The 53,972-nt window shown below is 72.5% G+C and carries 56 protein-coding genes; 24 read left to right on the top strand and 32 right to left on the bottom strand.

The features are described from left to right. Nucleotides 1–127 precede the first annotated feature (127 nt). From ACIPKM_RS04360 to ACIPKM_RS04350, 3 genes are all read right to left on the bottom strand, one after another. A complete protein-coding gene (locus tag ACIPKM_RS04360) occupies nt 128–943 on the bottom strand; it encodes an AraC family transcriptional regulator (RefSeq protein WP_070417011.1) in 816 nt (271 codons plus the stop codon). A 121-nt stretch (nt 944–1,064) separates the two neighbouring features. After that, nucleotides 1,065–1,682, bottom strand: a complete 618-nt coding sequence (gene lepB / locus ACIPKM_RS04355) for a signal peptidase I (RefSeq protein WP_336698983.1) — start codon at nt 1,680–1,682, stop codon at nt 1,065–1,067. Beyond that, nucleotides 1,679–2,242, bottom strand: coding sequence for a hypothetical protein (locus tag ACIPKM_RS04350; RefSeq protein WP_402736242.1), 564 nt, complete (start codon nt 2,240–2,242; stop codon nt 1,679–1,681). The genes lepB and ACIPKM_RS04350 overlap by 4 nt, the downstream gene beginning before the upstream one ends. 112 nt (nt 2,243–2,354) lie before the next feature. Between ACIPKM_RS04350 and ACIPKM_RS04345 the strand changes: the two genes are divergently transcribed. Both ACIPKM_RS04345 and ACIPKM_RS04340 read left to right on the top strand, forming a co-directional pair. After that, nucleotides 2,355–3,224 (top strand): VOC family protein, encoded by an 870-nt coding sequence (locus ACIPKM_RS04345; RefSeq protein WP_092384582.1) that lies wholly within the window; start codon nt 2,355–2,357, stop codon nt 3,222–3,224. A 42-nt stretch (nt 3,225–3,266) separates the two neighbouring features. Further along, nucleotides 3,267–3,833, top strand: a complete 567-nt coding sequence (locus tag ACIPKM_RS04340) for a GNAT family N-acetyltransferase (RefSeq protein ID WP_402736241.1) — start codon at nt 3,267–3,269, stop codon at nt 3,831–3,833. A 269-nt stretch (nt 3,834–4,102) separates the two neighbouring features. On the opposite strand, the gene ACIPKM_RS04335 is transcribed toward ACIPKM_RS04340, so the two are convergent. Next, entirely contained in the window at nt 4,103–5,632 is a 1,530-nt protein-coding gene (locus ACIPKM_RS04335) for a catalase (RefSeq protein WP_070417016.1), read from the bottom strand. A 117-nt stretch (nt 5,633–5,749) separates the two neighbouring features. Next, entirely contained in the window at nt 5,750–6,193 is a 444-nt protein-coding gene (locus ACIPKM_RS04330) for a Fur family transcriptional regulator (RefSeq protein WP_070417017.1), read from the bottom strand. Between the two features lie 83 nt (nt 6,194–6,276). Here ACIPKM_RS04330 and ACIPKM_RS04325 point away from each other — a divergent pair, with 83 nt between their 5' ends. From ACIPKM_RS04325 to ACIPKM_RS04315, 3 genes are all read left to right on the top strand, one after another. Beyond that, nucleotides 6,277–7,068: an aquaporin gene (locus ACIPKM_RS04325; RefSeq protein ID WP_402716135.1), complete on the top strand. Its 792-nt coding sequence runs from the start codon at nt 6,277–6,279 to the stop codon at nt 7,066–7,068. Between the two features lie 197 nt (nt 7,069–7,265). Then, on the top strand, nt 7,266–8,573 hold the full coding sequence (locus ACIPKM_RS04320; protein ID WP_402736240.1) for an acyltransferase: 1,308 nt from the start codon (nt 7,266–7,268) through the stop codon (nt 8,571–8,573). A 50-nt stretch (nt 8,574–8,623) separates the two neighbouring features. Further along, the gene (locus ACIPKM_RS04315) at nt 8,624–9,535 is read left to right on the top strand and encodes a cytochrome c oxidase assembly protein (RefSeq protein WP_402736239.1); all 912 of its coding nucleotides are present in this window, start codon (nt 8,624–8,626) and stop codon (nt 9,533–9,535) included. A gap of 225 nt (nt 9,536–9,760) precedes the next feature. Here the strand turns inward: ACIPKM_RS04315 and ACIPKM_RS04310 are convergent, their stop codons facing one another. Together ACIPKM_RS04310 and ACIPKM_RS04305 are read right to left on the bottom strand one after the other, a co-directional pair. Continuing rightward, on the bottom strand, nt 9,761–11,401 hold the full coding sequence (locus ACIPKM_RS04310) for a DHA2 family efflux MFS transporter permease subunit (protein WP_402736238.1): 1,641 nt from the start codon (nt 11,399–11,401) through the stop codon (nt 9,761–9,763). Beyond that, nucleotides 11,398–12,012 carry a PadR family transcriptional regulator gene (locus ACIPKM_RS04305; protein ID WP_071303488.1) on the bottom strand — a complete coding sequence of 205 codons (615 nt, stop codon included), beginning with the start codon at nt 12,010–12,012 and terminating at the stop codon, nt 11,398–11,400. The genes ACIPKM_RS04310 and ACIPKM_RS04305 overlap by 4 nt, the downstream gene beginning before the upstream one ends. Nucleotides 12,013–12,156: 144 nt before the next feature. Here ACIPKM_RS04305 and purS point away from each other — a divergent pair, with 144 nt between their 5' ends. The 4 genes from purS to ACIPKM_RS04285 are packed head-to-tail and all read left to right on the top strand — an operon-like array spanning nt 12,157 to nt 16,499. Continuing rightward, a complete protein-coding gene (purS, locus tag ACIPKM_RS04300) occupies nt 12,157–12,408 on the top strand; it encodes a phosphoribosylformylglycinamidine synthase subunit PurS (protein ID WP_070417019.1) in 252 nt (83 codons plus the stop codon). 5 nt (nt 12,409–12,413) lie between these two features. Beyond that, entirely contained in the window at nt 12,414–13,109 is a 696-nt protein-coding gene (gene purQ, locus ACIPKM_RS04295; protein ID WP_031263015.1) for a phosphoribosylformylglycinamidine synthase subunit PurQ, read from the top strand. 47 nt (nt 13,110–13,156) lie between these two features. Beyond that, complete coding sequence (purL, locus tag ACIPKM_RS04290) at nt 13,157–15,538, top strand: phosphoribosylformylglycinamidine synthase subunit PurL (protein WP_229085404.1); 2,382 nt, start codon at nt 13,157–13,159, stop codon at nt 15,536–15,538. A gap of 40 nt (nt 15,539–15,578) precedes the next feature. Beyond that, nucleotides 15,579–16,499, top strand: a complete 921-nt coding sequence (locus ACIPKM_RS04285) for a 2-hydroxyacid dehydrogenase (RefSeq protein WP_071294462.1) — start codon at nt 15,579–15,581, stop codon at nt 16,497–16,499. Nucleotides 16,500–16,515: 16 nt separating this feature from the next. Here the strand turns inward: ACIPKM_RS04285 and ACIPKM_RS04280 are convergent, their stop codons facing one another. The 3 genes from ACIPKM_RS04280 to ACIPKM_RS04270 are packed head-to-tail and all read right to left on the bottom strand — an operon-like array spanning nt 16,516 to nt 18,363. Continuing rightward, nucleotides 16,516–16,929: a GNAT family N-acetyltransferase gene (locus tag ACIPKM_RS04280; protein ID WP_071294461.1), complete on the bottom strand. Its 414-nt coding sequence runs from the start codon at nt 16,927–16,929 to the stop codon at nt 16,516–16,518. A 10-nt stretch (nt 16,930–16,939) separates the two neighbouring features. Continuing rightward, a complete protein-coding gene (locus tag ACIPKM_RS04275; protein ID WP_071294460.1) occupies nt 16,940–18,043 on the bottom strand; it encodes a beta-propeller fold lactonase family protein in 1,104 nt (367 codons plus the stop codon). After that, on the bottom strand, nt 18,040–18,363 hold the full coding sequence (locus ACIPKM_RS04270; protein WP_070417024.1) for a chorismate mutase: 324 nt from the start codon (nt 18,361–18,363) through the stop codon (nt 18,040–18,042). The genes ACIPKM_RS04275 and ACIPKM_RS04270 overlap by 4 nt, the downstream gene beginning before the upstream one ends. 112 nt (nt 18,364–18,475) lie before the next feature. On the opposite strand from ACIPKM_RS04270, the gene ACIPKM_RS04265 reads away from it, so the two are divergent. After that, nucleotides 18,476–18,880 carry a DUF1304 domain-containing protein gene (locus ACIPKM_RS04265; protein ID WP_083295407.1) on the top strand — a complete coding sequence of 135 codons (405 nt, stop codon included), beginning with the start codon at nt 18,476–18,478 and terminating at the stop codon, nt 18,878–18,880. Nucleotides 18,881–18,984: 104 nt separating this feature from the next. On the opposite strand, the gene ACIPKM_RS04260 is transcribed toward ACIPKM_RS04265, so the two are convergent. Continuing rightward, nucleotides 18,985–19,992 carry an iron-siderophore ABC transporter substrate-binding protein gene (locus ACIPKM_RS04260; protein WP_071294459.1) on the bottom strand — a complete coding sequence of 336 codons (1,008 nt, stop codon included), beginning with the start codon at nt 19,990–19,992 and terminating at the stop codon, nt 18,985–18,987. A 59-nt stretch (nt 19,993–20,051) separates the two neighbouring features. Here ACIPKM_RS04260 and ACIPKM_RS04255 point away from each other — a divergent pair, with 59 nt between their 5' ends. Then, nucleotides 20,052–20,915 (top strand): shikimate dehydrogenase, encoded by an 864-nt coding sequence (locus tag ACIPKM_RS04255; protein WP_070417026.1) that lies wholly within the window; start codon nt 20,052–20,054, stop codon nt 20,913–20,915. Between the two features lie 7 nt (nt 20,916–20,922). Here ACIPKM_RS04255 and ACIPKM_RS04250 read toward each other — a convergent pair whose 3' ends face one another. Genes ACIPKM_RS04250 through ACIPKM_RS04240 form a run of 3 tightly spaced genes read right to left on the bottom strand, consistent with a single transcriptional unit; the run spans nt 20,923 to nt 22,728 of the window. Next, nucleotides 20,923–21,876 carry an SDR family NAD(P)-dependent oxidoreductase gene (locus ACIPKM_RS04250; protein ID WP_071294458.1) on the bottom strand — a complete coding sequence of 318 codons (954 nt, stop codon included), beginning with the start codon at nt 21,874–21,876 and terminating at the stop codon, nt 20,923–20,925. Nucleotides 21,877–21,905: 29 nt separating this feature from the next. Further along, the gene (locus tag ACIPKM_RS04245; protein WP_071294503.1) at nt 21,906–22,292 is read right to left on the bottom strand and encodes a YchJ family protein; all 387 of its coding nucleotides are present in this window, start codon (nt 22,290–22,292) and stop codon (nt 21,906–21,908) included. 10 nt (nt 22,293–22,302) lie between these two features. Next, a complete protein-coding gene (locus ACIPKM_RS04240; protein WP_071294457.1) occupies nt 22,303–22,728 on the bottom strand; it encodes an organic hydroperoxide resistance protein in 426 nt (141 codons plus the stop codon). Between the two features lie 135 nt (nt 22,729–22,863). On the opposite strand from ACIPKM_RS04240, the gene ACIPKM_RS04235 reads away from it, so the two are divergent. From ACIPKM_RS04235 to ACIPKM_RS04225, 3 genes are read left to right on the top strand one after another with little or no spacing between them, the layout of a single operon-like run. Further along, a complete protein-coding gene (locus tag ACIPKM_RS04235; RefSeq protein WP_071294456.1) occupies nt 22,864–23,529 on the top strand; it encodes a hypothetical protein in 666 nt (221 codons plus the stop codon). Further along, nucleotides 23,522–24,244 (top strand): hypothetical protein, encoded by a 723-nt coding sequence (locus ACIPKM_RS04230; RefSeq protein WP_071294455.1) that lies wholly within the window; start codon nt 23,522–23,524, stop codon nt 24,242–24,244. The genes ACIPKM_RS04235 and ACIPKM_RS04230 overlap by 8 nt, the downstream gene beginning before the upstream one ends. A gap of 41 nt (nt 24,245–24,285) precedes the next feature. Further along, nucleotides 24,286–25,026 (top strand): SOS response-associated peptidase, encoded by a 741-nt coding sequence (locus ACIPKM_RS04225; protein ID WP_071294454.1) that lies wholly within the window; start codon nt 24,286–24,288, stop codon nt 25,024–25,026. 9 nt (nt 25,027–25,035) lie between these two features. Here ACIPKM_RS04225 and ACIPKM_RS04220 read toward each other — a convergent pair whose 3' ends face one another. The 4 genes from ACIPKM_RS04220 to ACIPKM_RS04205 all read right to left on the bottom strand — a co-directional run bounded on the left by ACIPKM_RS04220 (nt 25,036) and on the right by ACIPKM_RS04205 (nt 27,490). Beyond that, complete coding sequence (locus tag ACIPKM_RS04220; protein WP_071294453.1) at nt 25,036–25,617, bottom strand: hypothetical protein; 582 nt, start codon at nt 25,615–25,617, stop codon at nt 25,036–25,038. A gap of 111 nt (nt 25,618–25,728) precedes the next feature. Continuing rightward, entirely contained in the window at nt 25,729–26,073 is a 345-nt protein-coding gene (locus ACIPKM_RS04215) for a hypothetical protein (RefSeq protein ID WP_071294452.1), read from the bottom strand. A gap of 100 nt (nt 26,074–26,173) precedes the next feature. Next, nucleotides 26,174–26,503 (bottom strand): hypothetical protein, encoded by a 330-nt coding sequence (locus tag ACIPKM_RS04210; protein WP_070417032.1) that lies wholly within the window; start codon nt 26,501–26,503, stop codon nt 26,174–26,176. Between the two features lie 210 nt (nt 26,504–26,713). Continuing rightward, nucleotides 26,714–27,490: a helix-turn-helix transcriptional regulator gene (locus ACIPKM_RS04205; RefSeq protein ID WP_083403142.1), complete on the bottom strand. Its 777-nt coding sequence runs from the start codon at nt 27,488–27,490 to the stop codon at nt 26,714–26,716. A gap of 54 nt (nt 27,491–27,544) precedes the next feature. Between ACIPKM_RS04205 and ACIPKM_RS04200 the strand changes: the two genes are divergently transcribed. Then, nucleotides 27,545–28,792, top strand: coding sequence for an MFS transporter (locus ACIPKM_RS04200; RefSeq protein WP_402736237.1), 1,248 nt, complete (start codon nt 27,545–27,547; stop codon nt 28,790–28,792). A gap of 94 nt (nt 28,793–28,886) precedes the next feature. Here ACIPKM_RS04200 and ACIPKM_RS04195 read toward each other — a convergent pair whose 3' ends face one another. From ACIPKM_RS04195 to ACIPKM_RS04175, 5 genes are all read right to left on the bottom strand, one after another. Next, nucleotides 28,887–29,444 (bottom strand): low molecular weight phosphatase family protein, encoded by a 558-nt coding sequence (locus ACIPKM_RS04195; RefSeq protein ID WP_402736236.1) that lies wholly within the window; start codon nt 29,442–29,444, stop codon nt 28,887–28,889. Between the two features lie 2 nt (nt 29,445–29,446). Further along, the gene (locus ACIPKM_RS04190) at nt 29,447–30,745 is read right to left on the bottom strand and encodes an adenylosuccinate synthase (RefSeq protein ID WP_402736235.1); all 1,299 of its coding nucleotides are present in this window, start codon (nt 30,743–30,745) and stop codon (nt 29,447–29,449) included. Nucleotides 30,746–30,830: 85 nt separating this feature from the next. Then, nucleotides 30,831–31,241: a hypothetical protein gene (locus ACIPKM_RS04185; RefSeq protein ID WP_402736234.1), complete on the bottom strand. Its 411-nt coding sequence runs from the start codon at nt 31,239–31,241 to the stop codon at nt 30,831–30,833. A gap of 108 nt (nt 31,242–31,349) precedes the next feature. Then, complete coding sequence (locus tag ACIPKM_RS04180; RefSeq protein ID WP_156794772.1) at nt 31,350–31,520, bottom strand: hypothetical protein; 171 nt, start codon at nt 31,518–31,520, stop codon at nt 31,350–31,352. Between the two features lie 108 nt (nt 31,521–31,628). Continuing rightward, entirely contained in the window at nt 31,629–35,300 is a 3,672-nt protein-coding gene (locus tag ACIPKM_RS04175) for a S8 family serine peptidase (RefSeq protein WP_402736233.1), read from the bottom strand. Between the two features lie 161 nt (nt 35,301–35,461). Between ACIPKM_RS04175 and ACIPKM_RS04170 the strand changes: the two genes are divergently transcribed. From ACIPKM_RS04170 to ACIPKM_RS04160, 3 genes are read left to right on the top strand one after another with little or no spacing between them, the layout of a single operon-like run. Then, on the top strand, nt 35,462–36,124 hold the full coding sequence (locus ACIPKM_RS04170) for a TetR/AcrR family transcriptional regulator (RefSeq protein ID WP_083403140.1): 663 nt from the start codon (nt 35,462–35,464) through the stop codon (nt 36,122–36,124). Then, nucleotides 36,121–36,819 carry a hypothetical protein gene (locus tag ACIPKM_RS04165; protein ID WP_402736232.1) on the top strand — a complete coding sequence of 233 codons (699 nt, stop codon included), beginning with the start codon at nt 36,121–36,123 and terminating at the stop codon, nt 36,817–36,819. Before ACIPKM_RS04170 ends, ACIPKM_RS04165 begins: the two co-directional genes overlap by 4 nt. Then, nucleotides 36,816–38,885: a YhgE/Pip family protein gene (locus ACIPKM_RS04160; RefSeq protein WP_402736231.1), complete on the top strand. Its 2,070-nt coding sequence runs from the start codon at nt 36,816–36,818 to the stop codon at nt 38,883–38,885. The genes ACIPKM_RS04165 and ACIPKM_RS04160 overlap by 4 nt, the downstream gene beginning before the upstream one ends. A gap of 88 nt (nt 38,886–38,973) precedes the next feature. On the opposite strand, the gene ACIPKM_RS04155 is transcribed toward ACIPKM_RS04160, so the two are convergent. Both ACIPKM_RS04155 and ACIPKM_RS04150 read right to left on the bottom strand, forming a co-directional pair. Beyond that, a complete protein-coding gene (locus ACIPKM_RS04155; protein WP_175495977.1) occupies nt 38,974–39,777 on the bottom strand; it encodes an NAD(P)-dependent oxidoreductase in 804 nt (267 codons plus the stop codon). A gap of 10 nt (nt 39,778–39,787) precedes the next feature. Continuing rightward, nucleotides 39,788–40,528: an endonuclease domain-containing protein gene (locus ACIPKM_RS04150; RefSeq protein ID WP_402736230.1), complete on the bottom strand. Its 741-nt coding sequence runs from the start codon at nt 40,526–40,528 to the stop codon at nt 39,788–39,790. Nucleotides 40,529–40,902: 374 nt separating this feature from the next. Here ACIPKM_RS04150 and ACIPKM_RS04145 point away from each other — a divergent pair, with 374 nt between their 5' ends. Next, complete coding sequence (locus tag ACIPKM_RS04145) at nt 40,903–41,901, top strand: LacI family DNA-binding transcriptional regulator (RefSeq protein WP_071294444.1); 999 nt, start codon at nt 40,903–40,905, stop codon at nt 41,899–41,901. Between the two features lie 71 nt (nt 41,902–41,972). Here the strand turns inward: ACIPKM_RS04145 and ACIPKM_RS04140 are convergent, their stop codons facing one another. Continuing rightward, nucleotides 41,973–42,638, bottom strand: coding sequence for a TrmH family RNA methyltransferase (locus ACIPKM_RS04140; protein WP_402736229.1), 666 nt, complete (start codon nt 42,636–42,638; stop codon nt 41,973–41,975). A 28-nt stretch (nt 42,639–42,666) separates the two neighbouring features. Then, nucleotides 42,667–43,344 (bottom strand): TetR/AcrR family transcriptional regulator C-terminal domain-containing protein, encoded by a 678-nt coding sequence (locus ACIPKM_RS04135; RefSeq protein ID WP_336697979.1) that lies wholly within the window; start codon nt 43,342–43,344, stop codon nt 42,667–42,669. Nucleotides 43,345–43,522: 178 nt separating this feature from the next. Here ACIPKM_RS04135 and ACIPKM_RS04130 point away from each other — a divergent pair, with 178 nt between their 5' ends. The 3 genes from ACIPKM_RS04130 (at nt 43,523) to ACIPKM_RS04120 (ending at nt 45,649) form a co-directional block, all read left to right on the top strand. Beyond that, entirely contained in the window at nt 43,523–44,320 is a 798-nt protein-coding gene (locus ACIPKM_RS04130; protein ID WP_070417042.1) for an HAD-IIA family hydrolase, read from the top strand. A 2-nt stretch (nt 44,321–44,322) separates the two neighbouring features. Then, nucleotides 44,323–45,117, top strand: a complete 795-nt coding sequence (locus tag ACIPKM_RS04125; RefSeq protein WP_402736228.1) for a methyltransferase domain-containing protein — start codon at nt 44,323–44,325, stop codon at nt 45,115–45,117. Between the two features lie 118 nt (nt 45,118–45,235). Next, nucleotides 45,236–45,649 (top strand): hypothetical protein, encoded by a 414-nt coding sequence (locus ACIPKM_RS04120; RefSeq protein ID WP_402736227.1) that lies wholly within the window; start codon nt 45,236–45,238, stop codon nt 45,647–45,649. Nucleotides 45,650–45,667: 18 nt separating this feature from the next. Here ACIPKM_RS04120 and ACIPKM_RS04115 read toward each other — a convergent pair whose 3' ends face one another. The 3 genes from ACIPKM_RS04115 to ACIPKM_RS04105 form a co-directional block, all read right to left on the bottom strand. Continuing rightward, on the bottom strand, nt 45,668–46,534 hold the full coding sequence (locus ACIPKM_RS04115; RefSeq protein ID WP_402736226.1) for a L,D-transpeptidase: 867 nt from the start codon (nt 46,532–46,534) through the stop codon (nt 45,668–45,670). 77 nt (nt 46,535–46,611) lie between these two features. Then, nucleotides 46,612–48,423, bottom strand: a complete 1,812-nt coding sequence (locus ACIPKM_RS04110) for a phosphatase PAP2 family protein (protein ID WP_402736225.1) — start codon at nt 48,421–48,423, stop codon at nt 46,612–46,614. A 114-nt stretch (nt 48,424–48,537) separates the two neighbouring features. Next, nucleotides 48,538–49,419 (bottom strand): lysostaphin resistance A-like protein, encoded by an 882-nt coding sequence (locus ACIPKM_RS04105; protein WP_402736224.1) that lies wholly within the window; start codon nt 49,417–49,419, stop codon nt 48,538–48,540. A 22-nt stretch (nt 49,420–49,441) separates the two neighbouring features. Here ACIPKM_RS04105 and ACIPKM_RS04100 point away from each other — a divergent pair, with 22 nt between their 5' ends. After that, nucleotides 49,442–50,131, top strand: coding sequence for a metal-dependent transcriptional regulator (locus ACIPKM_RS04100; RefSeq protein WP_071294437.1), 690 nt, complete (start codon nt 49,442–49,444; stop codon nt 50,129–50,131). A gap of 356 nt (nt 50,132–50,487) precedes the next feature. On the opposite strand, the gene ACIPKM_RS04095 is transcribed toward ACIPKM_RS04100, so the two are convergent. Then, on the bottom strand, nt 50,488–51,780 hold the full coding sequence (locus ACIPKM_RS04095) for a sodium:proton exchanger (RefSeq protein ID WP_402736223.1): 1,293 nt from the start codon (nt 51,778–51,780) through the stop codon (nt 50,488–50,490). 416 nt (nt 51,781–52,196) lie between these two features. Continuing rightward, the gene (locus ACIPKM_RS04090; RefSeq protein ID WP_402736222.1) at nt 52,197–52,841 is read right to left on the bottom strand and encodes a HEAT repeat domain-containing protein; all 645 of its coding nucleotides are present in this window, start codon (nt 52,839–52,841) and stop codon (nt 52,197–52,199) included. A gap of 105 nt (nt 52,842–52,946) precedes the next feature. On the opposite strand from ACIPKM_RS04090, the gene ACIPKM_RS04085 reads away from it, so the two are divergent. After that, nucleotides 52,947–53,900, top strand: a complete 954-nt coding sequence (locus tag ACIPKM_RS04085) for an aldo/keto reductase (RefSeq protein ID WP_402736221.1) — start codon at nt 52,947–52,949, stop codon at nt 53,898–53,900. Nucleotides 53,901–53,972 lie beyond the last annotated feature (72 nt).

The raw sequence follows: 53,972 nt of genomic DNA, 5'->3' as shown, positions 1-53,972 counted from the left end.
CCGCGGGGGCGGGGGGGGGCCCGGGGGGGGGGGCGGGGGCCCCCCCCCCCCCCCGGGGGGGGCGCCCCCCGGGGGGGGGGGGGGGGGGCCCCCCCCCCCCCCCGCCTCCTGGACGGGGTCCGGCTGATCAGCCCTCAGAACGGCCCGACCGCCGGAGCGTCTGGTGCGGACTCTCGCCGAACCGCTGCCGGTACGAGGCCGCGAACCGGCCGAGGTGCGCGAAGCGCCAGCGCCGCGCGATGTCGCGGACCGTCACGACCCCGCCCCGGCGGGACGTGAGTTCGAGGTGCACGCGGTCCAGGCGGACCTCGCGGAGGTAGCGCATCGGCGTCACGGCGAGGCGGCGGCGGAACAGGTCCTGCAGACCCCGTTCGCTGAGCTCCGCGCCGGCGGCGATGTCCGCGACCTCGAGGTCCTCGTCCGCGTGGTCGTGCACGAAGCGGATGGCGCGACGCAGCCGGTGCTCGACGTCGGAGCGGGACCGGGTGAACGTCGACAGCACGACCGTGGCCACCCGCCGGTTCAGCGCTGCCCGCTCGGTGGCGTCGAGGTCGGGGTCGAGGATGCGGTCGGTCACCTCGCGCAACAGGGTCAGCAGGGGCTCGACGCCGGGGTCGGCGGCGTCCGGTTGCACGAACTCCGACGGCTCCTCGGCGTCGCCGAGCATCGCGGGCGCGACGTGCAGGAGCGTCATCGCGGTCGCGTCGGTGTCGAACGCGTACGCGACGGGTGCCGACAGCATCATCGGTCGTCCGGGCCCGACGTCCCACTCGCTGCCGTCGTCGGCGGTCAGCGTCGCCCGGCCGTTGGCGAGTACGAAGACGACGTGGTCGGGGCGGGGGCCGATCGTACCGGCCTGCGGCCCACCGGTGCGGATCTTCCGGAGGGAGACGTGCTCGTCGCCGCCGGAGCGGTAGTCGAACGGCTGGTCGGAGGACGTCACGAGAGCCTCCTTTCGACGATCCGCGCGCCGGGTCCGGCGGGCCACCGAACGCTACCGTGACCGTCCGGCGCACGCGAGACCCCCGTCCGCGTCGCGCAACGGGTCGGCCGTTCGCCGTCGATCACGGGTCCGGGACCGCGTCCCAGACGTCGCCGTGCCGGGACAGCACCGTCCACCGCGACACCGGCCAGGTCGTGACGAACGCCCGACCGACGACGTCCGACACCGGGACGGTCCCGTGCGCTCGGGAGTCGGCGGAGTCGTACCGGTTGTCGCCCATCACCCACAGCCGGCCCTTCGGCACGGTCACCGAGAAGTCGGTCAGCGCGACCCGGTCGGAGCCGGGCTGCAGCACGACGTAGGACTCGTCGACCGCGTGACCGTTCACCGACAGGCGCCCCTGCGCGTCGCAGCACGAGACGGTGTCGCCGGGCAGGCCGATCACCCGCTTGATGAGGTCGTTCCCCTGCCCGGGTCCGAGCCAGCCGCCCGGGTCCTCGAAGACGACGACGTCGCCGCGTCGGAGCGGCACCACTCCGGGGACGAGTTCGTTGACGAGCACCCGGTCGCCGACCAGGAGCGTGTTCGCCATCGACAGCGAGGGGATGAAGAACGACCGGACGAGGTACGACTTCACCAGGAAGGACGCCAGCAGCGCGACGACCACGATGATCGCGAGGTCACGGAGGAACTTCCAGCGGGCACGCCTGCGGGGCTCGGGGACGGCTTCGTCGCTCAATGCGTCAGCACCACCTTGACGACACCGATCACGAACGCGACAGCGGCGAGCACGATGCCGCCCCAGAGCCCGAGGAACGTCGGCCGCTTGCCGCTGAACCGCTGCATGAACACACCGACCATGCCGATGCGGACCACGAGGATCACGAGCGCGGCCGTCTGCGCCCACGACGCGGGCAGCCAGCCGATCCACGCGACGGCGTACAGCACCGCGGGGATGAGGCCGGACGTGGCGATCGGGTTCGCGTTGCGGACGATGGTGACCACGGACTCGCGACGGACGTCGTCGGACGCGTCGTCGTCCCCGAGCCCGTGCGCGACCAGGTGCGACAGCACGTGCGCGAGGTACGTGAGCACCGCGGTGCCGAGGACCGCCCACACCGCCGAGCCGTGGTGGATCGCGGCGGGGTCCACGGCGATCGCGGCGGCGAGCACGGTGATGTTGCCGTAGACGTACGACGACATCCGGTCGCGCATCTGCTCGATCGGCAGATCGCGGCGGTCCGGACGGCCACCACCGCGGCCGCCCGCTCGGTCCGGCAGTCGTCGTGTGCGTGGCATCCCTCCATCTTGGCCCGGCCCGGGGCCGCGCAGCCGACAGGACACCGAGTGCAATGGTAGACGTCACGACCATTTGGTTGACGCGTCAACCAAATGGGCGCACACTGGTCGCATGACCACGCAGGACCTCCTCGCCGCCGACACCTCGATGGGCGCCGTGACGCTCCGGGTCGCCGACCTCGACCGCATGATCGGCTACTACCGCGACGGCGTGCGGCTGTCCCTCCTGTCGAACGAGGGCGGTGTGGCGGTGCTCGGGCGGGGTACGACCCCGATCGTCATCCTCGAGCACGCGCCGTCGATGCAGCACGCCGGGCCGCACGACGCCGGCCTGTTCCACACCGCGATCCTGTTCGACACGAAGGCCGACCTGGCCGCCGCGCTCTACTCCGTCGCGACCCGGTACCCGCAGACCTTCACGGGCAGCGCCGACCACCTCGTCAGCAACGCCTTCTACTTCACCGACCCCGAGGGCAACGGCGTCGAGCTCTACTGGGACCGCGACCGCACCGAGTGGTCGTGGACGCACGGCATGGTCGACATGGCCACCATCTCCGTCGACCCGAACGCCTTCCTGCAGGAGCACCTCACGCAGGACGCCCTCGACGGCGCAGCGGCACGCCCCGGACGTGTCGGCCACGTGCACCTGTCGGTCGGGGACGTCGCCACCGCCAAGGAGTTCTACGTCGACCGACTCGGCTTCGCGACCACGGCCGGTTGGGGTGAGGCGCTGTTCGTCAGCGCCGGCGGCTACCACCACCACATGGCGATGAACACGTGGAACTCGCGCGGGGCCGGACGCCGCCAGCTCGCGCTCGGACTCGGTCTCGTCCGGATCGAGGTGCCCGGCGCGGACGACCTCGGCGCCCTGGTCGAGCGGATGCACGACTCCGGGGTGCGGTCGGCGGACGACGGTCGGACGGTCGCCTTCGAGGACCCGTGGGCGAACCGGATCGAGGTCACGGCGCCGGGTCGCGGCTGATCCCACCGCACCGGGACGGACGGTCTCCGGCAGGATGGACCCGTGACTGAGGACATCCGGTGGGAGGTGGTCGAGGAGAGCACGCTGTCGCTCCCCGACCACGAGGCGATCGCAGCGCTCCTGGGGCAGGCGTTCCCGGACTGGTCGCACTGGTACGTGGGCGGCCGCAGCTGGGCGGGCATGCAGCCCGAGCGGCGCGTGCTCGCCCGTGACGCCGACGACGTCGTCCTCGCCCACGTCGGGATCCGCCGGATGTTCATCACCGTCGGCGGCCGGGACGTGCTCGTCGGCGACACCGGCCTCGTCGCGGTGTCACCACGACTGCAGGGCACCGGCAAGGGCCGCGACCTGATGGAGCGTGCGCACGCCGTGCTCGAGGGGCTGGCGCTGCCGTACGGGTTCCTCGGCGCCGGTGAGAACCGGGTGCCGTTCTACGCGAACCTCGGCTGGCACGTGTTCGACGACGTCGTCGCGGACTACACGGCCTTCACGGCCGAGGGCGCCGGGCTGCCGATGACCGACCAAGGCGGCTGGATGGTGCTCCCCGTCGCCGAGCGGCTCGAGGACTGGCCGGCCGGCCCGATCTGGCTGAACGGCCAGCAGGTCTAGGACGGGACGACAGACGGGAGGCGGGGGGGGGGGGGGGGCCCCCCCCCCCCCCCCCCCCGGGGGGGGGGGGGGGGGGGGCGCCCCCCCCCCCCCGGGCCGGGGGGGGGGGGGGCCCGGGGGGGGGGGCGCCCGGCCCCCCCCGGCCCGCGGCGGGGGGGGGGGGGGGGCGGGCCGGCCCCCCCCCGGGGGGGGGGGCGCCGGCCCCCCGGCCGGGGGGGGGGGGGGGGGGCCCCCCCCCCCCCCCGCCTCCCGTCTGGTGAGAGCGGGGCTTACGCCTCGACCGCGACCTTCTCCGGGTCCTCGTTCGAACCGGGCGCGCTCGGCGCGACCGCCGCGCGCACGCGCGCGCCGAGGTCGGCGTCGACGTTCGTCCAGTAGGCGAACACCCGCTCGCGCAGGTCGTCGCGCGTCACCTTCGAGACGTGCCCGGCGATGTTGCCGACCAGGCGCTCACGGGCGGCGTCGTCGAGGACCTCGCGCACCAGGGTGCCGGCCTGACCGAAGTCGTCGTCCTCGGGGTGGAGGGTCGCGGCGGAGCGCTGCAGCGCGCCGTCGGACTCCCAGCCGGGGGTCTCGTCGGTCGCGGCCGGGTCGGCGTGCGCACCGCCGAGAGAGTTCGGCGCGTAGACCGGGACCTCGGACTTCTGGAAGTCGAAGCGCATCGCGCCGTCCTTCGAGTACGAGTGCACCTCGTTCTTCGGAGCGTTCACGGGCAGCTGCGCGTGGTTCGTGCCGACGCGGTAGCGGTGCGCGTCCGCGTAGCTGAAGATGCGCGCGAGGAGCATCTTGTCGGGGCTCGCCGCGATGCCGGGGACGAAGTTCGAGGGGGCGAAGGTCGCCTGCTCGATCTGCGCGAAGTAGTTCTCCGGGTTGCGGTTGAGCTCCATCGTGCCGACCTCGATGAGCGGGTAGTCCGCGTGCGGCCACACCTTCGTCAGGTCGAACGGGTTGAAGCGGTAGCCCTCGGCGTCGGCGTAGGGCATGACCTGCACCTTGAGGGTCCAGCGCGGGTTGTCGCCGCGCTCGATCGCCGCGTGCAGGTCACGGATGTGGAAGTCCGCGTCCTCGCCGGCGATGCGGTCGGCGTCCTCCTGCGTCAGGGTCTTGTGGCCCTGCTCGGTGAGGAAGTGGTACTTGACCCAGAAGCGCTCGCCCTCGGCGTTGATCCACTGGTAGGTGTGCGAGCCGAAGCCGTCCATCTCGCGCCACGACGCCGGCAGGCCGCGGTCGCCCATCAGCCACGTGACCTGGTGGGCCGATTCGGGCGACAGGGTCCAGAAGTCCCACTGCATGTCGTGGTCGCGCAGGTGCGAACCCGGCAGGCGCTTCTGCGAGCGGATGAAGTCCGGGAACTTGATGCCGTCGCGGATGAAGAACACGGGGGTGTTGTTGCCGACGAGGTCGTAGTTGCCGTCCTCGGTGTAGAACTTCAGCGCGAAGCCGCGCGGGTCGCGCCAGGTGTCCGGGGAGCCCTGCTCGCCGGCGACGGACGAGAAGCGGGCGAGCATCTCGGTCTGCTTGCCCGGCTGCAGGAACGCGGCACGGGTGTACTTGCTGATGTCCTGCGTGACGGTGAAGGTACCGAAGGCACCGCCGCCCTTGGCGTGGACGACCCGCTCCGGGACGCGCTCACGGTTGAACTGGGCGAGCTTCTCGACCAGGTAGTGGTCGTGCAGCGCGAGGGGGCCGTCGGCGCCGACACCCATGGAGTGCTGGTCGCTCGACACCGGCGCGCCGGAGTTGGTGGTCGTGGTGGGGGTGCCGGCCGGCTGGCCGGGCGTCGTGTTCTGGTCGGACACGGTTCCTCCTTGGGTGGAACGGTTGGTTCGGTCAGGGGTGCTCGGGTTGCTCGTGGTCCCGGTTCGGTGCCGGGAGCGGGAACGACTGCGGTCGTCCCCGGGTCGGGGTGTCGGCGGTCAGGCCGGGACGGCCACGGTGTCGTCGCGTTCGGCGGCGGCGCACTGTTCGCAGATGCCCCAGTAGGTGACCTCGGCCGTGGTGACGGCGAAGCCGTGCGTCTCGGACGGGGTGAGGCAGGGCGCGTGGCCGACGGCGCAGTCGACGTCCTCGATCGCGCCGCACATCGTGCAGACGATGTGGTGGTGGTTGTCGCCGGTCCGTCGCTCGTACCGGGCGGGGCTGCCCGCAGGCTCGATGCGCCGGACCAGTCCGACGCCGGTCAGTGCTGCGAGGACGCCGTACACCGCCTGGTGGCTCGTGGTGGGCAGCTCGGCGGCGAGCGCGGTGACGATGTCGTCGGCGGTCGCGTGCGGCATGGTCTCCGTCGCGCGGAGGACCGCCAGGCGTGGTGTCGTGACCCGGAGACCGGAGGCGCGGAGCAGGTCGGCGTCGACGTCCATGCTGAGCCTTTCTTTTGCAGAGATCAAGACAACACGGCCACTGTACACCAGGCGATCCGATGGTCGAGCGCGAACGGTGGGTCATGACAGATGCACCACCAGTCACTCCCGTCCCCGCCGCGCTCCCCGCCCGCCTCGTCGCCGAGGCCGCGGGGACCTTCCTGCTCGTGTTCGCGCTCGTCGGCGCCGCGACCTCCACCGCCGTGTTCCCCGACGAGCACAACACGCTCGGGATCGGGCTGCTCGGGGTCGCGCTCACCCTCGGCCTCGTGGTGATGATCGGCGCGAGTGCGTTCGGTCCCGTCAGCGGGGGGCACTTCAACCCTGCGGTGACGATCGGCCTCGCGGTCGCCGGCCGGCACCGGTGGGCGGACGTCGGCCCGTACCTCGTCGCCCAGTTCGTCGGCGGCACGGCCGGGGCTGCCGTCCTCGTCCTGTTCGCCGGACTCGGACCGGCCACCGCCCTGCAGAGCACGCTCGACGGCGGCTTCGCCTCGAACGGCTTCGACGCGCAGAGTCCCGGCGGTTCCAGCCTGCTCGGTGTCGCCCTCGCCGAGACGATCGCGACGGCCGTCTTCGTGACGGTGATCCTCCGCGTGACCGGAGCCCGCGGGAGCGCGGTCCCGGCGCCCGTGGTCATCGGCGCGACCCTCACGATCCTGCTGCTGACGCTCATCCCGATCTCGAACGCGTCCCTGAACCCGGCGCGGTCGTTCGCCACCGCGGTGTTCGCGGGGCCGGACTGGCTCGCGCAGTGGTGGGTGTTCCTGGTCTTCCCCGTGCTCGGCGCCGTCGTCGCGGGAGCGGTCGGTCGGATCGGACGGACGTCACGCGCGGACGACGCGACGGTCGAGCTCGACGCGCCGCGGGCCTGAGCCGACCCGGGCGCGGGCGGGCCGGGCGACCGGCTCGACCCGCGCCTCCCGGAGCTCGTCCGCAGCGGCGCGACGTGCGGGACGCATGCCAGGCGCAGGCCAGTCGCATGCCCCTGGCGGAATACGATGTGTCACGATCCGGTCGCGATCGGCTGGAACGACGCTGGGAGGGCGGGAACCCGCGCTACCGTCCCGACATGTCCATGCAGCAGGGCCTGCCGCAGCAGGCGCACAGCGCTCAGGACGTCCGGGGGATCATCGCGCAGCGGGACCTGGTCGTCGACCTCATCCGGACGGCCTGCGTCGTCCTCGTCGTCTTCGTGCACGTCACGATGGTCGGTGTCGCCGCGGGGGCGGACGGCATCGCGGTGACGAGTCCGCTCCAGGAACTCCCCTGGTACGTCGCCGCGACCTGGATCGGCCAGGTGATGCCGCTCTTCTTCGTGGTCGGCGGCTTCGCCAGCGCCGTGGGGTGGCGTTCCACGGTCGCGCGGGGCGGCGGCGCGCGGGACTTCGTGGCGACGCGACTCGTGCGGCTGTTCCGGCCGGCGATCCCGCTCTTCGCGGTGCTCGCGCTCGGCCTGGGCATCGCCACGCTGCTCGGCACGCCGCCGGGGCTCCTCACCGAGGTCGCGTTCGGCATCGGCTCCCCGCTCTGGTTCCTCGCCGCGTACGGGATCGCCCAGTGCTGCGTGCCGGTCATGGTGCGACTCCACGAACGCGCTCCGTGGCGCACGCTCGGCGCACTGCTCGTGCTCGCCGCGGCCGTCGACGGCGTGCGGTTCGCCACCGGGACGGCAGCGGTCGGTCTCCTCAACCTCGGCCCGGTGTGGCTCTTCGCGCAGCAGCTCGGCTTCCTCTGGGCCGACGGCTGGTTCGCCCGACGATCGCGCGTGCTGCTCGTCGCCGTCGCCGCGGCCGGGTACGGCGTGCTCGTACCCCTGACGTCGATCGGGCTCTGGGCTCCGGACATGCTGCAGGACCTCAACCCGCCGATGCTCCCGCTCGCCGTCCTGGCGATCGCCCAGGCCTGCCTCGTCCAGGTCGTGCACGCCCCGCTCACCCTGCTGATGCGCACCCGCGCGGCCCAGGGGGCCGTCTTCCTGCTCGGCCGGGACGGGATGACGATCTACCTCTGGCACCTGCCGCTGTTCATCGCGCTGAACGGGGTCGCCCTGCTCGTCGGCGTTCCGTTCCCGGCGCCGGGGTCGCCGACGTGGTGGGCGACCCGTGGGGTGGCCCTCGTCGTCCTCCTCGCGGTCGCCCTCGGCACCGCCCGGGCGCTGCGCCGGTTCGACCGGCCGCTCCCCCGGCTCGTCCCCGGCACCGATCGCCCGGCCTGGCCCGTGCTCGCCGTCGCGGCGCTCTGCACGATCGGGCCGGCCTTCGCGGTGATGCAGCTGCACCTGTCGTTCGGGGTCGCCCTGCTCGGTGCACTGGCCGTGCCGGTGGGGGTCCGGCTCCTGACGAGGACCGTGCCGACCCGGGGCGCCGCCCGGATCTGAACCGGTTCTCACCGGCAGGGGCTGCTCCGGGGTGCGTACCGGGCGGAGGATTGTGGTCAGCCGCACGATCCTCGAGGAGGCACCCCACGCCGTCGACACCCGAGTTCTGGAGCACGTGGCACCTCGACCCGCTCGCGGCCGTCCTCATCGCCGTGGCCGCGGTCACCTACGGCTGGTGGGTCGTCGGTGCCGCCAGGCGGGGCACCCGGTGGCCGTGGTGGCGGACGCTCGCCTTCGTCGGGGCGCTCGTCCTGTTCGGCATCCTGCAGTTCGGGATCGTCGGCATCCACGACCAGGACCTCCGGTGGGCGTTCGTGCTGCGGTTGGCCCTGCTCTTCTTCGCGGTCCCCACCTTCGCCGCGTTCGCCGCGCCCGTCTCGTTGCTCCGCTCGGGAGGCCCGGCTCGCCTCGCGCAGGCAGCCTCCGCAGCGCTCGCATCGCGTCCGGCACGGGTCCTCGGCAACGCGGTCGTCTCGCCGCTGATCGCCCTCGCGCTGTTCTGCGTGCTGCTCACCCCGTTCTCGGCGACGATCCGCGAGTCCCCGGCCTGGGCGACGGCGATCACGGTGTTCGTGCCGATGCTCGGGTTCGCCCTGCTGACCCCGCTGTCCGAGCCGGGGATCCTCCGCTCGTCGACGTTCGTCACGATGGAGTTCCTGCTCGCGTTCGTCGAGCTCATGGCGGACGCGATCCCGGGCATCGTGCTCCGGATCACGAACCACGTGCTCGACGGGTCGGTCACGGCGGCGGTCGGGCAGCCGTGGTTCCCGTCGCCCCTGCGCGACCAGCACCTCGCCGGGGACCTGCTGTGGTTCATCGCCGAGGTCGCGGACGTGCCGGTGCTCATCTCGCTGTTCATCCGGTGGCAGCGGTCCGACCGCCGCGAGGCCCGCACCGTCGACGCCCTCACCGACGAGGAGATGGCGGAGCTCACCCGGGCGCACCTGCAGCGCCGCGGGTGACGCGGTGTCGGTGTCGGTGTCGGTCGTGACGCCGCGACATCGACATCGTGCCGGTCGATCGACGGGTGTCTTGTCGACCGATGCACACGCAGTGGATGCACGCGCAGAGAACGACATTCCACGAGTCGATCACGACGTGTCTTGTCGCGAAGACGCCCCGCACGCGACGGAGCCCCGCGCCGCACGAGTGCGACACGGGGCTCCGGGGCTCCGGGCTGGCTCGGACTAGGCGTCGGCGTGCCGCCCGTGGTGGTCGGTCGCGGCGAGCTCGGCCTCGGCGGTCTCCGGCGCGGGTGCCGCGGCGTGGGCACCGTGACGCTGCTCGGACCCCACCACGCTGCCGTCGGACGCAGACGCGGGCGACCCGTCGGACGTGCCGCCGGTCTGCTGCCACGCCACGGTCTGCTTCGGCTTCGCCAGGAACAGCGCGGCGACGATCCCGATGCCGAGCACCACGGCGGGCAGGACGAGCGACTGCCCCATGGCGGTGGCGAACGGCTGCTGCAGGAAGGCCGGGAGCGCCCCGACCTGCTGCTCCGCACCACCGGCGCTCGTGCCGCCGGTGGACGCCGGGAAGTTCGCCGTGATCCGCGCCTCGATCAGTGCCGCGATGCCTGCCGAGCCGAGGACGGCGCCGATCTGCCGGGTGGTGTTGTAGACGCCCGAGCCGGCGCCGGCGAGCTTCGGCGGCAGGTTGCGCGTCGCGGAGACCGAGAGCGGCCCCCACATGCAGGCGTTCGCGAGGCCGAGGAGCGTCGACGGCAGGAGCACCCAGCCCCAGTCGGCACCCGAGGCCAGGAGCGACCCGAACCAGAACAGCGCGCCGGAGAAGCAGGCGAGTCCGAACGCCGCGACCCAGCGGAGGCTCCACCGGTTGAGGTTCTTGCCGACGAGCGGGGCGAGGCCGGCCGAGAGCACGGCCTGCGGGACGAGGAGCAGCGCCGCCTGGGTCGGGCTGAACGTCAGCACGTCCTGCGCCCAGAGCATGATCGGCAGGGCGAACGACGAGATGGCGACGCCGACCGCGGTGATGGCGATGTTCGCGAGCGTGAAGTTGCGGTCCTTGAAGAGGCCGAGCGGCAGGAGTGGCTCACCCTTCTGCACGCCCTGCCACACCACGAAGGCGATGAGCACGACGATGCCTGAGATGATGAGCGACCAGACCGAGATCGGGCCGGTGATGGTCCCCCAGTCGTAGGTCTCGCCTTCCTGGATGCCGAAGACGAGCAGGAACATGCCGACGGCGCTCAGGACGATGCCGAGGGTGTCGAAGCGGTGCCCGTGCCGGTCGAACGACGGGACGAAGCGCTGCGCGAGCACGAACGCGACCACACCGACGGGGACGTTGACGAAGAAGATCCACTCCCAGCCGAAGCCGTCGACGAGCAGGCCGCCCACGATCGGGCCCACGAGCGAGGCGACACCGGCGACGGCACCCCACAGACCCATCGCCGCACCGCGGTTCTGCGGCGGGAAGATGCGCGTGATCACGGCCATCGTCTGCGGCGTCATCATCGCCGCGCCGAGCCCCTGGACCACGCGGGCCACGATGAGCACCTCGATCGAGCCGGCGAGCCCGCACCAGAGGCTCGAGAGCGTGAACACCACGAGCCCGATCTGGTACATGACCTTCGGGCCGAAGCGGTCACCGAGCCGGCCGGTGATGAGGAGCGGCACGGCGTAAGCGAGCAGGTAGGCGCTCGTCACCCAGATGACGGAGTTGATGCTGGCGTCGAGCTTCGCGGCGATGGTCGGCGTCGCGACGGACACGATCGTCGAGTCGACGAGGATCATGAAGAAGCCGACGACGAGGGCCCAGAGGGCCGGCCACGGCTTCTTCTCGGTGGTGGTCGAGACGGAGGTCATCGAGTGGGTTCCTTGCTGTTCGTGGTGGTGCCTGTGTCGGTGGGGACGGCCGGGCCGTCCCAGGGGATGTCGCCGCTCGCGATCCGGTCGGCCGCGGCGTCGAGCCACTCGATCTGCGCGGTGAGCATGGCACGGACGTACGACACGTCCAGCCAGAAGCGGTCCGCGAGACGCTTGGCCTGGAGGCCCGTGGCGGCTTCGTCGTACTGCTCGCGTTCCGTCCGGAGTGCGCGGGCGCGGGCGCGCAGGGCGGTCGCCGCGTCCTCGGCGCTCAGGTTGTCGACGTGGGAGACCGCGAGTTGGAACTCCGGGTACTCGTCGGCGGGCTCGGCGATCATGCGGCGGAGGCCGTCCTCGAGCGCGGTGCGCCCGTGGTCGGTGATCGCGTAGGTGGTGCGTTCCGGTCGGTTGCCTTCTCGCGCGGTGCCGAGCGCCTCGGCGTAGCCGAGGTCCACCAGGCGACCGATCTGGTGGTAGAGCGTGCCCGGTCGGACCTTGACGTTCTGGTCCTCGCGACGCTGCAGCATCGTCTGGAACATCTCGTAGGGGTGCATGGGCGACTCCGCGAGGAGCCCGAGCGCGGCGAACGCGAGGGGCGTGAGCGACGCCATCCGTGCCTCCTGGACTGGTCCGTACCGATTATTCCAAGTGGAATGTACGCCTTCGAACAACCGAGCGCAAGCGCGTCCGACGCGCCGCGCGCGCCCCGTAGACTGTTCGCGTCCCACCCATCCCCGAAGTGCTGGAGTGAACACGTGCCAACGATCGTCGTCGAGGTCATGCCGAAGGCCGAGATCCTCGACCCCCAGGGCAAGGCGGTGGGCAACGCCCTCGCCCGTCTCGGCAAGGCAGACCTGACCAACGTCCGCATCGGCAAGCGCTTCGAGGTGGCCGTCGACGGCCCGGTCGACGACCAGAAGCTGGCCGAGGTCCGCGAGATCGCCGCCGACGTCTTCTCCAACGCCGTCATCGAGGACGTCGTGTCCGTGACGGTCGAAGGCGAGTGACACCGGTGCGCATCGGCGTCATCACGTTCCCGGGCTCGCTCGACGACCGCGACGCCCAGCGCGCGGTCCGCCTCGCCGGCGCCGACCCCGTCGCGCTCTGGCACGGCGACCACGACCTGCAGGGCGTCGACGCGATCGTCCTCCCCGGCGGGTTCTCCTACGGCGACTACCTGCGTGCCGGTGCGATCGCGGCGAAGGCCCCGATCATGGCCGAGGTCATCGACGCCGCCGGCAAGGGGATGCCCGTGCTCGGCATCTGCAACGGCTTCCAGATGCTCGCCGAAGCGCGACTCGTCCCGGGCGCGCACACCCGCAACGCGCACCAGCAGTTCATCCGGCGCGACCAGAAGCTCCGCGTCGAGACCACCGCCACGGCGTGGACGAGCGGCTTCACGGCCCAGCAGGAGATCACCATCCCGCTGAAGAACGCCGACGGCCGCTTCGTCGCGGACGCCGACGAGATCAAGCGCATCGAGGACAACGGCCAGGTCGTGTTCCGCTACGTCGGCGTGAACCCGAACGGGTCGATCGACGACATCGCGGGCGTCTCCAACGAGCGCGGCAACGTCGTCGGCCTGATGCCGCACCCCGAGCACGCGACGGAGCCCGGGTTCGGCCCGGACACCCCCGCGGCGATGGCCTCCGGCACGGACGGCCTCACCTTCTTCACCTCCGTGATCGAGTCGACGCTCGTCAAGTGACGACCACGCCGACGAACACGACTCCAGTGACAGGGAACGACACCACCGTGACGACACACGTCCGCCCGAAGCCCGACACCGTCCAGGACGCCGCAGCCACGCCCGACAAGGAGCAGCCGTACGAGGCGCTCGGGCTGAAGGCCGACGAGTACGCGAAGATCCGCGAGATCCTCGGCCGCCGCCCCACCTCGGGCGAGCTGGCGATGTACTCCGTGATGTGGTCCGAGCACTGCTCGTACAAGTCCTCGAAGAACTACCTCCGGCAGTTCGGCAAGAAGGTCACGCCGGAGATGACGAAGAACCTCATGGTCGGCATGGGCGAGAACGCCGGTGTCATCGACGTCGGCAACGGCTGGGCGGTGACCTTCAAGGTCGAGTCGCACAACCACCCGTCCTACGTCGAGCCGTACCAGGGCGCCGCGACCGGTGTCGGCGGCATCGTCCGCGACATCATCTCGATGGGTGCCCGCCCGGTCGCCGTGATGGACCAGCTCCGCTTCGGCGCGATCGACCACGAGGACACGCAGCGCGTCGTCCACGGTGTGGTCGGCGGCATCTCGTTCTACGGCAACTGCCTCGGCCTGCCGAACATCGGCGGCGAGACCTACTTCGACCCGGTGTACCAGGGCAACCCGCTGGTGAACGCCCTCGCGGTCGGGGTCCTCCGCCACGAGGACCTGCACCTCGCGAACGCCTCGGGTGCCGGCAACAAGGTCGTGCTCTTCGGTGCCCGCACCGGTGGCGACGGCATCGGCGGCGCGTCGATCCTGGCGTCCGACACCTTCACCGAGGGCGGCCCGACCAAGCGTCCCGCCGTCCAGGTCGGCGACCCCTTCGCCGAGAAGGTCCTCATCGAGTGCTGCCTCGAGCTGTTCCAGAAGGAACTCGTCGAGGGCATCCAGGACCTCGGTGCCGCCGGCATCTCGTGCGCCACGAGCGAGCTCGCGTCGAACGGCGACGGCGGCATGCACATCTCGCTCGACGACGTCCTGCTGCGCGACCCCACGCTCACCGCCGAGGAGATCCTCATGTCGGAGAGCCAGGAGCGCATGATGGCGGTCGTCCGCCCCGAGAAGCTCGACGAGTTCCTCAGCGTCGTCGGCAAGTGGGAGGTCGAGACCAGCGTCCTCGGCGAGGTCACCGGCACCGGCCGGCTCGTCATCGACTGGCAGGGCCAGGAGATCGTGAACGTCGACCCGCGCACGGTCGCCGTCGACGGCCCGGTCTACGACCGCCCTGTGGCCTACCCGACCTGGATCGACGCGCTGCAGGCCGACTCGGCTGCATCGCTCGACCGCCCGGCCGACGGCCCCGCCCTCAAGGCGCAGTTCCTGCAGCTGCTCGGCTCCCCGAACCTGGCGTCGAAGAACTGGGTGACGAACCAGTACGACACCTACGTGCTCGGCAACACGGCGCTCTCCTTCCCCGACGACGGCGGCATGATCCGCGTCGACGAGGAGACCGGGCTCGGCGTCACGATCGCCACCGACGCGAACGGCCGCTACTGCCAGCTCGACCCGAAGCAGGGCGCCCGGCTGGCCCTCGCCGAGGCGTACCGGAACGTCGCCGTCACCGGTGCCGTCCCGGCCGCCGTGACCGACTGCCTGAACTTCGGCTCCCCCGAGAACCCCGAGGTCATGTGGCAGTTCTCCGAAGCGGTCGAGGGCCTCGCCGACGGCTGCATGGAACTCGGGATCCCGGTCACGGGCGGCAACGTGTCGTTCTACAACCAGACCGGCACGACCCCGATCCACCCGACCCCGGTCGTCGGTGTCCTCGGCGTGATCGAGGACGTCGCGCTGCGCGTGCCCTCCGGCTGGCAGGACGACGGCCACAACATCTACCTGCTCGGCACCACGTCGCTCGAGCTCGACGGGTCGGCCTGGGCCGGCACCGTGCACGGGCACCTCGGTGGCCGTCCGCCGGCGGTCGACCTCGAGCGTGAGAAGGCCCTCGCGGACCTCCTGCACGCCGCGGCGAACGAGCAGCTGCTCACGAGCGCCCACGACCTGGCGGACGGCGGCCTCGGCCAGACACTCGCCGAGTCGGTGCTCCGGTTCGGGCTCGGCGCCCGCGTCGTGCTCGACGAGCTCGAGGCCCGCGACGGCGTCGACACCGCCACCGCACTGTTCTCCGAGTCGACCGGCCGCGTCATCGTGACCGTCCGGCGCGAGGACGACGTCCGCTTCCAGGGCCTCTGCGACGGCCGCGGCTTCCCGGTGCTCCGCATCGGTGTCACGGACGCCACGAGCGGGTCGCTCGAGGTCCAGGGTGCGTTCGAGGCGACGATCGACGAGCTGCGCGGCACCCACGGCGCCACGCTCCCGAGCCGCTTCGGGGACGTCATCGTCGAGGACGTGACCGAGGGCTACGTCGGTCGGGGTCCGCTCGACGACCACGGCTCGTTCTCGCCGCGGACCGACTCCTGAACGGGTCGGACCGGAGCGCCACGACGACGGGCACCGACTGATGCCCGTCGTCACCCTGCCGTTCCGTGGACTCGTCGATCGCTTCGGCCCCGTGCCGGAGGGCATCGAGCTCGACGTGTGGGACGTCGAGGCACCGTACGGACGCCCCGACGACGTGGCCATCGCGTTCCTGCCGTTCTACTTCGGTGGGCGGCACCGGTGGCAGTACGTGCACGACCTGCCGAACCTGCGGCTCCTGCAGCTGCCGAGCGCCGGGTACGAGCACGCGGTCCCGCACGTCCCCGGCCACGCGCAGCTCGCGAACGGCCGCGGCATCCACGACGACGAGACCGCCGAACTCGCGGTGGGGCTCGCGCTGACGTCGCTGCGCGAGCTCGGGGCGTTCCAGGCCGACCGTGCGAACGGCGTCTGGGACGCCCGGACCACCCGGTCCCTCGCCGACCGTCGCGTGACCGTGGTCGGCTACGGCGCGATCGGGTCCGCCATCGCGACCCGCTTCGAGGCGTTCCGCACCGAGGTCACCGTGGTGGCGCGGACCGCGCGTGAGCAGGACGGCCGGCAGGTCCACGCGTTCGGCGAGCTCCCGGAGCTCGCCGCGACCACCGACGTCCTGGTGCTCATCGCCCCGCTGACGGACGAGACCGAACGGCTGGTGGACGCCGACCTGCTCGCCGCGCTGCCCGACGGCGCCCTCGTGGTGAACGTCGCCCGCGGCAAGGTCGTCGACACCGATGCCCTCGTCGCCGAGCTGCGGTCCGGACGGCTCTCGGCAGCGCTCGACGTCACCGATCCCGAACCCCTGCCCGACGGGCACCCGCTCTGGACGACGCCGAACACGGTCCTGACGCCGCACGTCGGCGGCAACACGGACCTCAGCGTGCCGCGGTCGATCGAGCTGATGCGCCGTCAGGTGGCCGCGTTGGCCGAGGGCCGACCGTTCGAGAACGTCATCGAGTCCTGACCACCCGGCCGGCCGGTCAGTCGGTCAGCAGCGCCATCCCGAGGCTCGGTGCCACGTCGTCGAAGCCGAGCGATCGGTAGAGCCGCTGCCCGGGCGGGTCGCCGACGAGGGTGACGTACGCGCCACGGGGCGCCCGGGAGCGGATGTCCGCGACGAGCCAGGCGACCACCGCACGACCGATCCCCCGGCGTTGGTGCGCCGGGTCGGTCGCGATGTCGGCGATGTGGAAGTACCAGCCGCCGTCGCCGATCGTCCGGCCCATCGCGACGGGCCGCCCGTCGGGATCGAGGACGTGGCAGGCGGACCAGCTGCCGGCGATCGCTCCGGCGCCCTGGTCGGCGTTCTTCGGCGTCAGGCCGGAGTCACGGCGCAGCCGGAGGTAGTCGTCGAGGGGAGGCGGGCCGGGGACGAGGGTGTAGGACGCGTCCATGGGGTCGGACTCAGACCGGCACGACGACCGGGACGACGCACGCCGGCGTGCCGACCGCGATCTGCGCGACGGCCTCGCCCGGGACACCGTCCTCGCCGAGGGGCAGGACCGCGATGGCGTCGGACATCTGGTTCGCCACGAGGAGGAACCCGGGCACCCGTGCGAAGTGCCGGGGCCACACTCCACCGGAGGACGCCGATCCCACGAGCGACAGCCCGCCGTCGGATGCGTCGAGCACCACCACGAGGTCGCGCCCGCGCACCGCGACGTACACGCGCCCGGCGTCGTCGACCTCGATGTGGCTGAGGAGCGACTCGCCGACCTCGCCGGTGAAGGTCGCCGCGGAGGCCACCGACACGAACGACCCCGAGCCGTCGCGGCGGAGGCGGTGGACCCGGCCGTCGAGCTCACCGGCCACGATGAGGTCGCCCTCGTACCAGGCGAGGTGCCGCGGTCCGACACCAGGGGTGACGTGGTGGACGCGGACCTGCTCGATGCTCGGGGCGTCCGTGATCCGGAACTCGTGCAGGGCGTCGCCGCCGAGGTCCGCCACGAGCACGGTGCCGTCCGGCGTCGCGGTCGACTGGTGGGCGTGCGGGCCCTCTTGCCGGTCCTCGACGGGGCCGGTGGCGTCGGGGAGGACCTCGGTGACGAGCGCCGACGCGGGCACCGTCACCTGGTCGTCGCTGCCGTGCGCGCCGATCAGCCCGTCGCTGCCGAGGACCGACGCGGCGTGCGACTCCGCTGCGGCGAGCGAGACCGCCGTGACGGTACCGGAGACGTAGTTGGTGACGACGAGCGCACCGGACGGGTCGACGCGCACGTGGCACGGGGCGTCGCCGCCGGCCGGAGCGTCCCAGAGGTGCTCGAGCGACGAGCCTCCCAGGCGGAAGGCCGAGACACCGCCGTCGGCCGTCTCAGACACGGCGTAGACCCGGTCACCGGAGACGGCCAGGAACGACGGGTCGTCGATGACCGCGACTGTGCGAGCCGTCGGCGCGCCGCCGTCCGCACCCCCGACCGGTCCGCCGGGCACGATCGAGATGCCCGTCGCGTTCCCGCCGCCGGTGGCCGTGTACGAGCCGACGAGCAGCGTCGGGAGCGCGTCGCTCACTCGTCGCCGCCGGCGATCTGCTCGTGGTGGTGGATGACCTCGGCGACGATGAAGTTCAGGAACTTCTCCGCGAAGGCGGGGTCGAGGTGCGACTCGGCGGCGAGGGACCGGAGTCGTGCGACCTGGATCTGCTCGCGGCCCGGGTCGGCCGCCGGCATCCCCGCTGCTGCCTTGAGGTAACCGACCCGCTGGGTGTACTTGAAGCGCTCGGCGAGCATGTGGATGACCGCGGCGTCGATGTTGTCGATGCTCTGGCGGATGCTGGCCAGTTCGGCGACGGCCGCCGGGTCGTACTGGGGCGTGGTGTCGTCGTCGCTCATGCCCCGAGCCTAACGGCCGCGACCGCTCGGCAGGTGTCGGTTACGTGGGCGGCCGGCGACCGGAACCTGAGCGGGAACTGAGCACGCCTTCGGAACTGCGAGAATGGGGACCATGTCGGTCCTGCTCGTGATCTCGTGCGTGTTCGCGGTCCTCGCGGGCCTCGTGCACGTGTACATCTTCTTCCTCGAGTCCGTCGCGTGGACGAGTCCCCGTGTGCGGAAGATCTTCGGCCTGTCGTCCGAGACCGAGGTCCAGGCCACCCGCTCGATGGCGTTCAACCAGGGCTTCTACAACCTGTTCCTCGCGATCGGCGCGATCCTCGGTGTGGTGCTCGCCGTCACGGGCAACGGGGCCACCGGGTGGACGCTCGTGGTGTTCTCGACGGCGTCGATGCTCGGTGCCGCCGTGGTCCTGCTCGGGACGGGTCGCCGGTACCTCAACTCCGCGTTCGTGCAGGGGTCGTTCCCGCTGATCGCTCTGCTCTTCGCGTTCCTCGGTTCGACGTTCGGCGCCTGACCGCAGCGTCGCGACGGGCCGGACGCCGGCTCGGGACGCGACCGCAGGACGACGGGAGGCGCGGTGCCAGCTGGCACCGCGCCTCCCGTCGTTCCGCGTCGGCGTCAGCCGAGCTTCGCCTGGAACTCGTCCGGCAGCTTCTCGAGCGCCCACTCGATCGCGGCGGTGGTCCCCATCGAGAACGCCGACGACACGTCCGGGTCGTCGAACACGATGGCGTGCCCGGCCTCGACCGACGGCACCTTCTGGAAGAGCGGGTCGGACTCGGCCTTGGACGCCTCGACGTAGATCGGCAGGATCAGCGTGAGATCGGCGTCCAGCAGGTCGAGGTTCTCGTCCGACAGGTGCACCGAGAACGCCTTGCCGGCCTGCTCGTCGATCGCCTTCGGGATCGTGAAGCCGAGGTTCCGCATGAACGTCGAGCGGCTGTCCGTCGAGGCGTAGGCCCCGAAGCCCTCGGACGTGTAGGCGCCGACGACCGCCGACTTGCCCGTGAAGTCCGGGTGCGCCTTGCGGGCGGCGGCGTAGGCGTCGTCGAGGCCGGCGAGGAGCTTCTTGCCCGCGGCCTCCTTGCCGAGCGCCTTCGCGATCATCGTGGTCTGCTGCTCGGTCGAGGCGAGGTAGTTCTCGCCGCCCTTCGGGATCGCCACCGTCGGTGCGATCGCGGAGAGCTTCGCGTAGCGGTCCTTGTCACCCGACGACTTCACGTCGAGGATCACGTCGGGCTTGAGCTTGAGGATGTCCTCGTAGCTCGGCTCGAGCGTCTGGATGATCTTCGGCGACTTCGTGTACGCGCCCTTGAGCCACGGCCCGACGCCGTCGCCACCGAACGCGAGCCAGTCGCTCGCGCCGACGGGCTGCACGCCGAGTTCGAGCGCGGTCTCGGCGTCGCCCCAGCCGAGGGCGACGACGCGCTTCGGCTGCGAGTCGATCTTCGTGGTGCCGAGGGCGGTGGTGATGGACACCGGGAACTGGCCGTCGGCGGACGTGGTCGCGGCGTCGTCGGACGACGAACCGGAGCCGGAGGCGCACCCGGCGAGGACGAGGGACGCTGCGACGACGGCGCCGGCAGCGGCGAGCGCTCGGCGGAAGCGGGAGGGAGTTCGGATCACAAAGGTAAGCCTAACCTAAGCGCTCGGCGCGGAACACGCCTGGATAGGCTGACGGGGACATGTACTCCGACCCCTCCCGGACCCGCCTCGCGGTGCTCGGCTCCCCCATCGCCCACTCCCTCTCCCCCACGCTGCACGCAGCGGCCTACGACGTGCTCGGGGTGCCGTTCACGTACGGGAGGCACGAGGTCGCGTCCGGCGGACTGGACGCGTTCGTCGCGGGGCTGGGTCCCGACTGGCGCGGCCTGAGCCTGACCATGCCGCTCAAGCGCGAGGTCCTGCCGATGCTCGACCGGACGACCCCGCTCGTCGACGAGCTCGGCGTCGCGAACACCATCGCGTTCCGCACGGTCGGCGACACCGTCCTGCGGTCCGGCGCGAACACCGACGTCGAGGGGATCGTGCGCCCGGTCGAGGCGCTCGGACACCTCCCCGGCGAGGCGACCGTCCTCGGCGGCGGTGCGACCGCGGCGAGCGCCCTCACCGCGGCCGTGCGGCTCGGGGCGTCGCTCGTGCGGGTGTTCCTCCGCGACACCGCGAAGGCCGGACACCTCGTCGACCTGGCCGTGCGGCTCGGGGTCTCGCTCGAGGTGCTCCCGCTGACCGAGCTGCCGGGGAGCCGTCACGGGTTCGTCGTCTCGACGCTGCCCGGGGGTGCGGCGGACACGCTCGACCTCGTGCCGTCAGGGCCGGACGCGGTGCTCTTCGACGTGGCCTACGAGCCCTGGCCGACCGCCGTCGCCACCCGGTGGGCGGACGCCGGCGGGCGCGTGCTGAACGGGCTCGACATGCTCGCCGAGCAGGCCCTCGGGCAGATCCGGTTCTTCCTGAGCGGTGACCAGGACGAGCTCCTGCCGGCCGAGGCCGACGTGCGGAGGGCGATGCGCGCCTCCGTGGGCCTGCCGGAGACCATCGGGGCCTGAGCCTCGGTCAGCGCCGAGCTCGTGCCTCGGCGTCGAGCAACGCGACCGAGACGTCCCAGAGCCGCTCGGCGGCGGCCGGGTCGAGCGCCCACGGGAGCACCCCGTGCAGCCCGTCGGCGATGCGGTCGACGACGGCTGCCTCGTGGCAGTCCTCGAAGTACCGGCCGCTCACGCCGTCGAGCTCCGGAGCGGTGGCGAGGAGCACCGACGTCGCCGCGCCCTGCTCCGGGGACTTGACGACGTCCGCCGCGGAGACCTTCGTCGCCGCGAGCACCTTCGGGTCCCAGTGCTTCTGCAGCCCCGTCCAGATCCCTCCGGGCATGCACGCGTTCGCCGTGATCCCGTCGGCGGCCCATCGTCGACCGACCTCGACGGCGAAGAGCACGTTGGCGGTCTTGGACTGGGCGTAGGCGAGCCCGGGCTCGTACGGGCGACGCCGGAAGAACAGGTCGTCGAACACGACCGGCGAGCTGCCGTGCCCGCTCGACGACAGCGAGACGATCCGCGCACCGGACGCCGCGGCGAGCGCTTCGTGCAGCCCGAGGGCCAGCGCGAAGTGCCCGAGGTGGTTCGTGGCGAACTGCGTCTCCCACCCGGCCGAGGTGTACGACTCCGGGCTGTCCATCACCCCGGCGTTGGCGACCAGGACCTCGAGGGGGCCGGACCACGACGCCGCGAACGCTTCCACGGAGGCCGGGCGGTCGAGGTGGAGCTCGGCGACGTCGGGCGCGGTGCGTCCGGTGGTGCGGGCGATGTCCGCCGCGACCCGCTGTCCGGCCTCGACGTCGCGGACCGCCAGGGTCACGGTCGCACCGGCCCCGGCGAGCGCTCGGGCCGTCTCGACGCCGATGCCCGAGGCGGCCCCGGTCACGACGGCGGTCCGTCCCCGGAGGTCGAGCCCCGCCACGACCTCGGCGGCGGTGGTGTGGGCGCCGAAGGCGGCGAGGTCACGGTCCGGCACGGTGTGCTCCTGTCTGGGGACGGAGGCGCTCAGGACACCGTGCCGTCCACGTAGGACCACCGGCCGTGCTCGCGCACGAAGTCGCTCGTCTCCTCGAGTGTGCCCCGCTCGTCGTCGGTGCGCCACCACGCGCGGAAGGCGACGGTGCCGCGGGAGTCGAACGGGCCGCCGGACTCCGTCGACAGGACGTCCAGCCGCGTCCAGCGCTGGGCCGGGTCGAGCTCGAGACTCGCCGGGCGGGTGCGCGGGTGCCACGTCTGCAGCAGGTACTCGGGCAGGCCGAGGGCGAACGCGCTGAACCGCGACCGCATGAGCCGCTCGGCGGTCGGGGCCGCGGCGCCCGCGTGCAGCGGGCCGCAGCACTCGCCGTAGGGGTTGCCGCTCAGGCAGGGGCAGCGCGACTCGTCGGTGACCACGGGCGGCACGCTAGTCGACGATCGACAGCGCGACCGTGATGTTGCCGCGGGTGGCGTTCGAGTAGGGGCAGATCTCGTGCGCGCGCTCGGCGAGACGCTGGCGCTGCTCGGGTCGGGCGGCCGGCGCGTAGACGTCGAGCTCGACCGCGAGGCCGAAGCCCCCGTTGCCGGTGCCGCCGATGCCGACCTCGGCCGAGACCTCGGCGCCGGTCGTGTCGACGTCGAGCTCCCGGCCCGCGGCGTGGAGCGCCCCGAGGAAGCACGCGGCGTACCCGGCGGCGAAGAGCTGCTCGGGGTTCGTGCCCTCGCCGCTGCCGCCCATCTCCTTCGGCGGACGGGTGTCGAGGTCGAGGCGGTCGTCCTCGCTGCGCACGTGTCCGTCGCGGCCGCCTCCGGTGGCGTGGGCGGCGGCGGTGTAGACGATGTCGAGACTCATGGCACGAGCGCATCGTGCGTTCCTGGACGACCGCTGGAGCGGGGCGCAACGACGGGCGGCGGCGATCGGTCGATGAGGACGCGTCGGGCGTGTCCGGCCCCATCGCTGTCAGCTTCATGGAGTAGACGGAACCTCGTGTTCAGACTCGGGTGGCAGGTGCTGCGGGGGCGGATCGCCACGGTGGTCGATCCCGCACGCGCCCGTCGTGCCGTGTGGATCGCCGCCGCGTGCTCCGTGGTCGTGCTGGTCGGCTCCGTCGTGCTGCAGCTCGCGTTCGGCTGGGCCGGTACGGGTCCCGTCCGACCGGTCGTGGTCATCACGCTCGTGTCCCTGGGCCTCGGATCGATCGTGTTCTCCGCCTTCCGGACCGACCGTCCGCTCGACCCGGCAGCGACCATCAACGGGCGACAGGTCCGGCCGGACTGGCAGATGAGCGTGCGGTGGTCGGTGCAGCCCTACCTGGGCAGACGGCAACGGCCGGTGGCGCCCGAGGACCGCGCGGCCGTGCTGACCGACGTCGGACTCCTGCAGCGCGGGCTGGTCCGGCGGCTGACGCGGCTCACCCCGCTCCTCAGCGGGGTCGCACTGCTCGGGATCGCGGCCTTCGCGCGCAGCGACGTGCGGCCGATCGCGCTGCTGTGGGCAGCGGTGTACGTCTGCACGCTGCCCGACCTCGTGGTGCGGCTCGGCCGCTCGGAGCGCGCGCGGCTCGCAGCCCTCGCGGTCGACCCGCCGGCCGGAGACGCCGATACGGGGAAGCACGGGGTCGACGGTTCGAAGGTGCGGCTGCCCGGTGACTGAGGCCCGCGAGCAGGTACCCCGGACCGTCTTCCGCACCGGGTGGCAGGTGTACCGCGAGCGGCTCCCCGAGCTCGTCGACCGGCGACACCACCGCCGTGCCGTCCGCGTCGGGATCGTCGTCGCGGTCGTCGCGTTCGCCGGGCTGCTGCTCCTGGGGGCGTTCGTCGAGCGCCTCGACGGAGCCGTCCCGGTCGCTGCCGGGGTCGTCGTGGCGCTCCTGGTCGCCGCGGGCATCGGGTGCGTCGGTGCCGCCCTCACGCCGATCGGCCCCCGGGGATGGTCGCTCCCACCCGTGCCCGGCATCGGGTGGCGCACACAGGAGGCGATCGCCCGGTACTTCCGCCGCAACCCGCCGCCGGTCGCGCCGGAGCACCGCGACGCCGTGCTGCAGGGCATGCCGGCGACCCGCGACCTGCTCGTCCGCGCGGCCTACCGCTCGCTGTTCCTCACGGGCGGGTGGATCGGCATCGTCCTCGGCACCCTGGTGTTCGACGTGGCCTCGTCGGTGGGCAGCGACACCGTGATCCTGTTCCCGGGCGTCTGGCTCTTCTCGATCGTGATCACGAGCGGCACGGGGGTCATCGGCATCCGGACGCTCGGGCGCCAGGAGCAACTCCGCGTCGAGGCCGAGGCGTTGCCGCCCGTCCCGCCCGCGCCGCGCCGCGGACGCCCCGACAGCCCGAGCGGCAGCAAGCTGGCGCTCCCGGGCGAGTGAGCGCGTGAGCGCGTGTCGGTGGCACCGGGCACACTGGGCGCATGTGTGGAAGGTTCGTCGTCTCCGACACCACGGCCGATCTGCTGCCGGAACTGATCGGTGAGCTCGCCGACCGGACCGAGCACGTCGACGAGGACACCGGCGTGGTCGGCACCGGGCTGGTCCCGAGCTGGAACGTCGCACCGACCGACCCGGTCTTCGCGGTCCGGCAGCGGCACGGGCAGCGCGAACTCCCGCAGATCAGCTGGGGGTTCGTGCCGAGCTGGGCGAAGGACTTCCAGAAGCAGCGTCCGAAGCCGATCAACGCCCGCATCGAGACCGTCGCGACGAGCGGCATGTTCAAGCGGGCGTTCGCGACGAACCGCTGCATCGTCCCCGCCCAGGGCTACTACGAGTGGGTCGTGCGCGAGGACGGCAAGGAACCGCACTTCGTCCACGAACCCGGCGGCGCCCTCGCGATGGCCGGTGTCGTGAGCGCCTGGCCCGACCCCACGAAGCCCGACAGCGACCCGGACAAGTGGCGGCTGTCCCTGGCGATCATCACGCGGGACGCCCACGTGGCCCCGGGCGAGGTGCACGACCGCATGCCGGCGTTCCTCACCCCGGACGGCTACGACGCCTGGTTGGACACCGAGCAGGGCGGCCTCGGACAGGACGACCTGCTCGCCCTGCTCGATCACGAGTCGCTGACGGTCGCGGCGGGCCTCGAGCAGTACGAGGTCTCGCGTGCGGTGAACAGCGTCAAGAACGACGGGCGACAGCTCATCGAGCGGGTCGCGTAGCCACCCCGCTCAGCAGACGTCGGACCCCGGCGTGGTCATCCCCACGGTCACGTCCGACAGGTCCTGGGTCCGCAGGGTCCCCAGTGGCCCGGCCGTCGTCACCCGGAGCCCGGTCAGGTGTCCGCCGTGCGCCAGGCTCTTCGAGCGCATCTCGGCGACGACCCGGACGTCGTGGTGCGGCGCGATCACCGTACCGTCGGCGTCGAGGACCTGCGCGCCGTCGACGACGCTCGCGGTGTCGCCCATCAGTGCGCCCGTGCCGGATCCCCGGACCTTCTCCGCGAGGACGACGCGCACCGAGCGGAGCCCGGAGTTCCACGTCGCACGGACGCCCCGGAGCGTGACGGGCCGGTCGGACGGGTTCCGCAGGACGAACCCGGCGGACATCCGGGTCTCGTCACGTCCGGCCTCGTCGTCCGACCACCCGCCGCAGACGCCGCTCGCGCCCAGCGCGCGCAGCGGCGCGGGCGACGAGGTGACGACCACGAGCCCGGCGAGCAGGACGAGTGCCGCGACGACGCACGTCGCCAGCACCGCGCGTGCAGACGGGCCCGCTCGGTGCGGGATGGTCGCGTGCTCGTCCGACGTCATGGTCCCCCCGGTCCGGGCCGAGCGTCGACCCACGTCGAGAGCATGACAGACAGGAGGCCCGGATCGCGTCAGCCGATCGGCTGACGTGGTCCGGGCCCGCAGTCCAGAGCGTCAGGCGCCGTCGCGACGCACGTCCGGCAGGAGCACGTGGAGCCGCTCGGCGAGCCGCAGCTGGGCTTCCTCGAGCGACCGGAAGTCGCCGACGTACTGCCCGAAGGTGTCCGACACGAAGTAGTGCGCACCCTGGCGGTCGACGGTCCCGCCGTAGTAGCCGCCGTAGTTCGCCGCCCAGAGCCCCGTGTCGGGCCGCGACCAGAGGATGCGCGGGTGGACCGGCTCGTCGACGTCGGTGTCGACGACGAGGTCGACGTGGGCGTCCATGCCGGTGATCGCGACCATGGTGGCGGTGTCGACGGTCACCTCGGTGTGCTGGTGGTGGTCGACGGGCGTGCTCATGGTCGTGCTCCTCTTGGTGCGTGCTGCTGTGGTGCGGCGTTCCGTGGTGCGGGTGGTGCGGGGTGGTGCGGGGTGGTGCAGTGCTCCGGGGAGCGACGTGCTAGTCGACCGGGCGGATCACGGACGGCAGCATCACGTGCAGCTGGTCCGCGAGCTTCGCCTGTGCCTGCTCGAGCGACGCGAAGTCGCCGACGACGAGGCCGAACGTGTCCGAGGCGACGTAGCGGTCGTCCCGCTTGTCCACCGATCCGCCGAAGTACCCGCCGTAGTTGGCGACCCACTCGCCGTCGTCCTCCTGCGTCCAGGTGAGCTTGGCGCGGGCAGGGCGGGCGTGCGGTTCGGCCTGGGCTTCGAGGATGGCGATCGTGTCGACGGTCTCGGTGTCGAGCGTGACCTCGGCTCGGGTGTCGGTGCTGACGGTGGTGCTCATGTCGCTCTCCTTCGCGATCCGGGGTACATCGGCTGACATGAGAACGCTACGAGACCGACCCCTCCACCCGCCAGCGACGCCCGCCGATTCACGGGATCCGTCAATGCGCCCCATCGGCGAAGCCCGGGTTTCCGGGGTCGGGCGTCGCACTTCCGGGGTACAGGGGACAGATCGGGGTACTCGTTCTCCGGCCAATCCGATGGAGGACCGTCAGGCGCTCGTTCGGCCAGCAGCCCGGCGGTACGTCCCCGGTGTCATCCCGGCCAGCGGCGTGAACTGCTCGATGAACTGGCTCGTCGTCGCCCAGCCGCAGGCCGCCGCGACGTCGGTGACGCTGTGTCCTCCCGCGAGCAGCACGAGCGCACGGTGCACCCGGAGCTGCAGGCGCCACTGCCGGTACCCCGTGCCCGTCTCCTGCCGGAACAGCCGGGTCAGCGTCCGTTCCCCGAGCCCCGCCCAGGCCGCGAGCTCGGCGAGCGACAGCGGGGTCGACAGGTCGCGCTCGACCCGTCGCACCACCCGGCGCAGCCGGGGGTCGCGCGGCTCCGGCAGGTGCAGCGGCTGCTCCGGCGCGGACGCGACCTCGTCGACGACGACCGCACGGAGGTGGGACCTGGCCGTCTCGGAGCGCGGCGCCGGTGTCGTGAGGGCGAGCAGCGCCTCCCGTGCGAGCGGTGAGACGGACAGGACGGCGGGGCCGGACGGGAGGCGCGCGGCGGCCTCCGCGGACAGGTACACGATCCGCATGTCGGTCACCCCGTGGGCCCGGTGCCGGTGCTCGGCACCGGCCGGCACCCACGCGACCCGGTTCGACGGCGCGATCCACGCACCGTCGGCGGTGATGAGCGACAGCACGCCCGTCGCTGCGTGCACGAGGTGACCGAGCGGGTGCGCGTGGGGCGGGACCGTCTCGGCGTGCTCGAAGCGGTACGCCGCCTCGGTGCGGTCGTCGACGATCCGCTCGTGGGCGTGGCTGGAAACCGACATCGATCGGCAGCATACGTGTTCCGGGCCGGTCCCGCCGGGTGGTGGGATCGGAGCATGACCACCGCTTCCACCACCGTGCCCGACACGAGACCCCGCCGGCGACTCCTGGCCGCCTGGTACGTCGGCGCCGGACTCCTGCTCGTCGCGCTGAACCTGCGGATGGGCGTGGCGTCGGTGGGTCCGGTCCTCGGTGCCGTCGAGCGCTCCCTGCACCTCGGGCCGTCGGCGGCGAGCCTGCTCACCACCATCCCGGTGTTCGCGTTCGGGGCGTTCGCGTTCCTGACGCCGCTGCTGACCCGGCGGATCGGGCTGCACCGGCTGCTCGGCCTGACGATGGCCGTGCTCGCTGTGGGCATCGCGCTGCGGATCGAGCCCCACGGCTGGGCGCTCTACGGCGGCACCGTGCTGGCCGGCGCCGCGATCGCGGTGGCGAACGTCCTCATGCCCGCGGCGATCAAGAGCGACTTCGCGCACCGGGTCGGGCTGATGATGGGGCTGTACTCGACGGCGCTGTTCCTCAGTGCCGCGATCGCCTCGGCGGCCGTCGTCCCGCTCGCGGCCGCGTTCGGGTCGTGGCGACCGGCGCTGGCGTTCTGGGCGGTGCCGGCGGTCGTCGCGTTCCTCGTCTGGTTGCCGCGGGCGCTGCGGAACCCGGGGCACACCGGGCGCTCGCGGACGGTGGACGACGCTCCGGTCCAGGCCGCCGACGAGCCGACGTTCGCCCGCCTGTTCCGCGACCCCGTGGCGATCGCGGTGACCGGGTTCATGGGGTTGCAGAGCCTGTCGTACTACGCGTTCCTCACCTGGGTGCCGACGGTGCTGCAGGACGCCGGGGTGACGGCGCACGAGGCCGGTCTGATGCTCGCGTACTCGAGCCTGCCCGGGATCGTCACCGGGGTGACCGGACCCGCGATCGCGCGGCGACTGCGACCGACGTGGGTGCCGGTCGTCGTCGTCGTGGTGCTCTGCGCGGTGGGGTTCGTCGGCCTGCTCGTGGCTCCGGCCGCCGGGGCGTGGCTGTGGATGACGTTGCTCGGGCTCGGGCAGGGCGGCGCGATCAGCCTCTCGTTGAGCTACATCGTGTGGCGGTCGCCCGATGCCCGGCACACCGCGCACGTGTCGACGATGGCGCAGGGGACGGGGTACCTGCTCGCGGGGCTCGGACCGCTCGGGATCGGGTTGCTGCACACGGCGACCGGGGGCTGGACGGTGCCGGTCGTGGTGCTGCTGGCGCTGCTCGGGGTGCAGCTCGTGGCCGGCGTCGCCGCGAGTCGCGAGCGGCAGGTGCTGGCGCGGCGCTGAGCGGCGGGCGGCCGGGGCGCAGGGCGCCCGCGCGTCAGCGCCCGGCGCGCAGTGTGCCCGCGCGTCAGCGCCCGGCGCGCAGTGTGTTCGCGCGTCAGCGCACGGCGCGCAGCGCGTCCGCGACCACCACGAGCGCCGCGGCGATCTCGTCTGCCACCCGCTCGTGCGTCGCCATCGACCGGCGGTACGGGTCGTCGACGTCGTCGTCCGCCGGGTCCGCGAGCGGCGGCACGGTCCCCCGCAGTCGGGCCACGAGTGCGACGAGCTCCTCGGGCGTGGACACGCCGGCGAGCTCGGCCGGCTCGAGCCCGTCGAGCACCCGGGCGAACTGCTTGACCGTGAACGCGCGCTTCGCCGTCCGGGGCGCGAGCGAGACCACGGCCGCACGGTGCGAGCGCTCGGCGGTGAGCACGAGGTCCGCCGACCCCGCGATCGCCGCGGTGAGGTACCGCGCACGGTGTCCGTCGGGCGACCCGCCGAGTCGCACGGACTGCGCTGCGGCGGCATCGTCCATCGGAGCGCCGTCCTGCGCGATGGTGCCGGCGGACTCGACCACGAACGCGGCTGCGTCCGGGCCGAGTCGCGCCGTGAGGACCTGTGCGCCGAGCGGCGAACGGCAGATGTTGCCGCTGCAGACGAACAGGACGCGCATCGTCAGGCTGCGGTGTCGCCGAGCAGGTCGTGCCGCACGACGATGGCGTCACGACCGGGGCCGACACCGATCGCGGAGATCCGCGCCCCGGACATCGCCTCGACCGCGAGCACGTAGTCCTGCGCGTTCTTCGGCAGGTCCTCGAAGGAGCGGGCACCCGTGATGTCCTCGCTCCAACCGGGGAACTCCTCGTAGACGGGCTTGGCGTGGTGGAAGTCCGACTGGTTGACGGGGACCTCGTCCACGCGGACGCCGTCGACCTCGTACGCCACGCAGACGGGGATCGTCGACAGCCCGGTGAGGACGTCGAGCTTCGTGAGCACGAAGTCCGTCACGCCGTTGACGCGCGCCGTGTAGCGGGCGATCGGGGCGTCGTACCAGCCGCAGCGACGCGGGCGCCCCGTGGTGGTGCCGAACTCGAAGCCGTTGGCCCGGAGGAACTCCCCCGACTCGTCGAACAGCTCGGTCGGGAACGGACCGGCGCCGACGCGGGTCGTGTACGCCTTGACGATGCCGATGATGCGCTCGAGCTTGCCCGGGCCGATGCCCGAACCGGTCGCCGCGCCACCCGCCGTCGCCGACGAGGAGGTCACGAACGGGTAGGTGCCGTGGTCGACGTCGAGCATGGTGGCCTGGCCGGCCTCGAACAGGACGGTCTCGCCGCGCTCGAGCGCACGGTGGATCTCGAGCCCGGTGTCGGCGACCATCGGACGCAGGCGGTCCGCGAAGGACAGCAGCGACTCGACGACCTCGTCGGCGTCGATCGCGCGACGGTTGAAGACCTTCACCAGCAGGTGGTTCTTCTGGTCGAGGGCCGCTTCGACCTTCTGGCGCAGGATGTTCTCGTCGAAGATGTCCTGGATGCGGATGCCGACGCGGTTGATCTTGTCGGCGTAGGTCGGGCCGATGCCGCGACCGGTGGTGCCGATCTGGCGCTTGCCGAGGAACCGCTCGGTCACCTTGTCGATCGTGCGGTGGTAGTGCGTGATGACGTGGGCGTTCGCCGACACGAGCAGCTTTGAGGTGTCGACGCCGCGGGCCTTCAGCGCGTCGAGCTCCTGGAAGAGGACCTCGAGGTCGACGACCACGCCGTTGCCGATGACGGGCGTGACGCCCGGCGTGAGGATGCCGGAGGGCAGCAGGTGCAGGGCGTACTTCTCGCCGCCGACGACGACCGTGTGCCCGGCGTTGTTGCCGCCGTTGAACTTCACGACGTAGTCGATGCGGGACCCGAGGAGGTCGGTGGCCTTCCCCTTGCCCTCGTCGCCCCACTGGGCTCCGATGATCACTGCAGCGGGCATCTGGTTCTCCTCACGTTGGCGGAGGACCTCACACGACCAGTCGGGCCGGTGGTCCACCCGAGTCTATCGGACGGCCACCGGCACGCTACCTGCCGGTCGCCCGGTCGGAGCGCTCGCGCACACCGGCGACGAGCGGCCACCCCACCGCCAGGACGGCGAGCAGGAGCAGTGCGACGAGCAGGACCCGGGCGTCCGCGCCGAAGCCCGAGGCGAGGAGCGCCCACACCGGGACGACGAGACAGACGCCCAGCCAGACCGCCGCGAGCAGTGCCCGCGCCGCCCGGTGCACCCGCAGGGCGATCGCGGCGACGACGGCGGCGAAGAGCCCCGACACGGCCCAGGTGCCGCCGGTGGCGACCGCCGTCCGGGCGTCGCCGGAACAGGACGCCGGGGCCGGGTACACGGCCGGGCACGCGACGGCTGCTCCCTCGGTGAGCCAGAGGGCTGCGAGTGCGCACACCACGACGACACACGCCCTCGCGACCGTCCACCCCATCACCCGATGATGCCGGAGGTGCGGTCCGGACGCCACCCCGGGACGGACTGGAGGCGCGGTGCCAGCCGGCACCGCGCCTCCAGTCCCGAGCGGGTCGCGCTCGCGCGCTCAGCTGCGGAAGAAGTCCTGGTACGACGGGTCGCCCACCGGGGCCGAGTGGCCGGGCTCGGCGAGGCGCTCCTCGATCATCGACTGGATGACGTCCGGCGGGGTGAGCCCACGGCGACGCCACTCCATCGGGTTGGCCCGGAGCTGCTTCAGGGTGGTCTGCGTCTGCATGCTGCAACCCTCCCACCGGATAACTAGTTTGTCTAACTACATGTCCTCTTGACGCACTGCGGGCCCCGTCGCTGGGGTGCGACGGGGCCCGAGTGGTGGTGTCGGTGCCTAGCGGCGAGCGACCTTGGCGGTCGACTTCGAGGTCGACGTGCCGTCCTGGTAGCCCTTCGCCGTCGCGACGACCTTCACCGAGAAGGTGTGGCCGGCGTCGGACGTGCCGAGCTTGTAGGACGAGCTCGTCGCGCTCTTCACCGCCTTGCCGTCACGGAGCCACTGGTACGAGTACGTGACGCCCGAGCCGTTCCACGTACCGTGGTTCGCCTTGAGCTTCGTGCCGACCGTCGGCTTGCCGCTGATGGAGACCGCACTGCCCTTGACGAGCGTCAGTGCCGGGGCCACCCAGGTCGCCGCGGCGCTCTGGGCCTGGCTGCCGACCGCGTTGCCGAGGTGCAGCAGCAGGATCCGGGCGCTGGCCACACCGGCGCCGCGGGTGACCTGGAGCGTGCCCTTGTCGGCGAACAGCGTGCCGCCCTGGCCACCCTGCGCGAACGTGAGCGTCGGCTTGGCGAGGTTGAACTTCGCCGTCGAGGTCACGTCGACCACCGAGGACCCGCTGGTGGCCGCACCCGGCGCGTACGCCGACTCGGTCTCCACCCGGTACGAGATGGTCTTGCCCGCGGCACCGATCGCCGAGGCCGTCACCGGCAGCACCTTGACGGCGCTGTCGAACGTGTTGACGTCCTGGCCGGGGGCACCGCCGTTGAGCGGGAAGGCGTCGACCACCGGGTCGATGTCGGGGTCGTCGACGGCCTGCGCAGCCTTGGCGAGGTCGATCGTCGTGACGAGCGTCGCGTCGACCACGGACGACTTCGCGTCGTAGACGAGGTAGTCGTCCTTGCCGTCGCCGTTCGTGTCGATGAACACCTCGACGTTGGTCACGGCGCCCGGGTTGGCGTCGGGACCGGCCGTCTGCACACCGAACGCGAGGGTGTCCGACGCCTTGTCGTAGCTGACGCCGTAGGCACGGACGTCGGCGGCCTTGAGCGACTGCGACGCCGAACCCGTCGGGAACGACTCCACGCCGTCCGTCCCGCCGAGCACGAACGGTGCGACCGCGGCGTGGTAGCCCGAGGTCAGGCCGCCCTGGTCGACCGTGCGGCCGCTCAGCGCGAGGTTCGCGGTCTTCTGGGACCCGGTGAACGACACACCCGAACCGCGCACGGCGCTGACCGGCTTCGGCGCGACGTACGTGCCGAGGCGCAGCGGGTCGAGCGTCTTGTCGGTCGGGGTGAAGGTCACGAGACCGGTCGCGGCGGTGACGAACTCCCGCTGGTAGCCCTGCTGCACCGACTCCTGGGTGGGGTCGATGACGCGGCGGAGCTGCGTCGGGTCGGCGACCGTGAACGTCAGGTCCACGACGGCACCGCGACCGGGGCCGACGGTGACGCGCTTCGTGCTGAGCGAGAACGCGACACCCGGCTGGGACACCTGCGGCTGGTAGGCCACGTCGTAGGTGTGGGCCGTGGAGTCGGTGTTCTCGATGAGGAGCGACCGGGTCTCGCTGGTCTTGCCCGAGACCTCGACGACACCGAACGAGGCGGTCACGAGCTGACCGTTCTCGACGCTCTTCACGGTGGTGTCGGCGGTGACGGCCTGCAGGGCGTCGACGCGGCCGGTGCCCTGGCGCAGCAGGGTCGCCGTGCCGGAGCCGTCCTCGACGTCGTGCGTGGCCGTGTTCATGAGCGCGGCCTTGACGTCCGGAGCCGACCAGGTCGGGTGCGACTCGAACGTCAGCGCGGCGATGCCCGCCACGTCCGGCGTCGCCATCGACGTGCCGCTCATCGACATGCGGTCGTCACCGGTGCCGTTGGCCGCGGAGATCACGTTGACGCCGGGGCCGGCGATGTCCGGCTTGACGATGTCACCGAACGAACCGTGGACACCGCGGCTGGTGAACGACGCGAGCGTGTTCACGGCCTCGGGGTCGGTGGCGAGTTCGAAGCCCTTGAGCTCGTCGGCGAACTTCACGTGCAGGGTCCCGGCCTTGGCAGAGGCCAGGAGGCTCGTCACGCTGTCCTTGGTCAGCTCGGCACCCGGGATGGTCGCGTTCCCCGCGATGCCCGAGCTGAAGGTGTTGATCGTGCCCGCGAGGAGCACGCCGACGCCGCCGGCGGCCTGGACATTGTTGAACCGGACCCCGGACCCGCACTCGAGCGCGGCGTCGGTCCACTTGAGCCAGACGACCTTGCCTGCGACGGCCGCGGCGTCCGCACCCGTGAAGGGCGTGCAGCCGTCGACGTTCGTGGTCGGGACGACGACGTCGCCCTCGACCGGCAGCGTGCCCTGGAAGTTCTGGGAGTACTGCGCGCGGTAGGTCTTCGCGACGGCGGACGGGGCGGTCACCTGGACACCGTCGTAGAGCGACTGGCCGGTGGCGCTGGCGGCGACCGTCAGGGCACCCTCCGCGTTCCCGGGCGAGCCACCGATGTCGGTGAAGTCGTCGGCGTTGCCCGAGGCGATCACGGGCAGGACACCGCGGGCGGTGAGCGCGTCGATCTTCGCGTTGTCGGGGTCGTCCGGTGCGCCGTAGTCGGAACCGAGCGACAGGTTGAGGACGTTGATGTCCTTGCCCTCGGTCAGCGACTGGCCGACCCAGTCGAGCGCGGCACCGGTGAGGTCGGTCGAGCCGCCGCCGTCGCCGAACACCTTGAGGGCGTAGAGGCCGGCCTCGGGCGCGGTGCCCGGACCGATCCACATGTCCTGCACCTGCTGCGTGGTGAGCTTGGTGTAGTCGCCGTCGAAGGTCTGCTTGTCGGCGTCGAGGCCGTAGCCGGCGATCGTGCCGGACACGTGCGTGCCGTGGTCGCCGCCCTTGCCGTCGATCGGGTTGTCGTCCGGCGCGGGCACCGGCTGGTAGGTGTCGGGGTCCGTCGGGTCCGCGTTGTAGGTCGGCCCGGCGAAGTCGTACCCGCCGAGGAACTTCTGCGGGTCGTACGAGCCCTGCGCAGGCGCACTCGTCGAGGCGAGGGCAGCGTCGTAGGCGGCCGTGGTGCCGGGGCCGCCGAAGTCCGCCTGGGTGTAGTCGAGGCCGGTGTCCAGCACGGCGACGTTGACGCCCTTGCCGGTGTGGCCGGTCTGCTGCCACGCGTTGAGTGCCCGCGTGTACACGTCGCTCGCCGCGTTCTTCGGGCTGACGCCGTCCGCGCCCGGCTTCGCGAGGCTCGGGTCGACGCCGGACGGGGCCGCCGAGGCATCCTCGTTGACCGTCGGCTCGACGACCGTCTTCGGCGTGAGCGGGATGATGCTCGCGACGTCGGAGCGCGCCGCGACCTTCCGGAGCGCCTCGACGTCGGCGACGACGGCGATGCCCGGGACGGTGTACTCGGTCGAGTAGAGCTCGGTGGCGTCCGCGTCGGACTGCTTGACGGCAGCGCGGACCGCGTCGACGGTCGAGCCGATCGCCTTGACGCGCTGCTTCGCGGCCGAGGACTGCGTCTTCGACTTCGTCAGGTCGCCGCCCTTGGCCTTCGCGTCGACCTCGAGGGCGCCCTGGCCGGTCGTGCGCACGAACGCCGCGATCGTCTTCTGTGGCTTCGCGTCACGCAGCGGCTGCGCGATCTTCAGGTCGGCGGGCGAGAGGCCGGACGGGGCCGCGGAGGCCGCCCCACCGACGGCGAGCCCACCGCACGCGAGGGCCGCGGCGGCGATGCCGGCGGTCAGGACGCGTGCGATGCGATGGGGGTTCGGGTTCGGGTTGTCGTTCGGTGTTGCACGGTTCAAAAGGCGCACTCCTGGCTCCGTCCGTGTTCTTCATGGAATTGCTGTGAAGTTATGCGCTTGCTCTCAGGGAGCGCAGTCGGCACTTTGGGGGACCACCCTCGGTCGGGGGTGCCGGAACTGATAACTTGCACACGTGTGTGCACGTTATTACGATGGGGTGCGTGACCACTCCTGACCAGCCCGCACGCGCTCCCCGCCGGGACGCGACGGAGAACCGGGCTGCCCTGATCGAGGCGGCGAAGACCGCACTGCAGGCGGACCCGGACGTCTCGCTCGAGACGATCGCGTCCGCCGCGGGACTCTCCCGGCGTGCGGTCTACGGACACTTCCCCTCCCGTGACGACCTCGTGCGCGAGGTCGTCACCGCCGGGGCCGCTCGTGTCGCCGGTGCGATGCCGACCGCGGCGGACCTCGGCGCACTCCCACCGGCCGCTCGGCTCGCCGCCATCGCGGTGACGCTGTGGTCCGAGGTGTCCCACGTCCGGTCGATGGCCCGGGTCGCGATCCGTAGCCCGTTCAGCGAGTCCGTGGCCGCGGTGTTCGCACCCCTGCGCGCCCAGGTCCGCGACGCGTGCGCCCTCGGGATCGCCGACGGCACCATGCGCGACGACGTCGACCCCGCGACGCTCGGCCGGCTCGTCGAGGGCGCCTGCATCGCCGTGCTCGACGAAGCCACGCGCTCCGGCACCTCCGACGACGACGGACGCCGCATGGTCGTCCTCTCGGCGCTCGGGATGGCCGGCATCGACTGGCGCACCGCTTCGCTCTCCGAGCCGGCCGCCTCCACCACCACGAAGGTCTCCACAGAGAAGGACCGCGCATGACGCTCGAACTCGACCACGTCGGCATCGGCGACGAGCCCGGTGCCGCGCTGCCCGTCGTCTCCGCCGTCGCCGCCCCCGGCCGCCCCGGTGTCGTCGCCGTCGAGACGGAGCAGGCACCCGTGCTCGCCTCGCTCGTCGCCGGCGGGCGCATGCGGCCCGAGACCGGTCGCGTGCTGCTCGACGGGCACGACGACGCCGCGGCGGTCCGGAGGACGTTCGCCCTCGTGGACACGCCGGGCATCGCCGAGCCCTTCCCCGTGATGAGCCTCAAGCGCATCGTGCGCGAGGAGCTCGCCTTCGCCGGACAGCGGCCCTCCCGTGAGCACGTCGGCACCGTGCTCGACGAGCTCGGGCTGCGGGACTACGCCGACACGCACGTGCAGCGGGTCCCGACCGACGTGCGGGTCCGGCTCCTCGTCGAACTGGCCCTGCTGCGGGACGGGGTGACCGGGCTCGTCATCACCTCGCCCGAACGGCACGGCGGCGCCGTGGAGGGGTGGTTCGCGGTCGTCCGCGACGTCGCCCGCCGCGGCGTGACCGTCGTGCTCGTGACCTCCAAGGCCGCAGCCGCGACCGTCGAACACCTGCTCGACACCATCCAGACCGAGGACCCCGAGGACGTGGCCCGACCTGACGGAGACGACCCGCGCCTCCAGTCCGACACCGACCACCTGCCCACGGAGGCGACCGCGTGACCACCACCTCGCTCGTCCGCGCCGAACTGGCGCGACTCACCGCGACCCCGCTCGCACGACTCGCGTTCATCGCGCTCATGGTCGTGCCGCTGCTGTACGGCGGCGCCTACCTCTGGGCGAACCGCGACCCGTACGCGAAGCTCGACCAGGTCCCCGCCGCCATCGTCGACCAGGACGCCGGGGCGACGCTCGACGGCGACCACGTCGACTACGGCAAGGACGTCACGAAGGAGGCCATCGACGGCGCCGACTTCAAGTGGACGAAGACGACCGCGGCCGACGCGCGCTCCGGCGTCCGGAACGGCACGTACGACTTCGTCGTGACGATCCCGCACGACTTCTCGGAGTCCCTCGTCTCCGCACAGTCCGACGACCCGAAGCGTGCCGAGCTCGTGATGACGACGGCGGACACGAACTCGTACCTCGCCTCGACCATCGCTGAGCAGGCGGGCAAGACGATGCGCACCGCCGTCGCCGAGCGGGTCGGGAAGCAGGCGGCGAAGACCCTGCTCGTGGGGCTCGCCGACGTGCGCGACAGCCTGGGCGACGCGGTCGACGGCGCGGGGCAGCTCGCCTCCGGTGCGAAGTCCGCTGCGTCGGGCGCGGCCACGCTCGCGGACGGCACCGGCAAGCTCGCTTCCGGGGCGGCGACGCTCGCGGACGGGACCGCCGCGTTGCCGTCGCAGACCGCTGCGCTCGACCAGGGCGCCCAGCAGGTCGCCTCCGGGGCGGCGACGCTGTCCTCGGGGCTGCAGACGGCCAAGCAGCAGACCGCGTCGCTGCCCGCGCAGACCGCGCAGCTGAACGAGGGCGCACAGCAGGTCGCGGCCGGCAACAAGGCACTGGCCGACCAGACCGATCCGGCGCTCGACGCGCTGAACGGCCTCTCCCCGGACACCGTGACCGCGGCGATCACGAAGGCCGCCGCGGACCGTGGCGTGGAACTGACGCCGGAGGTGCAGGCGGTCATCACCTCCACCGTCGACGCGCAGCTCGGTGACGACGGGACGAAGGCTGATCTCGCGAAGGCCAAGGCCGCGCTCGAAGGCGTCGACCAGTTGCGCGACGGGTCCGCCCAGGTCGCGGCCGGCACCTCCGCCCTGGCGACGGCGGCCCCCACCCTGGCCGGCGGGGTCTCCTCCGCTGCGGACGGTGCCGCGCAGTTGGCGTCGGGCTCGTCGCAGGTGGCCTCTGGCACCTCGCAGCTCGCGTCGGCCGCGCCCACGCTGTCGTCCGGCGCGGCTTCGTTGGCGTCCGGAGCGGCCTCGGCCGACGACGGCGCGAAGTCGTTGGCGTCCGGGCTGACCAAGCTGCAGAGCGGCTCGTCCGAGCTCGCCTCGAAGCTCGACGAGGGCCGCACGAAGATCCCGGCGTCGAACGCGTCGCAGCGTGAGGACCAGGCATCGGTGATCTCGGACCCGGTCAAGGTCGGGGACGACAACGTCGCGGCGGCGGACAACTACGGGGCCGGTCTCGCGCCGTTCTTCATCTCCCTCGCGGCCTGGATCGGCATGTACGCGCTGTTCCTCATCCTCAAGCCGATCTCGAAGCGGGCGATCACCGCGGTGCGGAAGCCCCTCGCGGTGGTGTTCGGCGGATGGCTGACGCCGGCGCTGCTCGGACTCGTGCAGATGGTGGCACTGTTCTTCATCGTCCGGTTCGCCCTCGACCTGAACGTCGTGCACGCCGGGGCGACGATCGGGGTCATGGTGCTGGCATCGGCGACGTTCGCGGCGATCATCATGGCGCTGAACGTGCTGCTCGGCTCGGTGGGGCAGTTCCTCGGCCTGGTGCTCATGCTCGTGCAGCTCGTCACCGCCGGCGGGACGTTCCCGTGGCAGACGCTGCCGGGGCCGTTGGCGGCGCTGCACTTCGCGCTGCCGATGACGTACTCGGTCGACGCGATCCGGCAGACGATGTACGGCGGGGACCTCGGTGCGGCGTGGTCGGACGCGGGCGTGCTCGCGTGCTGGCTGCTCGGGGCGCTCCTGGTGTCGTTCGTCGTGACGGCGCGGCAGACTCGGTCGCGGACGCTGCGCGACCTGCGCCCGAGCCTGATCGGGTAGCGGGGCGGGCGCCGGGCGGGCGCGCGCCGCCGCGCCGCTTCGTGAGCAGAAATGGTCGGGTGGCCTCAGGGAACCCGACCGTTTCTGCTCACGAAGTGCTTCGCCCGAGCGGCAGCTCGACCATGTCGCCACCGAGGTAGCGGAGGTCCTCGGCGGGCAGGGCCGCACGGGCGTCCGGGTCCAGCACGCCCGAGGCGTCGTCGACCGGCACGAAGCCGATCCGCTCCCCCGCGGTGAGGTCGGCCGGGGACCCGGTGTTCCGGGACAGCGCCCACACGACGTGGTGCCCCGGGTCCCGGAGCGCGACCGTCGCCAGCACCAACCGCACCAGGTCGTCCGGCGAGCTCCACATCAGGAGCGCACGACCGGACGACGGCTGCTCGCCGAACGCACCGATGCGTGCCGAGACGATCGACATCCCGAACCGGTCGGCGAAGAGACTGCCGAGGAGTTCCATCCCGGCCTTCGTCACGCCGTAGTACGTGTCCGGACGGGGCAGCCGGTCCCCGGGCACGCTCCCCGGTTCGTCGAGCGGCTCGGGCACTCGGCCGACGGCGTGGATCGAGCTCGCCTGGACGACCCGGAGGACCCCGGCCGCGGCCGCTCGCTCGAGCACGTTCTTCGTCCCGGTGAGGTTCGCCGCGACGAGGTCGTCCCACGCGGCCTCGGTCGGGATGCCCGCCAGGTGGACGACGGTGTCGACGCCGATCAGCGCGTCGTCGAGGGCATCGGCGTCGTGCACCGACCCGGGCACGAAGCGCTCACCGCCGGTCGGTGGGTCGTCCGGCGTGCGCTCGTCGAACAGCACGAGGTCGTGACCGGCCGCGAGGAGTCGGGGCCGGAGTGCAGCGCCGATGCGTCCTGCGGCCCCGGTGATGAGCAGCGTCGCCATTGCCCGGACGCTACCCCCGGCGTGTGAGCACCGACCGCAGGTGTCCGATGGCCTCGGCGAGGTAGCGGGTGAGGTCCGAGCGCGACCACCGGACGACGACCCAGCCGAGGCGCTCGGCCTCGCGGTAGCGACGGAGGTCGCTGGCCCACTGCGCGGCATCCGTGCGGTGGTGGTCGCCCTCGTACTCGATCAGGACGCGGAGCCGCGGGTAGGCCATGTCGACCCGACCGACGAAGGACCCTGCCTCGTCTCGGACCTCGACCTGCAGTTCCGGTTCGGGAAGGCCCGCGCGGACGATCGCGAGCCGCGCCCGCGTCTCCTGGGGCGAGCCGGCACCGACCCGGACCAGCTCGATCGCCGTCCGCAGCTTGCGGACGCCTGCTCGGGCTCCGGCCCGGACGAGTGCGGTCCGGAGGTCGTCGATCGTCGTGCGACACCGTGGCTCGGTCACGATCGCGTCGCCGAGCACGACGAGCTCGTCGGTCGTCAGCATCGCGCCGCAGTCGACCCACAGCGCTGCGGGAGTGCTCGCGGGCATGCCCCACCGCTCGGCGACGTCCGCTCGGTCGGGCGTGATCCGGTGTCCGACCACGCCCGTGCGACGCGGTTGGGCGGTCGGGATCGGACTCGTGACGTGCACCGGCGCCTCGTCGTCGACCGGGACGGGCAGCCCCCAGAGCACGGCGGCGGAGACGTGGCTGACGAACTGTCCGGGCAGCAGGACCGGCCGGAGGGCTCGGATCCGGTGCACGGCGTCGGGTGGGCGATCGCGGGCCCACCGGATCGAACGAGTGGGCCGGACGAGGTCGCTCCGACGGAGTCGCTGTCGGGAGACTCCTGCGCGGTCCGCGGCGTGGACGTCGAACGCGCGGTTGCGGAGCGCGGGCGGAAGCGGGCGTGGTCGCATGCGGTCACCCTCGCGCCCCGCGCTCCCGCACCGCCCGCGTACCGAAGCGCTCGTGCAGAACCCGCACCGCGCCTCCCGTGTGGAGGAGTGACCACGCGCAGATCGTGAGCAGACGATGTCGGGTCGGCACCACGCGCCCGACCATTTCTGCTCACGAAGCGGCCGGCGCCGCACGCGCGCGGCCCCCGCTACCATCGACGGGAGAGCCACGGAGGTCGATGCAGATCATGGGAGCCGGCAAACCCGCGACCATCTACGACGTCGCCGCGCGCGCCGGGGTCTCGAAGTCCCTCGTGTCGCTCGTCCTGCAGCGCTCCCCGCGGGTGAGCCAGCAGCGGCGTGACGCGGTGCTCAAGGCGATCCAGGAGCTCGACTACCGCCCCTCGACGGCCGCGGTGTCGCTCGCGGGTACGCGCTCCCGGACGATCGGCGTCGTCCTCGACGACTTCCGGAACCAGTGGTTCGTCGACCTGCTGACCGGCCTGCGCGAGTCGCTGCAGGACCAGGGCCACCGACTCGTCGTCGCGGACCGCTTCCTCAACACCGGGCTCGACGCCTCGCCGGTCGAGGGCTTCCTGTCCATGCGCGTCGAGGGGATCGTCATCGCCGGCGAGCCCGACACCGACCTCGCGATCCCCGCCTCGACCCCGCTCGTCATCGCCGGCGGCCGCGTCGCGGTCCCCCGCGCGGACACCGTGGCGAACGACGACCGCGCGGGCGGGGCGATGGCCGCGGAGCACCTGCTCGCCCTCGGCCACACGCGCCTCGGGTTCGTCGGCGCCTCGTCAGCCGCGTCCGACGAACGACGCACGGGGTTCAGCGCCGGTGTCGACGGCCGCGCCGAGGTCGCGACGGTCGTGCTCCCGGGCGAACCCACCGAGGAGGCCGGGTCGCGCGCCCTGGCGCAGCTCCTCGACGCACACCCCGAGGTGACGGCCGTCTTCGCCGCGAACGACGTGATGGCGCTCGGTGCACTGTCCGAGCTCGCCGAGCGTGGGCTGCGCGTCCCCGAGGACGTGTCGGTCATGGGCTACGACGACACCCCGCTCGCGGCGACGCGGTACGTGGGGCTCACGAGCATCGACGACCGCAGTGTCGAGATCGGGCGCGGCGCCGGCGAGCGGCTCCTCGCGCGGATCGCCGACCCGACGTCGGCGGCGACCGAGGTCCTGGTCGAGCCCCGGTTGGTCGCGCGGCGCACCACGGCGGCGCGCTGACGCAGACGCGGCAGCGGACTGGAGGCGCGGCTCACCCCCGCCCCGCCGGCTGCGGCCGACAGGTGCAGGGTTCAGAGCGCGGAGCCGTCGGCCCCGCTGGTGCAGTCGGTGGCGGCGTGCTGGACGACCCAGCTGTGCATGACGATCGCCGCGGCCGCCGAGGCGTTGATGCTCCGCGTCGACCCGAACTGCGTGATCTCGAGGTGTCCGTCCGCCCCGGCGACGGCCTCGTCGGTCAGCCCGGGGCCCTCCTGCCCGAACAGGAACACGCACCGTTCCGGGATCGGCGCCGTCTCGATGCGGGACGCCCCGGGGGTGTTGTCGATCGCGATCACCGGGCGACCCTCGTCGCGCATGGCCTCGAGGAAGGCGGCGACGTCGGGGTGGTACCGGACGTGCTGGTACCGGTCGGTGACCATCGCGCCGCGCTTGTTCCACCGACGGCGCCCGACGATGTGCACGGTGCCGGCGAGGAACGCGTTGGCGCTCCGCACGATCGACCCGATGTTGAGGTCGTGCTGCCAGTTCTCGATCGCCACATCGAACGCGTGGCGGTGGGTGTCGAGCTCGGCCACGATGGCGTCCATCGACCAGTAGCGGAACCGGTCGACGACGTTGCGGGTGTCCCCGGTCGCCAGGAGCTCCGGGTCGAGCCGCGGGTCGTCCGGCCAGGGCTCGGGGTGCGGCCCGACCCCGTTCGTCGTCCGCTCGTGGGACGGTTCGGGGACGGCGGTCACGCCCCCAAGCGTACGGCGGGGTCGCCGGTCACCGGATCCGGGACTCGATCCCCGCGATGAGGACGTCGAGCCCCAGCGCGAACCGGTCCTCGTACGAGTGCGAACCGAGGATCTCCGCCACGAGCTCGTGCCGCTCCGGACGACCGGCCGCGGCCGAGCCCCGGCCGACCTGCACGCCGGTGTGCCCGACCACGAAGTCGTACACGACGAAGAACGCGTACATCGCCTCGGCGTCGGGCAGGCCGGCCGACCGGAGCGCACCGACGACCTTCGCCACGACGGCGTCGGACTCCGTCGACACCAGGGCCCCGCGGCGGCTGTGCGACTCGAGCACGAGGGGGTGGGTCAGCATGAGGTCGCGGAAGGTCGTGGCGAACGTCCGGACGACCGCGTGCCACTCGTCCGGCCAGACGAACGTCGCGGTGAACTCGTCGACCGTGCGGCGGACGAGCTCGGCGTGCAGGTCGTCCAGGCCGCCGATCGTCCGGTGCACGGTCATCGGTGCGACGCCGAGCCGGACACCGAGCGCGCGGAAGGACAGCCGGTCGAGGCCGTCCTCGTTCGCGATGGCCGTCGCGGCGTCGATCACCTGCTCGCGGCTGAGGACGTTGGGGCGGCCACGGCGCCGTCGCGGAGTCGCCTCGGCCTGCTCCGGCGGCGTGACGGGCCGGGGTGCGACGGGCGGGGTTCCGGGTTCGACGAGCACGGGGCGTCCTCCTTCTTCCAGTACGTGTCCCGAAAAGCCTAGGGCAAAGCCGACCGGCATTCGGTGTCTCGACCATCTCGGGTCTGCGACCGGCGCGCAAGAGCCGATCCGTGCCTCCCGGCCTTCTCCGAGCCGACGCCGAGCCGGGCCGTCACGGGCGCGCACTAGGGTGAGGGGCATGGCAACCCGCGACGAGGTCGAGTGCTGGCTGACCGACATGGACGGCGTGCTCGTGCACGAGAACCAGGCGCTCCCCGGGGCGCCGGAACTGATCCAGCAGTGGCTCGACGAGGGCACGGAGTTCCTCGTCCTGACGAACAACTCGATCTTCACCCCGCGTGACCTCAGCGCCCGGCTCCGCTGGTCCGGCATCCACGTCCCCGAGGAGCGCATCTGGACGAGCGCCCTCGCCACCGCCGACTTCTGCAAGTCCCAGATGCCCGGCGGCTCCGCGTTCGTCATCGGCGAGGCCGGCATGACCACGGCCCTGCACGAGGCCGGCTTCATCATGACCGAGACCGCCCCCGACTACGTCGTCGTCGGTGAGACCCGCAACTACTCGTTCGAGGCGATCACCAAGGCCGTGCGCCTCATCCGCGACGGTGCCCGCTTCATCGTCACGAACCCCGACGCGACGGGCCCGTCGGCCGAAGGGGTCCTCCCGGCGACCGGCGCCATCGCCGCGATGATCGAGAAGGCCACCGGCAAGCAGCCGTACGTGGTCGGCAAGCCGAACCCGATGATGTTCCGCTCGGCGATGAACCGGATCGGCGCCCACTCCGAGAACACCGGCATGATCGGCGACCGGATGGACACCGACGTGCAGGCCGGCATCGAAGCAGGACTCCACACCGTCCTCGTCATGACCGGCATCAGCGACCAGGCCGAGATCGACCGCTACCCCTTCCGCCCGAGCGAGGTCATCTCCGGCGTCCACGAGCTCGTCCGCACGGAACCCTTCGAGGTGGAGCTGTAGCGATGCGCTGGGACCCGTCGCGGTACGCCGCCTTCGCGGACGACCGCGCGCGGCCCTTCCACGACCTCGTCGCGCAGATCGCGTGGCCGACGGGTGCGGGCCAGGAGGCGCCACGTCGCGTCGTCGACCTCGGCTGCGGCCCCGGGACCCTCACCGCCACGTTGGCAGCGCGGTGGCCTTCCGCGTCGGTGGTCGGGATCGACAGCTCGGCGCAGATGCTGGCGTCGGCGCCGACCGGCCCCGGGTTGTCGTTCGAGCTGGGCTCGATCGAGGACTGGACACCCGGCCCCACGGACGACGTCGTCGTGACGAACGCGGCGCTCCAGTGGGTGCCGTCGCACGTGTCACTGCTGCCGCGGTGGCTCGACGCGATGCCGTCCGGGTCGTGGTTCGCGATGCAGGTGCCGGGCAACTTCGGGTCGCCGTCGCACGCGCTCATGCGGTCCGTCGCCGCCTCCGGGCCGTGGGCGCCGGCGTTGGCCGGTGTCCTCCGCGAGGACCCGGTGCTCGACCCGGCGGGCTACCTCGGCATCATGCTCGACGCCGGGTTCGAAGCCCGCGCGTGGGAGACCACCTACGCCCAGATCCTGCCGGGCGTCGACCCGGTGCTCGACTGGGTGCGCGGGACCGGGCTCCGTCCGGCGCTGCAGGCGCTCGACGCGGCGGACCCGTCCGGCGTGTCGACCGCGGCGTACGAGGCGGAGTACGCGGCGGCGCTGCGGTCGGCGTACCCGGCGGGGGCGCACGGCACGGTGTACCCGTTCCGGCGGGTCTTCGCCGTCGGCCGCAAGCCCTGAACCGAACCCCGTGATCGCCGCCGCTCATCGGGCGCGGCAACGCGTTGCCACTCGGTTGCTCGACCGCGTCGCCGCCACCAGACTCGGAACTCCTGAAACATCAGATTGGAGTTCCACGATGAAGCGAATCCTCTCGGTCGCCGCGGTCGGCACGATGGCGCTCGGCCTCTCGGTCGCTGCACTGCCCACCGCCGCGTCCGCCTCGGTCCCCGGCCCCCGGGACCCGTCATCCCCCGGCTGTTCGACGACGACGATGGTCGCCGACCACCTGAAGGGCTGGGTCCACTGGACGATCGAGTGCACCGAGGCCCGCACCGTCGTCGTCGACGCGACGGCGTTCTCGGGCACGCCCGACGACCACGTGATCGTGGACGAGCAGCAGGCCTCGCGGTTCGTCGCCGCGGGCGAGACGTGGACGGACTTCGTCAGGCTACCGACGGCCGGGGTCGACCAGTTCCGCGCACAGGCGGTCACGTTCGTCTCCGCGGACCCGTTCGAGCGTCCGGCGATCATCGGCGGCGCCACCGGCTGATCGCCGCCGCTCGGCGCCCTACTCGACCGTGACGAGGGTGCCGAGCGGCAGGGCGTCCACAGCCGCCACCGCCTCGGCGTCGAGCCGCACGCAGCCGTGCGACACCGCACCCGAGGTCGTCGCGTTCCAGTGCAGCCCGATCAGCCCGCCGTCGTGCCCGCCGTACGGCTCGTCGGCCGCGCTCGAGTGCAACGAGGTCAGCTGGATCGGGTGGTCGCCGGTGCCCTGCGCGGGGTCGACGTACCGCTGCTCGAGGTAGCCGGTGACCCCGGTCGGCGTCGGGGTGTCCGCCGTGCCGACCCCGGCGCGGAACCGCTGCACGGCCCCGCCGTCCGACGAGACGATCGACACGGACTGGTCCGTCGTCGAGATGACGACGCGGGAGGTCGGGGTCGACACCTCCCGGAGCGACGCCACCGGTACCCACGCCGAGGTCTGCGCCGCCGCCGATCCCCCGGCGGCCGAGGGCAGCTGCTGGCGCGCCGGGGTGAGGACACGCTCCCAGTCCCCGTCGCGCTCGACCCCGACGACCGTGGTGGGCTGGCGGAGGAAGTCGGTGGCGGCGAACCGCGCGATCGGTGTGGTCCGCGCCGCGCCGAACAGGGGTGCGTCGGCCCGGAGCTGGAACACGGTGTCCGAGGTGATGGTCCGGTCGAACGGCATGAGCGCACCGATGACCGCCGAGTACTGCGCCTCCGGCAGTGCGGCGAGCGCGGCTGCCCCGACGTGCGGCACGGCCGGGGCGAGGTGGGACCGCGTCGCCGACGCCGACGGAACGGGTGCCGAGGCGACCGAGGTGGACCCGAGCAACGGGACGGCGACCGCCCCGGCGAGGACGACCGCGGCAGCGATGCCGGTCGCGGTCCAGAGGGTGCGAGTGCGCATGGGGGGTGCTCCAGGGGTGACGGGAACGGGAAGGCGGCCGGCGCCGCCGCACGGGACGGACGCCGGCCGGCCCGCGATCAGCCGGAGACGACCGGCAGGTGGATGCCCGTCCCCGGGTCGGCGACGGTACCGGTGCCGGTGCCGCCGCTCCCGGCTCCCGTGCCACCGGTGCCCGTGCCCGAACCGGCAGCGGCCGGGGTCACCGTGATCGCGAGCGGTGCGACGAGCGCCGAGGCGCCGGAGGCGTCGACCACGTCGATCGTGTGCGCTCCCGTGGCCGTGCCGGCCGGGATGGTGACGCTGCCGGACGCCGTGCCGTCCGCCGCGACGGTGAGCGTGCCCACCGTGACCGGGGTGGAGTGCAGGACGACCCGGACCGAGGCCCCCGGGGTGAACCCGGTGCCGGCCAGCGCGAGCGACCCTCCGGCAGCGACCGAGGTGCCCTTCGGCGCCGTGAGGACGCCGGTCACGACGCGAGCGGTGCCGCCGGTCGAGAGGACCTTCGCGGAGCCGTCGGCCGACACCGCGACCGTGGCGCTCGTGGCGGCGGCGAGGTCGAGGCGCTCCCACGAGCCCGCGGCCGAGCCGGACTGGTCGAGCGGGTAGCCCGACGCGATCTCGGTCTGGGCGAGCACGGCGGTGCGCTGCGCGTCGGTCAGGGTCGGGAACGCGGTGAGGAGCAGGTTCGACGCACCGGTCGGCACCGAGGGGGCGAGCCCGGTGGTGCCGGTCGCCGCGAAGCCGTAGGTCATCCGCTCGCGGTAGACCGCCGCGGCCGAGGCGCGGTCGGTGACGACCTGGGCGGTGCCACCGGGGATCGCGGCCCCGCCGTACGGGTCGTCCGAGTACGCCGTCGAGTGGGCGATGCAGTTCGCGAGCGTGTCGCCGCACTGCTGCTCGAGGTACGAGACGAGTTCCTTCCGTGCCGGCTCGAGGACCTCGGTGCGGTACTGGGTGTCCGACCAGCGGGCCGCGAGTGCCGCTTCGCCGTCGATGCGCCCGCCCATGATGTCGAGCGGGTAGTGGACGCCGAGCACGATGCGGTCGTTGCCGGCCTCGGAAGCGCGGGCGAGCAGCTCCGGCGCCAGCTCCGGCACGAGCGTGGCGAGGGTGATGCCCGCCTGGTACGCCGTGGTGGTGTGACCGCTCGGGTACGAGCCGCCCGTGCAGATGCCGGCGGTGCCGTACCCGGGGTCGAGCACGACGTCGTTCGGTGAGAACTCGTGCGACGTGTCCGTGGCGACCGGCACCCGCGTGATGTCGAGCGTCCCGTCCGCCGACGCCCAGGCCTTGCCGGCGCGGTTCGCGGCGAGCGACGACGCGTTCACCTTCGCCGGGGCGCAGCCGGTCTGGTCGTCGGTCGCGGGCAGCGTCGCGGTGCTGCTCGCCGGCAGGTACGGCCGCGGGTAGCTGTAGTGCGCCTTCGCGTCACCCGTGCTGACGTACGCGCCGCTCGTGCCGTTCGAGGAGTTCACCACCGCCGAGGTCAGCGGCAGCTTCCCGGCGTTCCGACCCTCGACGTAGATCTTCTCGAGTGCCGGACCGAGCCCCTGCGACACCGTCATCGACTGGTCGTAGGCGGTGTTCGTGGCGTTCTGGTACTCGGAGTCCTGCAGCGCCTTCAGCTGCTGCGCCTTCGTGGCGTGCTGGTTGATCCACGAGGTCAGCTGGTCGTTCTCCGCCAGCGTCCCGGCATCGAGCACGGTGCCGTGCAGGTCGTTCGTCCCGCTCGACTTCCAGTACTGGTCGTACCCGCTCAGCAGGGAGACGAGGTCGGGCTTGGCGGTGTCGCTCGGGTACCCCGCCGCGGTGGCGACGAGGGGCGAGCCGACGACGAGGGCGGTCGCGACGGCGGCGACGGTCGCCCCGCGGAGTGCTGATCTGTGCATGCGCCGAACGCTAAGGACGGGTGGTTGCCGAGCGGGGAACGGTGCACCAAGCCGAGGTGAACCGGACCGCAGCCTGTGCGCACTCGCAGCCCCGCGCCTCCCGTGCGTCCGTCGTCACCACACGGCGGACGGGAGGCGCGGCTCGTCGCCCAGCACCGCGTACGCCCCCATGGGCGGCACCGTCCGCCACCGGCGCCGCAGGCGGCGCGGCCGGTCGTCCCGCCACGCGATCACCCCGCCGGCGACGACCCCGAACGCGAGGACCGCGAAGGACAGCAGCCCGATCACGCCGACGACGGCGAGCTTCGACGGGTCCTGCACGTCCGTCGTCGCCGAGAGGCCGATCGACCCGAAGTTCCAGAACGCGTGCAGCAGCACCGGCAGGAGCAGGTTCCCGGTCAGCCGACGCGCGACGTAGAGCGTCGAACCGAACGACGCCGCGAACACGACCTGCACGAGCGTCACCCCGAGACCGGCCCCGGCGAGGGCGTTGAGCAGGTGCAGCACCCCGAACAGCGCGCACGACGCGATCCACACGCCGAACTCGGGCAGGCGCCGCCGGAGCCCCACGAGCAGGACGCCGCGGGTCATCAGCTCCTCGAAGACCCCGACGAGCAGCACCCCCACGGCGAGCAGCAGGAAGTAGCGGACCGGCAGCGCCGACCAGTCCACGAGCGGCAGCCGCACGATGCACACGACCACGATGAGGATCGGCGCCACCATCGTCCACCGCAGGCGCGTGCGCGTCGGGTCGACGGTCGCGATGCGCCACCAGCCGAGCCCGGTCACGACGAGGCAGAGTGCGACGGCGGCGATTCCCTCCGGGACGACGAGCGACCGGACGACGCTGTCCACCGTCTGCCCGAGGGTCGGGTAGTCGTCGCTCGGCCGGGCCCGCCAGGCGCTGACGGCCGCGAACACCACGAGCGGCGCGAGGCCGACGAGCAGCGACGGCGGAACGGGCCAGCGGCGGCGGGAGGGGGCGGCGACGGTCACCTGCCGTTTGTACCATTGGGGCATGCGCTTGCCCTCCCTGTCCACGATGGCGGAGGACTACGTGAAGCTCGTCTGGAAGGCGAGTGAGCGCGGCGGGACGGGTCTGGCCACCCGCGACATCGCCGCGGCGCTCAAGGTGTCCGCGTCGACGGTCTCGGGCAACCTTCGGAAGCTCGACCGCGACGGCCTCATCGAGCACACCCCGTACTACGGCGTCGTGCTCACCCCGCTCGGCCAGCAGGTCGCCGTGGCGATGGTCCGGCGGCACCGGCTGATCGAGACGTTCCTCGTGCAGCGGCTGGGGTACTCGTGGGACGAGGTCCACACCGAGGCCGAGGCGCTCGAGCACGCGGTGTCGGAGACCTTCCTCGACCGGGTCGACGCCGACCTCGGGCACCCGACGCACGACCCGCACGGCGACCCGATCCCCCGCGCGGACGGCACCGTGCCGGACTCCCCCGGGACCCTGCTCGGGGCGATCGAGCCCGGGGCATGCGGCACCGTCGACCGGGTGTCCGACGACGACCCCTCGCTGCTGCGGTACTTCGACGAGCTCGGGGTCGGGCTCGGGACGCACCTGCGGGTGGAGCAGGTGCGGGACTACGCGGGGGTGATCGCGGTGTCCCGGCGATCGTCGGACGGGTCGGAGTCCCTCGTGGACCTGCCCGCGGCGGCGGCGTCCGCGATCTGGCTCGCCCCCGACGCCGACTGACGCCCCGCGGCTCCCGTCGGCCGCGCCCGCCGCTCGCGGCCGCGCCGCTCACGTCCGCCGAGCGGGCACAACGTGCCGCCCGGCGACGCCGAGCGTGACGTTTTCTGCCCACTCGGCGCGCGGCCGACGGCATGTCGCGCCCGCTCGTGGGAACGCACCCACCGGACCGACGGGAGGCACGGCGCCAGCCCGCACCGCGCCTCCCGTCCCAGCGGGCGGAATCCACCGCCGCCCTCCGGGCACGACCCGCCGCTCACGTCCGCCGAGCGGGCACCACGCGCCGCCTGGCGGCGCCGAGCGTGACGCATCCCGCCCACTCGACGCACCCCCGCGCCGGCGCCGCACGCGCCCGCGCGTCAGCCGCGCAACACGGGGGACGACGCCCGGCGGAACGGCGCCGTCACCGTCGGCAGGATCTCCCGCCGGTTGATCCAGAACACCACGGCCGCCGCCACGAGGTGCACGATGCTGAGCACCCACCGCCCGTTCGTGTCCGTCACGAAGAACTGCACCGCGAACAGCGCCGCGAGCCCGATCGCCGACCACCGGTGGAACCGCAGCGCGATGATGATCGCCACGCCGAGCACGGTCTGCGACGCGGTCAGCATGAACTCCTCGACCTGCCGACCGTCGAGCGGCAGCCCGCCCGAGGTGCCACCGCCGAGCACGTGCGCGATCGGCAGCGACCCGACGAGCAGCGACCACTGGTTGACCTTCGACGCGATGAGCGTGCCGATCGCCGCCCCGCCCATCCCCCGCAGCGCGAAGAGCGCGGCGACGATGAACTCCGGCGCCTCCGTGGCGAGCGGCGCGAGCCACTGCACGAGGAAGTAGCTGTCGATCCCGAGCGCGCTGCCGGACTGCACGAGCGCGTCCGCGAACGGCTCCGCCGAGGACAGGATCACGGCCGCGGCGACGACGAACAGCGCCACGATCGTCCAGCGACGCCCACGCTGCGGCATCGAGGCGATGTTGCCCGCCATGCCGACCATCTCCTCCTCGTCGTCGGCGCCGTCCTCGACCTTCGACGCCCGCCAGAGGTACCAGACGAACGCGGCGAGCAGCACGAACCCGAACCACATCGGGATCGAGCCCATCAGCGGGATGAGGAACGCGACGAGGGCCAGGAGCGCCAGGAACCCGATGTCGAGTCGCGAGGAACGCTCGAGCTCGAGCACCCGGGTGGCCGAGGCGGGGAGCGACCCGGTCCGGACGAACCGGCGCGCCACGAGCAGCGAGATGATCACCACGAGGGGCCACCCGAACCCGAGCAGCAGCCGGTTCGAGCCGGTCATGTTGGCCGCGGCGAACTGCTCGTACGAGGGGTCGTACCCGGAGCGGAACGCGTAGTACAGGTCGACCGCGTACTCGGGGAGCACGGCGATCAGTGCGAGGATCGCGATCGCGAGGGCACCGGCGATGTCCTTCTGCGCGGCCTCGGCGGCCCAGGCGAGCAGGAACGAGGCGGCGACGACGGCACCGCCGAAGACGAGCAGGTCGACCACGGGGTTCGGCGCGAACCCGCCGATCCGGAAGACGACGGCGGGCAGGGCGATGGCGATGCAGATCGCGATGCGACCCCAGACGCTGGCGCCCATCCGGGACGCCACGATGCCGGGCGTCGAAGCGGGAGACAGGGTGTCGGTCATGGTGGTCCTCGTGGTCGAGCCATGACGCTGCACACACTCGAGCGGCTTCGGCCATGGCGGAACGGCCGAAGGTCTCGCTCGCCTCGAGGGCCACGTGCACCGGGCCGATCGTCGTGATGGCCAGTGTGTCGATGCACGCGCTGGGAGCTACTCCCCTTCGCCACCACCTTGGCGCGCTCCGATCCGCTCACGCAAGCCGATCCGGCCTGTTCGGCATCCCGAATCCCGGTGTTCCCCGACCCGCCCCGGAACGGCCTGGAGGCGCGTGGCGGCGCCGCACCGCGCCTCCCGTCCGTCCCCGGGTCGCGCCCACCGCGTTTCGTGCGCAGAAATGGTCGGGTCACCTCCGCCGACTCGACCGTTTCTGCTCACGAAACGACGCGCGGCGCGGCGCGCGGGGCGCCGCGCGGCGCGCGCTACCCCTTCGCGGAGCGGGTGCGGCCGAGCGCGACCTCGCGGCGGGCGCGCTCGACGGCGAGGGCACTCGCGGCGTCCGGGTCCCGGAGCAGGCGGTCGACCTCGGCCACGTGCGCACGGACGTCGTCCGCACCGCGCGCCGAGGCGTCGTCGAGGACCGGTCGCACGGCGTCCTCGCCGAGTGCGACCAGGGCGCGGGACAGACTGAGCCGGGTCTCCTGGTCGCCACGGCCGAGGTGCTCCGCGAGCGTCCGGGCGAGAGTGTCACGCTCGGCGTCCGGGACGAGTGCGGCCGCGGTGCGCCAGGCTGCTCGGAGGACCCCGACGTCGGAGTCCCGCAGCAGGGGCCGCACCGACGGCCAGACCGCGGGGTCACCGATCTTCGAGAGGGTGTGCAGCGCCTGGCTCCGGGCCTGCGGCAGCGGTCGGTCGAGCTCGGGCAGCACCCGACGGACGACCGCGTCGGCGGGGAGCCGGATGAGTGCCCACGTGAGCATGTCGCGGACGAAGAAGTCCGGCTCGACGGCGCACTGCTCCACCAGCACGTCGAGGTCCGCCGGGTCCGGGTGCGTCCCCGCTGCCATGACGGCGCGGAGGCGGACGGACGAGCGCGGGTCGGCGAGTGCGGTGGTGAGCGCGGACATGGCCCCATGCAAGCGCACCGTCCTGCGTGACGTCCGGAGACCGCCCGCCAAGGGTCGAGGCATAGCGTGGGCGGGTTCGTTCGACACGACCACGAAAGGATCCCCATGCCCCGCATCGGTACCAGTGACCTCACGGTGTTCCCCCTCGCCCTCGGCGGCAACGTCTTCGGTTGGACGGCCGACGAGCAGACCTCCCACCAGGTGCTCGACGCCTACACCGCGGCCGGCGGCGACTTCGTCGACACCGCGGACGTCTACTCCGCCTGGGCACCCGGGAACTCCGGCGGCGAGTCCGAGCAGGTCATCGGCTCGTGGTTCGCGAAGTCCGGCAAGCGCGACGACGTCGTCATCGCCACGAAGGTCTCCCAGCACCCGCAGTTCCAGGGCCTCTCCGCCGCGAACGTCGCCGCGGCCGCACGCGCGAGCCTCGAGCGCCTCGGCACCGACCGGATCGACCTGTACTACGCGCACTTCGACGACGAGTCGACCCCGCTCGAGGAGACCGTGCGCGCGTTCGACCAGCTCGTGCGCGACGGCCTCGTCCGGTACACGGCCATCTCGAACTACTCGAAGGAGCGGGCGGCGGAGTGGATCCGCATCGCGCGGGAGAACGACCTCGCACTGCCCGTCGCGATCCAGCCGCACTACAACCTGGTCACCCGCGAGCCGTACGAGTCGGACATCGCTCCCCTGGCCGCCACCGAGCACCTCGGCGTCGTGCCGTACTTCTCCCTCGCGGCGGGCTTCCTCACCGGCAAGTACCGCACGACGGAGGACTTCGCCGGCAAGGACCGCGAGGGCCAGGTCTCCGGCTACTTCAACGAGGCGGGACTCGCGGTGGTCGATGCGCTCGCCACGATCGCCCAGGACCGCGGCACCGAGGTCGCGACGGTCGCCCTCGCGTGGCTGCAGGCGCAGCCGGACGTCGTCGCGCCGATCGCCAGCGCACGCAACACCGAGCAGCTGCCGGCACTGCTGGCGTCGGCGGAGCTGGAGCTCAGCGCCGACGAGCTGCGAACCCTCTCCGACGTGTCGGGGAAGGTCTCGGCCGCGGCCTGACACCGGCGCGGTCGACCCGGGACGACATCGTCGACGTCGTACGACCTCGGTGATGTCGTCCCGCGTCCGTCC

This window comes from Curtobacterium sp. NPDC086286 (assembly GCF_044746255.1).
Lineage (GTDB): Bacteria > Actinomycetota > Actinomycetes > Actinomycetales > Microbacteriaceae > Curtobacterium.
The sequence above is the reverse complement of the archived record's forward strand: the minus strand, read 5'-3'. Positions and strand labels throughout refer to the sequence as shown.

Bases quoted from the DNA above. Each gene is read 5' to 3' on its own strand.
- ACIPKM_RS04350 (WP_402736242.1), bottom strand. From the start codon at position 2,242: ATGCCACGCACACGACGACTGCCGGACCGAGCGGGCGGCCGCGGTGGT.
- ACIPKM_RS04345 (WP_092384582.1), top strand. From the start codon at position 2,355: ATGACCACGCAGGACCTCCTCGCCGCCGACACCTCGATGGGCGCCGTG.
- ACIPKM_RS04330 (WP_070417017.1), bottom strand. From the start codon at position 6,193: ATGGACGTCGACGCCGACCTGCTCCGCGCCTCCGGTCTCCGGGTCACG.
- ACIPKM_RS04325 (WP_402716135.1), top strand. From the start codon at position 6,277: ATGACAGATGCACCACCAGTCACTCCCGTCCCCGCCGCGCTCCCCGCC.
- ACIPKM_RS04320 (WP_402736240.1), top strand. From the start codon at position 7,266: ATGTCCATGCAGCAGGGCCTGCCGCAGCAGGCGCACAGCGCTCAGGAC.
- ACIPKM_RS04310 (WP_402736238.1), bottom strand. From the start codon at position 11,401: ATGACCTCCGTCTCGACCACCACCGAGAAGAAGCCGTGGCCGGCCCTC.
- ACIPKM_RS04305 (WP_071303488.1), bottom strand. From the start codon at position 12,012: ATGGCGTCGCTCACGCCCCTCGCGTTCGCCGCGCTCGGGCTCCTCGCG.
- ACIPKM_RS04285 (WP_071294462.1), top strand. From the start codon at position 15,579: ATGCCCGTCGTCACCCTGCCGTTCCGTGGACTCGTCGATCGCTTCGGC.
- ACIPKM_RS04280 (WP_071294461.1), bottom strand. From the start codon at position 16,929: ATGGACGCGTCCTACACCCTCGTCCCCGGCCCGCCTCCCCTCGACGAC.
- ACIPKM_RS04270 (WP_070417024.1), bottom strand. From the start codon at position 18,363: ATGAGCGACGACGACACCACGCCCCAGTACGACCCGGCGGCCGTCGCC.
- ACIPKM_RS04265 (WP_083295407.1), top strand. From the start codon at position 18,476: ATGTCGGTCCTGCTCGTGATCTCGTGCGTGTTCGCGGTCCTCGCGGGC.
- ACIPKM_RS04255 (WP_070417026.1), top strand. From the start codon at position 20,052: ATGTACTCCGACCCCTCCCGGACCCGCCTCGCGGTGCTCGGCTCCCCC.
- ACIPKM_RS04240 (WP_071294457.1), bottom strand. From the start codon at position 22,728: ATGAGTCTCGACATCGTCTACACCGCCGCCGCCCACGCCACCGGAGGC.
- ACIPKM_RS04225 (WP_071294454.1), top strand. From the start codon at position 24,286: ATGTGTGGAAGGTTCGTCGTCTCCGACACCACGGCCGATCTGCTGCCG.
- ACIPKM_RS04220 (WP_071294453.1), bottom strand. From the start codon at position 25,617: ATGACGTCGGACGAGCACGCGACCATCCCGCACCGAGCGGGCCCGTCT.
- ACIPKM_RS04215 (WP_071294452.1), bottom strand. From the start codon at position 26,073: ATGAGCACGCCCGTCGACCACCACCAGCACACCGAGGTGACCGTCGAC.
- ACIPKM_RS04210 (WP_070417032.1), bottom strand. From the start codon at position 26,503: ATGAGCACCACCGTCAGCACCGACACCCGAGCCGAGGTCACGCTCGAC.
- ACIPKM_RS04205 (WP_083403142.1), bottom strand. From the start codon at position 27,490: ATGTCGGTTTCCAGCCACGCCCACGAGCGGATCGTCGACGACCGCACC.
- ACIPKM_RS04200 (WP_402736237.1), top strand. From the start codon at position 27,545: ATGACCACCGCTTCCACCACCGTGCCCGACACGAGACCCCGCCGGCGA.
- ACIPKM_RS04195 (WP_402736236.1), bottom strand. From the start codon at position 29,444: ATGCGCGTCCTGTTCGTCTGCAGCGGCAACATCTGCCGTTCGCCGCTC.
- ACIPKM_RS04190 (WP_402736235.1), bottom strand. From the start codon at position 30,745: ATGCCCGCTGCAGTGATCATCGGAGCCCAGTGGGGCGACGAGGGCAAG.
- ACIPKM_RS04185 (WP_402736234.1), bottom strand. From the start codon at position 31,241: ATGGGGTGGACGGTCGCGAGGGCGTGTGTCGTCGTGGTGTGCGCACTC.
- ACIPKM_RS04180 (WP_156794772.1), bottom strand. From the start codon at position 31,520: ATGCAGACGCAGACCACCCTGAAGCAGCTCCGGGCCAACCCGATGGAG.
- ACIPKM_RS04165 (WP_402736232.1), top strand. From the start codon at position 36,121: ATGACGCTCGAACTCGACCACGTCGGCATCGGCGACGAGCCCGGTGCC.
- ACIPKM_RS04155 (WP_175495977.1), bottom strand. From the start codon at position 39,777: ATGGCGACGCTGCTCATCACCGGGGCCGCAGGACGCATCGGCGCTGCA.
- ACIPKM_RS04145 (WP_071294444.1), top strand. From the start codon at position 40,903: ATGCAGATCATGGGAGCCGGCAAACCCGCGACCATCTACGACGTCGCC.
- ACIPKM_RS04130 (WP_070417042.1), top strand. From the start codon at position 43,523: ATGGCAACCCGCGACGAGGTCGAGTGCTGGCTGACCGACATGGACGGC.
- ACIPKM_RS04125 (WP_402736228.1), top strand. From the start codon at position 44,323: ATGCGCTGGGACCCGTCGCGGTACGCCGCCTTCGCGGACGACCGCGCG.
- ACIPKM_RS04120 (WP_402736227.1), top strand. From the start codon at position 45,236: ATGAAGCGAATCCTCTCGGTCGCCGCGGTCGGCACGATGGCGCTCGGC.
- ACIPKM_RS04115 (WP_402736226.1), bottom strand. From the start codon at position 46,534: ATGCGCACTCGCACCCTCTGGACCGCGACCGGCATCGCTGCCGCGGTC.
- ACIPKM_RS04110 (WP_402736225.1), bottom strand. From the start codon at position 48,423: ATGCACAGATCAGCACTCCGCGGGGCGACCGTCGCCGCCGTCGCGACC.
- ACIPKM_RS04100 (WP_071294437.1), top strand. From the start codon at position 49,442: ATGCGCTTGCCCTCCCTGTCCACGATGGCGGAGGACTACGTGAAGCTC.
- ACIPKM_RS04095 (WP_402736223.1), bottom strand. From the start codon at position 51,780: ATGACCGACACCCTGTCTCCCGCTTCGACGCCCGGCATCGTGGCGTCC.
- ACIPKM_RS04090 (WP_402736222.1), bottom strand. From the start codon at position 52,841: ATGTCCGCGCTCACCACCGCACTCGCCGACCCGCGCTCGTCCGTCCGC.
- ACIPKM_RS04085 (WP_402736221.1), top strand. From the start codon at position 52,947: ATGCCCCGCATCGGTACCAGTGACCTCACGGTGTTCCCCCTCGCCCTC.